The following is a 53853-nucleotide window of genomic DNA, read 5'->3' as shown; positions in this document are numbered from 1 at the left end:
AAATAACTGCCAAGGCCTGCGCCAATCAATCCACCGAGAACGGTGCCGATAGGACCAAGCAGGGTGCCCGCAGCAGCACCCAGTTCGCCCCCGGCAATTGCGCCGCCAAAGCCACCAGCAGCACCTGCCGCGCCGCGCGTATCGCCTGCGATGAGAGATGATCCGATATCAACAGCACCGAGGGCCGCGCCCAATGGGCCAACCCCCCGGACCAAACGCCCGGCTTTCCCGCCAAGTGAGGTTAGTCCTTTGGTCACACCGCGCGGAACAAGGCTTCCGGCGCGCGAAGCGAGACGACCAAGACGGCTGCGCGAACGCCCACCAAGGCTTCGACGGGATCGGCGATTTGACGTTAAGTCGCCTGATCCGCCAAAGCCGCCCCCGGTTGGCCAGTTTGTGACCATCACAGGGGTAGCAGCTGCACTTGAAAGAGCGCTGGCGGCACGGCTGCCTGCCGAACCACCCCGCCGCAACCCTTGGGCAAAACGAATGCCGCCAGCGACGCCGCGTACCGCCTTGTTGACGGCCCAGATACCTGCGGCAGCGGCAGCTCCGGTCGCGGCAATGTTGAAAATATGTTCGAGCTGATCACTATCAAGCCCCTGAATGGCGTCGGCGAGGTCCTGAATAGGCTGTGACAGGTTGTTGTTAGCCAAGCGGGTAAAAGCCGAATTCAGGGTGTCAACAGCGGCGGCCATCGTGTGCGTTTTGTCGATAGCATCCTGTACCATCCGGTTGCCATCGGCTGAGACGCCCATCAGATCAGACAGCATTGTGAATTGGCCTGTCTTGTTAAAGTCGGCCTGCAATTGGGCAATGGCATTTCGGGACTCTTCGCCGAATATGCTTTGTAAAATGCTGTCTTGCTTGACCTTATCCTTGACCTTGCTGACCTTTGTCAGGATGTCGGAAAGAACCAGATCAAGTGATTTACGCGTGTTATCAGGATTGATAAGTTTGATGCCGTTTTGTTCAAGTTTTGCGCCGTTTCGCTGTATATCGGCGATAACCGCATTGATTGCGGTGCCGGTTTCGGCGGCATTGGTGGTGGTGTCCTGGGTGGTTTGCATGAACGCGCCAAGGAAATCGAGTGCGCCTTGCCCTTTGTAACCGAGGGCCGCAAATTTTGAGGCCAACGGTCCCAATTCGGTCGCCATGTCCTTGAACGGCATGGAGCCTTGCTTGCCTTGTTCAATCAGTTTTGCCAGTGCGGCGCTGATCTGATCCGGTGTTTTTATGTCGAGTTTCTTGAGCGCGGCCACGACTTTCGCGATGTCGGGTGCTGCTGCCCCCGATGCCCGCATAGAAATCCCCATATTTAAAATGTTGTCGGTCGCGAATTGAATGTCGCCGGTAAGGTCGACGACGCTTGAAATACCCGCAACCAATTGCGACACATCAAGACGTACTGAAGGCGTGTTGGCGACATCAAGCAGCTTCTGTTTGAGTGTCGCCGCAGCATCATCGGTCAGGCCTGCCTGAACCTGAATATCTTTAAGCTGCCGGTCGAAATCGATAACCCCTTTGGCGGCAATACCGACGCCAAGCGATGAAACAAGCCCGGTATATCGGTTGCCCAAGCGATCAATCCCGTTCGAGGCACTGACGGACATTGAACGCAACCGCCCGAAATCCCGACCAGCATTGCTGACCAGGCTCTTGACCGCGCCCGCCATTGATTTGGCGGATGCGGCCAGATTGCCTTTCAGATCAACTTGTACCTGGGATTTGAAATCGGTCATTTTGCCTGTTCAGCCAGTTTTTTGAGATAGCGGATAAGATGTGCCAGGCGCATGTCACGAACGTCACGCAGTGACGATCCGGTCAGGCGCGACAGGGTTAAAGCCATCGTTTCAACCTCGTCGCGTGAGGCGATCAGGCGTTGCCCCTGGACAATGCCTGGCGCGATCCGGTCAAGCCTAAGCGCGGTCAGGATTGCTTCCGGCTTCGGCTTCGTCTCGCCCCCCGGCTTTGCGATCTCCGGCTTCCTTTTGCAAAAGCAGTTCGTCGATTGCATCGCACGTCGCAATCAGTTCGCGATATTCGGCTTCGGACAAGGCGCGCAAGTCTTTCAACTGAACCGGGCCTTGCAGTTCCTCGCCGTTTTCGGTTGAAAGGCGTTTGATCTGGCGACGGTAACGTTCGGCAGAAACGATCACCGGGCTTTCAACAATGACGGGCGACCCATCGGGGGCAAACCGCACGACTTCGCCCGCCTGGGTGGCATCAATGGCGTCGCCTGCTGTGAGGGCGCTGATTTCAATAATCGGATAGGTTTTTTCACCGATCCTGAAACCGGTTTTCAAGGTATGAACATAAGACATCAGGCTTTCTCCGCGCTTGCGCCTTCAAGGGTCAGGGTCCATTTGGCGCTATCGCCATCCGTCAGTTCGGGGTCTTCGGTCATGACCATTTGGGGAACGACCCAAGCCTGTTCGGAATAGTCGTCGGCAAAGCGCACGGTGACTTCCTTGCCAGCGGAAAGCCGCGCTTGGATATCGAAGTCATTGCGCGCGGCAACATCGCAGGTCAGCTTCGACGTGTTGGGCATCACGCTTGCCCCAATATAGCCGCGTGGTCCTTTGTGGATTTTGCCTGTTGGCAACCCAAGCTGGAATTTCCCCGTTCCTTCGATGCTGGGCAGTTCATAGCCATCAACAGTGATGACGGCGGTGCCGAAAATCGTAGACATGAATGATCCTTTCGTTAGATCAGGCGAAACGCAGAACGCACCGCAAGCTGGTGAAACTGATCCATCGGGCGCGGCTGGTCGAAAACATCGAGACGACCGCGTTTTTGGGCATTTTTGTTGGCAAGGATATCGGCCTTGTAGCCTGCAAAATCGTCCATGATCCCCGCGTCAACCATTGCTTTGTAATGCGCCAGGAACTCGGCGATGGCGGTATTCGGCGTGACGATATTTGAAGCAAAACCGGCGGCGGGGTTTCCATTCATACCCAGCTTGTGACGCGGGTATTTAAGCTGGAACCGGTTGATCACCGAGCGGCGGTAATAGCTCATGATCATGACGGTATTGAGCGACTTGTAAGCGGTGTCCTCGGCTCCAACCGTATTGGCGCTGTAGGTGGTTACCGCGCGCTCGATATGGACCTTGCCATCGGTTGCGACAGTGTGCGTCGAAATGCCTGCCGATAGCAGCGTTTCGTTTTCAGCCGCACGGCGACGCTTGCCTTCTGGCGCACCCATGATCCCGACCAGCTCAAGGGTCTGGAAAGGCCGGGCCGGATCAAGTGCGCCGTAATACATGACATTGGCGGCGGTCGATGCGGCCCAGACCCACGGCGGCGACAATGCGTCCTGTGTCGTATCCATGATCGCAATGTTCTGGCTGTTAAGTGTTGGTGCATAGGTTGCCAGGGCGGCAACGCCGTCGCGCTTGGCGGCGAATACCCGACCATCCAAAGCCGATAGAGGCCCCCAGCGCAGATCAAGTTCGGCGCGAAGTGCCGTCATATTGGGTTCGTCAACATAAGGTGTGACAAATCCCTGATATTGCGTCAGGTCGTCAAGCGCATCGATTGCGGCGGTCAGGTCGGGATTGCCCGCCCCATCCGCAAAGCTACCAGTACCAAAGGTCAAACCCGGAGTAACTGTGTCGCTGTTGTAATAGCGGGTGGCAAAGGTGATGTCGTTGCCGGTTTCGCCCTTCCATTTGCAGGTCAGGGTCAGATCGGCCCCGACAGCAGATGCGATAACCGGGCAGGCCGGATCATTATTGAACAATGTTGCGAGCCGACCTGCAACATCGGTGGCGGTATCGCCGGACGCAATGCCAAGCTGATAACGGGTTTCGTTAAGGTAAAATTGCTGGGTGGTGGATCGTGTTGCCGCACCGGCAAAGGTGCGCGTCAGGGTCGCGGCGACACCGGCGGCGTTGTCAGCGAGCGTAATGACCAGCAATTCCTGATAGGGGTTCACTTTGCGAAAGGCATCAACCATGCCGACCAGCATCGAATCCTTCCCAAACAGGACGCTTGCTTCAGCACTTGTGATAACCTGATAGACTTGGCCAGCAACCGCTTCGGGATCGGTGCCAAGCTGACCGAACATTACGGTGCGCTGTTTGAACACCGGCAAACCGCTGGATGCAAGACTGGGATCAATCTCGACATAAATGCCAGGCCGATAGATGTCGAGCGGGATTTGATTGAAGCTGATCTCGGGCATCGGGGATTACTCCTTTGTTTTGGTCGATTTGCCCGAAAGCTTCGGCGGGCGGGACTTCTCGGCTTCGCCACGCAGGATGAAACGCCGGTAAAAGCTGGTGTTGGGGACCAATGCGCCTTCGGCCCCAATCGGGTCACTGTTGTCAGGCATCGGGATACTCATGCCAGGGCACGGTTTGATATAAATCCTGTCATTCATCCGTCGTCCTCCTGTTGGGCGATGTCGGCTTCGATTGCCGGACTATCGGGGCCACCCACTGACGAACTGACATGGATGGTTTTAAAATCGTCCAGGGCGTCGGCGTCGAAATTGCCGGTTGTGGTAAAGCGTGTGGTCCAGGCAAAGGCATAGATCGCGAGATATTCACGACGGACCTTTGCCGAGAAAAGATTGCTGACACGGGTGGGTTCAAACGCCCGGTCAACGCCGTCGGGCGCAAAGCCGTCTAGCGCAAACAGGGAAAGGTCGATCAAATCGAAGGCACCAACGATTTTGCCAGCCCGGCCACCGCCGCGCGCCTGTTCGTCGTCAATCGATTTACCCGCGACGATCAGGGCAATGGTTGCATCAAAGCTGTTGGAACCGCGCACCTTACGCGGTGCAGGTGTCATGCCTGCGAAAGTCACGTAGATTGCGGGCGCGCGCTGGGCGATATCGGCCAGCAGATCGTCGTCAAGCTGCCCACCATACGTTTCGATTGCGACTTTCAGATTTTTGTCCTGACGAACGGTTTTAAGCCGGTCGCGAAGGGCGCGTTCAAGCTGGGCAATCATCCGCGTGCCTCCCGGTGGGCATTGCGAATGAAATCGGCAACTTCGCCGCGCATGGCCTTGATATCGTCGTCACCGATGCCGATGAAGGGGCGGGCGGGGATGGTTACACTTTTGGCAAAGACCGGTTTGCCATTAATCTGAAAGGCCAGAACACGTGCTTTGACCGGTTTGATGGTCGCGCCTTTCTGATGGGTGCTGGCGTATATAACGTTGGTACCAACTGCGACAGCATTTGCGCTGACATCCATGTCCATCGAATTGCGCAACCGGGCAGTATCGACAAGAATTTGCCCTCCGCGTGCGGTCTTTTTCCAGGGCGTGCCATCTGGTCCACGGCTGTTTTCGAACCGAAGGTCGATATTGAGCAAAAGGGCATTGCCAATGCCTTCAAGCAAAGGGCGCGTGTCGCCTGCTGTGGCGAGAAAGTTTGTAACCTTTGCACCCATGCGGCCAAGATCACGGTAATCGACGGAAATGCTGATACCGCTCATAGGAAATCCTTTCCGACAAACACGGTATCTGGAGCTGAAAAGACAGCTTTGCTGCGTGATTGGCTACCAATATCAATGTCACCGGCTGCGATGTTTTTAAGCAGCTTGATTGTGTTGTCGTAACGCTTTTCCACTTCTTCGGTTGAACGGCCCGCATACAGGCGATACCGCGCAAGATCACAGCAGACCGACACCAGAACGGACGGCGGCGGAGAGACTGGCGTATTCATCCGGGACGCAAGGTTTGCGTCGATAATGGCACTGGCATCATCAAGCGCAACAGACATAGAAGTCGTATTGATCGTCTGAGCGGTTGGATCGTTCTGATTGGTTAAATCGATCAACTCGGTCGTCGTAAAGCGTGCTTCCATGTCTGTCGCGGTTGCGTAAGCCATTTATTTTCACCTTGATAAGTTTGAACTGCCGACCGGCCGTGAAAGAAAATGGTGCCGGTCGGCAGTTCGGGATCAGCCTTCGTTTTTAATGATTTTCTGCTTATGAAACTGATCCCATGCCTGGTCGCGCAGGGCGGCGGAGACTGTAAAGTCGATCCCGTTAACCTCTTGCAGTGCTTCGGTTTTGGGTTTGCCCGACCCGGTAAACAAATCGGCCTTATTGCTGTCTAACTTGCCAATCGCCTTAATCAAACGATCAAGCTCGCTTGCCGGTTCGTCGGGGGCGGCGTTGTCTACGGGCGCAAAATCAGCATCAATTTGCACTGTTGCGTCAGGTGCTTTGTTGCCGATAAAACCACCCCGGATCAGCGGTCCCGCCTGTTCGGAAGTCAGATCAACCATGCTGCCGGGTTTAACGGTTTTGCCGTCATGGCTAACGGTAATCAGAACGGGATATTCCATTGGGAAATTCCTTTCGGTATCAGGGCCGTTAAGCCACATTCGACAACAGGAACCCGGCATGATTGGCAACGATCAGTTCCTTGACCGCTTCACCCGACCGGATTAGCTCACCGCCATGGAGTCCCATTTCGGCCTGCATCGCGCCGGCAACCTTGTCGCCGTGCTGTGCCGTCATGCCAAAGGTAATACCCCCGGTAACATCGGCACTTTGATCAATGAACTGCCCCGAAACGATCCCGCCCCAGGCGCGTTCCATCACCGGCGTCTGACCGGGTCTTGTGGTATTGACGCGCGAGGCCCCGATAAGGATTTTCTGAACCTCGAACAGTTCAGCGACGGCTTCCTTGGCGGCGGCTCCGGCATCGCCGCTATTGCGGTTGGTCGCTTTGACGATTTTCGGGTGCTGACGCAGGGCCGACCATGCGGTTTGCCCGATGGTCAACTGGTTGGGGCGCACCAGGCAGGCATCAAGAATGTCCGAAATTTCCTTGATCGGATCAGACGTGCCATCGGTAAACATCGATGTACCCGAAAGTGCTTTGACCAGATTGGCCGGATAGGTCGCAGCATTGGAAATCAGGTTGGCCACCCGCACTTCGCGGCCCAGCATGACAATATTGGTGGCGCGTTCGGTCGCACGGTCACGCGGGTTGTACCCGGCTTTTTCGGCTTCTTCGATGGTCGGGTTATCAAGCGGAATGTCGATGCCAAATTCCTCGACCTCGTCATTCTGTTTGGTGCCTTCGATTTCAACACGGTTGGGGGCCGACCGGCGACCGACACGGGTATCGGGCACGCTATAACCTTCGGCAAGGTCGTATACCTGCCACGAGAATTTGCGCCCGGAAACGGTGCTGCGCGGCAATACCTGATCCGCAATTAGCGTGTAGGTTGGATTGCTATACGCAATCGCAATCGCGGTCAGGATCGGATCGACCTGAAACTGTCCGGTAGTCATAAAATGAAACTCCTGATTACGGGGGGATCAATCAACCCTGAAGGCTTGACGAAATGACGTGAACCTTGCCGATAACGCCAATCGCGCCATCTTCCATCGCGGTGCCGACAATGCGGACATTGGCCCCGGCGGCGGGGGCCGCGACAACAGCACGGCCTTGCGCGTCGCTGGTCAGCGGGTCGCCAAATTCAACATCCCCGCCAAATTCGATGTCGCGGATGTCATCCATGCACACATCGATGCGCTTGTCGGCGGCATCGACACCGGCAACGCCGGTGCAGCCAATGATCTTGTCAGTCGCTGCCGTGGCCTGTTTGACCACACCGCTGGTCGCGTCAGTTGCAACGATGCGGTATTTGGCAATCGCCCCCGCACTGGTGAAATTCTTGATCAGACCCAAATTCATGATCAGGCCCCTTTCTGGAGTTTGCGCACGGCCTGCCCATAACCGACCGTAATGCCTTTCGCCGCCTGTTCAGCGACATGAGCACGCGCCGCATCGGCAAGGACGGCAGGATCGGAAAAATCAATCGTATTGCCCGGCACATCGGCGGAATGTTCGCCAAAATCGACAATCCTGGGCGATGCTTCAAGAATACCCGTCAGCATGGCCAGCGGGGCCGCCGCCGGGGCTTCGCCAAAGCTGATTTCAACATTTCCGGTCTGAAGGGTCAGATGTGTGTAAAGCGATACAACCCGATCTTTGTTGGCGGGGGCCAGCTTGCCATCCCGGATCAGACCATCGGCAAATTCAACAGCGCCGCGCTGCGCCTGTTTTTCAGCAAATGCCGCTTCGGCTTGTGCCAATGCTGCTTCGCGCTTTTTGATGTCTTCGTCGTCCACCTTGGTCTCCTTTGGTGTTGCGGATGCAGGGTCAGGGTCCGGCACCTCGGAAAAGGCCGGTGTGGTTGGTTTTTCATCCGGTGCGGGGGTTACAGCCTGTTCGGCGATCCAGTCGGTATCCCAGCCGGGCAATGCCTTATCGGCATCTTCCTGGCCAAATTTTTCGATTAGCAGGTCGCGAAGGCTGCGAAACAGTCGCGCGATGGTGCGCGGTTCGATTTCACCAAATTCAATGGTTACGAAATCACTGTCGTCATCGGCGAATTCGATAGGGCGCAGGCCTTTGACAGCCGGGGGCTGTGCGCCAAGGAAACCGACATGCCGCAAATAGTATTTGCCTGGCACCGGGTTTCCCGGCTGGTCAGGTTGATAAAAGGAGGCGGAGATTTTCTTGTAGGCGTGGCTGGCAACCAGTTCGGCAAATTCGGCATTGACCTGATGGGGAATGGCAACCAGTTCACCGTTTTCAAATTCAACCGACTTCACCCACCCATAGGCCGGTGCATCCGTTTTGGGATGGCCGATAACAAGGGGGCTTTCATGAAGGGCGGGATCATACGCGGCAGCAGAGGCGGCAAGATCGCTTTCGCCAAACGAAATCGTCTGGCCGTTCATGGCCGTATGTGTGCCGGTCTTGAAAAGATGAATTCGCTTCACGTCGCCCTCCGTCATGTGACAGAGGCATCATGAAGGGTTCAAAAGGCGGGAATTAGCTGAAAACTTCAGGTAAACCGCCACTTTTTGCAATTTCAAGCAAGGGGAGCCTGAATTATTTCAGGGGAGACGTCAACAGATACGGGTTTGGGTTGGCGTGCAATGTTGCCTTGTCGCATTTCTAACGGGGGTCTAACGGCATTCGGCTCCCAACTGCCGATAAGGGGATGCCATCACGCCAGAAACACGCCACAAGGCCGAAATTCCAATTTGTTCCTTCGGACCTATTGAATATCGGAGCGATCTAGATAGATGGTGTATAGCAGCATCATCCCGGTGTTGCGGTCTGTAAGATGAAAGGACCCATAAAATGACAAATAAAACTATAAAATTCCCTTTGAAAGATGGCAGTGAGGTCGAAGTTGTTCGCCCATTTAGCGTGCAATTTGTTGGCCAGTCTGAAATGCTAGACCCACAGATGTTTGAATGTTCAGACGGAAATTATATTACTGTCGATCAAATCGATGGAGATAAAGTAACGGCTGAGCATGCACGCTGGTTTATGAGCTTTAGCAAAGAGTTTTATCACGCAGTTTCTAAGGCATATCGCGCATCTCAAGCTAATGATCATTCGGAAAATAGCTAAAGAATTTTGCTATATCCCGTTCTCATAACAAGAGATGTGTTTTATAGTATAATTTGCGGTCGCCGGAAAATCTGGTGAAATTCGTGAGCCCAGAGTGCTGACCTTCGGGCCAGTAGCAGAAAAGACCCATGTCACGTAAGGGGCGGCGACCGTTTCTCAATCTTCACATCAAGTCATCATCCGTCAAAATCACCGGTTGCGGTTTGTTCCATTGGTCAAATTTGATCTCGGCGACCTTTGTGATCATGCCGATATTCGACTGCACAAGCGCGTGTTCGGCTGTGCGGTCTGAAAGCCGTTTTCCGCTGGCGAGTTTTTTGAGCGCATCCTCGGTTAACTGGACCCGCAATATCATTTCATCATCTTCGAAATCGGGATCAAGCTCAAGATCAGCAAAGAACTCGATGTCCAGTCCGTCTTCTGGATGACAGTCGCGAAGGGTTTTGAATGTCAGTTTGGCCTTCATGTTCGTATCCGTTGTCAGTTTAAAAAGGTCGATGAACAACCGTATCGGTCAAACTTTAACAGATTTGGAACAAAACATGAATTTTATAGAGTGCCATCCAGCAGCCGATAACGTTTTTGCCGCAGGTTTTCCGGTTTCACGATGCCGCCAGTTCGCGCGGCATTGACGCGAACATCGCGTCGCTTTCCATCGCTGCCGCGCACACGCTGGTAGTAATCAATGCGCACGACCAGTTTGCCTGATTGTGCGTTTTCTGTATCAAAAACATAGATCAATGCAGGGTCAGTCGTATCAAACAACACGGCTTTGGCACTGGCAATTTCGGTTGGTAAATCGCGGACAAAGGATTGCGAAAGCGCCTGATTGCGGGATTTTTTCACGTCGCGCAATAAATGCAGAACTTCCTTGTCGCTAATGGTGATTGCCGCATTCTCCGGCGATTGGTCAAAATCAGACAGCCGTTCCACCGTGCGCGGTGAAAACGCGCCAATGACACGGCGCTCTCCCCCGGCATTGCCCTGGGCAACAACATCATCAAACCAGTGCGCATAACTACGCTGAATTTCAGCCACTACATCCGGGTCGCTCTTTAAGGCCAGGGCCGCAATATCTGGCGGGGCGGCACGCAGTTTTTCGGCAAAGATGCGCCCGGCTTCGGCGCGGGTGGCAGATTTGCCGACATTGTGACCCCAGCCGGGATCAATACCGGTGGGGATGGTTTCAATTTCCCCGGTGCGCCCGTTAAACCAGTCGCGGGTTTCAATGGGAGGATCGGGGGAGATGTCATAGCCATAGCGGGCGAGTTGCCGGTCTGTCAGGATTTGCACCGTGCAGCGACAGCCCCAGCCATTGGGTGGGTAGTGGGTATCCCAAAAAGGATGATCGACCGGCAAAACCGTGCCATGCCAGTTGCGGTGGCTTTGCCGTGTGCGTTCATCAAGCACGGCGACATAGCGCAGATAAACCTTTTGCCCCGATTGGCTTTGAAGCTGCTTGCCAAGGTCTTTGGCGCGTTGCCACTTCCCGGCGGCATAGGAGGCCCGCAAATTCACATCATAGATGGTGCGCAGGCGGTGGGGTGATCCCAGTTGAACCAGGCGTTCCTCGCCGGTTGCCGGATCGGTCACGATCTGTTTGCCCCACCAGCCTTTGGCTTTCAGGGTCGGGATCAGGTCTTTCTTGAACTGATCAAGGGTTGTGCCGTTGCGAAGTGCATCATCTACCGCCGTGCGAATATCGCCCAGAATGTCCAGGCGCATGGCCTTGGCGACGGTAAAGGTCCGCGCGTGTTGGTCGGCATCCACATCGCGCCAATCAAACGAAATCTCAAGGCCCTTGCGCTCGAACAATTTGATGGCGGCTTCGGGGGCAACCGCCTGAAGGTCAATCACCGTCATTGATTTGCGCCCCGGCGCGTGTCGCGACTTCAACGCCAAAAGTCAGTTCTCGCAGCTTTTGCGCAAATGCCTGAATATCCATATCGGGGTAAGCCTTGCGCAGGCCGGTTTCGATGTCGGCAAAGGACGCCGCATCTTCGATCAGATCAAGAACGGGGTGCAAAATCGGGCGCATGATCGGCTGCCAATCCTCAAGCTCTTGGTCAAGGGCCTGATCAATCGCGTCCCCGGTCGGATCGGCAAACGCTGTGCTGTCTGATGGTGTGCCATTATTGCTCTGGGTGGTTGGCGGTTTTGACGGCGCGGGGTTTTGCGTCCATTCGCCGCCATAGGTGTCGTTGATGTAAGAAAGTGCGGGGACAAAGCCCATGTCATAAATGAGTTTGTCGCGCTTGACCCGGCTGTCCAGATCTTCCTCGTCATCAAGCACACGCCAGACACGCGGCGGCTTTGCGGTCGGGAAGTTCCATTGTGTGAGCCATTTGACCGGCCCGCTGTTAAACGTGCTGCACAGCAGGTCCGTATCGGCCTTGATGATTTCATCGCGCACATCTTTATGCACATTTGCCGTGCCGCGCCACGATCCGCTATCGGTGGTCGATGTTTGGCCGACAATCACCTTGGCGATCATGGCATCCAGATATTTGACGAATTTCTCGTGATCGCCCCCCGATGCGCGAACGGCTTCCAGCAGGGTGATTTCCTGCCCCTGTGGCACCGTTACCGCAGCCTGACCATGAATGGAGGTCAAAAGCGAAAGCAGCGTGCTGACCTCGCTATCCGTCGCCCCCGCATGGTGTTTGCCAACTGCTGTCGGCATTCCGAACTTTTCAAGCGCGACCGCCCAAAACCGCAAGCCGTTGCGTTTCAAATATACCGGCCAATACAGGAAATGCGCCAGGCCAAGACCGTAAGGATCGTCGTCATTATCGGTTTCAACGGTTGAAACCCAAAATTTGCGTTCGGGCATGATTGTGCCCTTGGGCGCGGTTCTGGTAATCAGGCGCAGGCGACCCGCCCCGTCAAAGCGAAAGCGGTCAAACTTGCGCACCTTGATCGCATCAATAACGACTTGCGCCCCGTCAAAAGCCCACAGCATTTCGGCGACCGCATAGCCGTAAAACTGGGCAAAGGCCATTTTTCGGCAGGCCGCGTCAAAATCAATGGTATCAAGCTGATTGCGGATGAATTCGGCGGCTTTTTTGTCCTGGAGCGACGTGCCCCCGGCCTCGACCGTCACTTCCTTGCCGACCATCGCATCAAGGCGCTGGCCGAACGCGGCCTTGACCTGGTCATCGCGCAACAGGGCTTTATAAGCGTCATACCGGTTGCCAATGCTTTTCAGCACCGTGTCGTTAGGGGTGGTGATTTCGTTAATCAGTTTGGCGAGATCAAGATCGCTTTTGACCCCGGCCACTTCTGTGACAACCGGCTTTTCGGCCTTGGTCTGTTTGTTGGAGTTTCTGTTATTTTGCGCCATTGACCTAATAGCCCCGCCAGTTCAACGCGCCGCTTGCCGCGCCATAGTTTCCGTTTACTGAAATCGTGCTGTGATGTTCGCCATAAGCATTCATCGACGCCCGCTGGCCGCCTGTCCGAATGTCAAGCGGTGCGCCATAGGTGATGGCAAGGGTCCACAGCATTTCAAGGGCGTCCGGCCCATCGTCATGGTCGCCGTTCGGCCATTGTTCAAGCTGGGTGCGCAACACATTCTGACTGGGATGCAGTTTGATCCGCCCGTCACTGATCGGCACTTGCAGGCTTTCAATGCGCAAATCCTTGTCTGTGTTTTGTGGCACCGGGACGCCATTTAGCGCGATGTGCTGACGAATGGCCTCGTCAATCAATTGCGTGCGCAGGAATTCCTGAAACTGGACTGTTTCAATGCCCCAGGCGACACAGCCATACTGTTTTTGAAATGCGATGATGTCGCTGATAATGACCTTGGGAACCCGCTTGCGAATGGAAGCTTCAATAACGGCAAGTTCACCCGCCCGGCGATCAAATCCCCCCACAAGGATGGCCGAGGGATCACGGTGATTGCCTTTCTTGCCCAGTGACGGATCACAGGCCCCGAAATAGACCCACTGCGGTTCAAACTGCACCCAATAGGTGAAGTTCTGAAAGGCGGCGTTTTCGTCGATTGCTTCGTTTTGCTGTTCGGAACTGAACGACTTGTGACCAATGCGGGCGCGCAATTCCATAAGGTATAAAAGCGGACGTTTCTCCGGCCAGCTAACCACCGCGCCTTTTTCCATTTTGGCGCGGTTTTTTGCATAGAAATCCCGCGCGGCTTGACGCGACTGATTGCGCAGGATTTCTTCCCACGCATCCCACATATCCATGCGATCCGGCCATTTCAGGATTGATTGAAACCGGATGCTTTGCCACAGTGGGTTATTGAGCTTGCGCACCAAAACCGAATCGTAATGCAGGACGGTGCCGACAAAGATCAGGTCGAACTTTTCCCCGGCTTCACCAAGGTTGGCCACACCCGTATCAATCCAGCTTTCCAGCTTGTCGCGCTGTTTCGGGGTTTTGACATTTTCATCGTTTTCAATGTCATCAAGTACCGCAAGGTCCGGGCGGCGTGCGCCATGTTTCAGACCACGAATACGTTGCCCCGCGCCGCGTGCGTGCAGTTTGATATTGTTGCGGGTCACGCAAACACCATCCTGCCAGACAGGCCCTTTCCCCATGATATCGGGAAAATCAGTTCGCAGGCGCGGGTTGCTGTCAAATTCAACCTTGAAAGCCTCCACCACCACCGATGCCTGGTCAAACACATCCATGATGTAAATCATGTAATGTTTAAGCTCATATACAGCGCAATAAATGGTGAAAATCAGTGCATAGGTCGATTTGGCTTCACCACGCGGGGCCGCGATGACTTCATTGACACTTTCGGGGTTTTCGATCAGTGCCGGGAAATGGTCGCAAAAATACCGATGCAGGTTTGACAGATTGATCGGCTTTTCAATCCCGGTTTTCGGGTCTTTTTTGCCGCGAATGTAATGGGGGAAATAGGTGCGGGCAAAAAACTCGAAATCCTCGCGCCCGGTCGTGCGCCGTTTTTGTGATGCCTTTTCATCAGGATCAAACCCTGAACAGCGGGCTTCAAGATTGCGCACAAACCCCTCGCGATATTCCGCAAGAGATTTCTCGAACTGCTTGGGGGTGAGGCGGTCACGTTTAGCCATAGGCGTTCAAAACCTCTTTGCCGAACGGTTCAAGGATTTCAATAAAGGCTTCACCATGTTGCGGAAACTGGCCGGTCACAAAATCGCCCAGCCGTTTGATCACGTCCTGGGCAATCGCCAGCTCTGAAATCTTGGGCGAAGCCCTGCCTGCGGCATTGATGGTTTTGTTAAAGGCATCAGCCAGCCCGGCCAGCGCCTCGGCCTTGTCCAGCGCCCTGATGTCGGTCGAAGCTTTCAGCTCTTCGATCACCGAAAGGTGCAGTTGCACATAATCTTCGATCAGAAGCGCGACCATATTGTCGGTGCCGGTTGACGCCATGCTGGCAGCGGTGCGCGATTTGTCCCAGTCATCCCCCTGGACTTCTGCAACCGATTTCCAGCGCCGTACCGTGCCGATGGAAACGCCAAGGCGTTCTGCAATTTTGGTCAGATCAAGCCGGTCAAAAACATACAGCGCCCGCGCCTGTGATTTGGTTTCAGGGCTATGCGCCATTTATGCCCCTCCGGTATTGGCCTTTACGACGGCAATCACGCCTGCCACGGTGGCGCTAATGATCCCCCCGGAAACCGCGCCGTTAATCGCGGCTTTCTTTTCGACATGGCGCAACCGGTCATCCATGCCGTCTACCTTGTCGGACAGTTGCGCGACATTGTTGTTGATGCCATGCAAAAGCCCCTTGATCTCGCCAAGCTGATAGCTGATGTCATCGACCACTTGTGTCCCCTTTAAGTTTGCTGATCACGCCATCGACCAGGCTGTTTTTTGTTCCCCATGCGCCGCCTTCAACCCGTGCTCTCTTTTCCTTGCCGCGATGCCAGGACGCAATGCCAAGCACGGCCAGCGGAATAAGCCAGAAGGTTTCGGGAACGGCGTTAAAAACCGACAGGGCAATGCCAACCCCGTCACCGCGCAAAATCGCAATACCAAGGCACCCGGCCAAAAACGCCCAGGCCGTGGCGCTGGCAAAGCCCCAAAACGGTCGCCATCCTGACACCCACCAATGGTCGGATTGTGCTTCGGTCGTCATGGTACTGTTGACTGATGCAATGTCGGCTGTCCCGGCGGCAATCACCGCTTTGGTCAGTTCGCTTTGATGTTCAAGCTCGAACTGGCGCAGTTTGATAACGGCATCGGGGGAGGCATTGAGGGCCTGGGCGATTTTATCAGGGTCGCTATCGGTACCGAACAACGCGGCAAGGCCCGCGCCAATCGCGCCGCCAGCCGGACCAAGCAGGGCCGTGCCAACAAGGGGGGCCGATTGCGCCAGGGTTTTGCCAAGCTCTGACCAGTTCATGGCAACCCCCGTGCATAAAACTTGCCGTTATAATGCAGGATTTCCCGGCGATTTTCGGCAACCGAGACATAGGAAATATGCACCCAGCCCGAATGCAAATCGCCGGGCTGATAGCATTCCAAAATCAGTTGATCGAAATCGAGATTTTGCGAAATCCATTGGGCCAGATCGAAATTCGAGATACCGGGAACTTCGACATCAACCGCTTCGCCTTTGATGTGCTGGGATGTGTCCTTGCTGCCAATCGCCCGGTTCAACTCAAGACAGCGAAAAAAGGAATTTGGCGAATAGCCAATACCTGCATGGGCGCGGATCGGCTCAAGGATATGCTCGGCCACGCGCACCATCGGCGCAATCAGTTCGACCGAAGGGGTGTTATCAATGCCTTTGCGCGCGGCTGTTTGTGATCGTACCGCTTCGCGCAGGGTGAAATTTCTTGAAAGGCGCAAATTCAGGTCATGCGGGGACATTGGGGGCCTCAATGCAAAATACCGGTCGGTGATTGCAGTGAGGGTGGCGGTTAACGCCGTCACAATTCAGCTGAAAGTTTCAGGGGGGAGGCCTAGAAAAAGGAAGGTTGCCGGTCGTCTTGCGCATTTTCCTGTTCAAGGATTTGATACACGCGGCGCTCGGTGCAACCGGCGCGCAATGCAATTTGACGACGGCTGATCTTCTCGGATGCCAGCCTGCAAATCAAGAGGCGTCTTTTCTCGCGTGACAAAATCGACATTGGAACGTGCAGGTGGCACCCGCCAAACAGGCGCGAGATTTCATAGGCGTCATCCATGCCGATGACGCAGAGTTCATGGTCTTGCGTGATCTTTTTCGGGATGTAAAGGACCGTGCCGGGCAAGGCTTCGACCAGGCGCGTGGCCGCCCGCACCGAAACCAGTTCGGATACATCCTCAATCCCGTATGTCGATCCGGCACGCGGCATGTCAGGTAGAACCTCCTTTTTTCACGCGGTGGTCCCAGTCTTTCAGGGCTTCAATCACGGGCGCGGCTTCATCATAAGTCAGCCAGTCAAGCTGACGAACATGGGCAAACTGGCGGGCTTTCAGGTGCTTGTTCACAAAGGCCAACAGCGCGGCATCGGTATCGGTCGCGGTGAGCGCCCCGGCCTTTTTAAGGCTGCCCCACAGCGCCCAAATCTTGCGCACATACCCTTTGGCCGATGGCTTGAACCCAGCACGGGTGCCGTTCAGATGTGCAACGATCTTGCGCATTTCGCCGTCCGTGCATTGACCAAGGCTGTCTTTGCCGGTGATGTTTTGCACCATCGCCTGATGCGCATCACGATCAATGCCGCGTTCCTTTTCGGCGGCGCGGATTTGGCGGTTCAAGGTCTGCCAAGTTGAGGATTTAGACTGTTTGTGTTGGGTTTTGGTTACGATCATGACAGACCACCTCCACCGCCTAATGCCTTCTGGTTCTCACCTGAAACGCCCTGACGAAAATCAACCTTGCCGCCATCGGCCAGACCGTCAATCAAAGCACCATAATCATGATTGCGTGCTTTGGTACTAAGGTCTCTGCCGGTCACGGTCTGAAGCCCATCGCCAAATTGCTTTGCCTCATAGGCTTCAATGGCTTTGGCTTCAGCCTCTGTCGTGCAATGCGATGTGACTTTGTTGGCCACCGCACGAACCCAGCCACTGGCATACATGTCACCCCGGCGCACTTTGGTGCTGCGCTTCAAGCGTTTATTCAAGCTGCCGATATAAGCCGTGCGGCTTTTTGTAAGCTGCCGTTCAAGCACTTCGTATGTATAGGCCGCGACCTTGGGACTGGCATCAATCCCGTAAAACTCGAAACGCGCCCGCCATCTATCGCCGTGATAATACGTGCGATATACCGTCTCAACGCCAAAAGCACGCGCCACCATATTGGCAAGCATAACAATATGCTTCGGTGGCACCCGACCAGCACTGCTGTCAGCGGTGTTGCTGTTAACATCGCTGATCGCAACATCATCATGGCTGACACCATATTTTTCCATCAACTCCTGGGCGCGCGACAATGCCGCAGCCGCCTCATTCGGGTTGTCGGACTGCGCCAGCGCCAAACAGGCTTTGATCTTGCGTAGAATATCGTCATGCCCGGCCATTCTTAACTCCCGGTTTTTCGGACTTGGTTGATGTTTCGATGAACTGTTCAAGCGGCGTCAAAGGCAGGCTTTTCGGGCGCTGATCCGCTGTCACAAAACGGGAGAGATACTCCCTTTGCGCCCGGCACCAGGCCTTGTAGGGCCAACTGCGTTGCCGTCCCCAAGGGTTGGCACCCCGCACCGCCTTACGTCGCTCTTTCAGCGGCATGTCCGCAGGCAGTTTGGCATCAAGTTCGGCGATGATCCGCGCAGCTTCCTCTTGCCAGGTCACGACGCCCTCGCTTTCAGCAGGGCAAAATCAATGTCGGGTGTAAAAAAACCGAGCTTTCCCTTGCAGGGTACAAAGTCGAGCGGTTTTGGATCGGTCAGGACAAAGGCGTAAGGACCGTAAAACCACGGACTATCGAGTGACGTGACCAGATCGGTCAGCGTAGCCATGCCGACAATGCCGCCCAAATGGCTATCGGGGTGCGCGGCCATGAAGGCCCGGCGTTCTGTCGCCGTGCCATCGAAGGTGGCGCTGGCATGGATCAGGAACCGTCCACGAAACCGCGTAAGCCAGGAACGGTTCTCCACGGTCTTGCCGTCAAACAGGATGTGATGCGCCCAGGGCTGGCGAATGCTCAATGCCTCGGTCGGGAAGCGATCAATCGTCATCGGTTTTTTCATCCTCCTTCTTGCGCCCGCTGCCACCGCAAACAGCGCAGGGCCAAATCCACAACAGCCCTTCGCCCTCACAGGCGGGGCAGACTGGCAATTCGTTTTCATCACTCATCGCCGCCTCCGGGTTGCGGCCTCTAACGCCATGCGGTTAATCGCGGCGACAAGAGACCTCCAGTCGCCATTGGCGTCGAGATAGGCGCGGATCAAGAGTTCAGGGTCGGTCGGGATATGCGGGCTATTTTGCATCACTTCTCCGGCCCTCAACGCTTGGTTCGCTTGGCGTATGGCCTCAAGTGCTGCCTGTCGTTTCTTGGGGTTGCGGCAACCGCGCACAAACCCGGCAGCAAACACTGACAAATCAGTTAATGCCTTACGGGTATCCGGTGTTTGTGCGGGTGCATTTGTCATTACTTAAGACATCCCCAATGCACGCTTGTACACTTCAAGAATTTCTTCCTGTTCGGAACGCTCATGCTCTTCAATCTTGCGCAATGCGACAATCTGCCGCAGGATTTTCACGTCATAGCCAAGGGCTTTGGCTTCGCCATAAACCTCCTTGATGTCGGCCATCAGGTTGGCCTTTTCTTCTTCCAGTCGCTCGATCCGCTCGACATACGATGCAAGTTGATCTGCGGCGATGCCTCCGACTTCAGTCATGTTTTGTTTCCTTGTCGCTCTGCTTGCTCGGTCTTCAAACTCATCGACGGTGCGGGCCGGGCGCTACTCCGGCTAGGGTCAGGCGGGGATTGAACCCGCATTACCACCAAGAACCACAATACGCTGTTGCAACTAGCGTATCTCCGTGGCGGGACGCCCGATGACGCCACTCCCGGCAATTCGTCAATGCTGCGTTTCTGCTTTCAACGCCGCCGCACCGGAGAGACAAAGAGACGGGACTTGAACCCGTTTCTCGTAGCTGGGGCCAGGCTTCGCAGTGCTTGCAATCACTGCTAACCATCGATGCATTTCCCACGGACGCGCCGTAACCAAATGGACCACTCTTTGCCTCACCGTTAAGGCGGTGAACCGGGGCCAAACCAAAAGCTCGTAACAGGTTTGGGTGGCCCCGGTTTTCATCAGGCACCGCGCACTTTTCGGCGCGGTGTCGTCAGAAATCGTTTGAACTGTTCAACAGCTTGCAATGCCCCGAATTCGTCTTCGGCCTCCGGGACGCCAGGCACAAGCAGGGTTTTGCCGTCATAGGCGTGACGGGCGCGAACCTCGACACGGCCTTTGACGATATTGTCGCTGCCGCGTAACAGCTCTATGGCATCTGTCGGAACAAAATCACCGAAATGAATGTCTCCGCCGCGATAGCAATAAGCGATCATCACGCTGCCTCCGCATTGGCCGTTTTGCGGTTAATCGCCCGTTCCGCAAACAGCTTGTCCACGATGCGGGGTTTAACGCTTCGATCCGGTTCCAAACCGGCCTGAACAGCAACGCTCAAGGCCCCTTTTTCATGACGGGCGATGACGTAGATCAGCTCGCGCTCAATCAGTTCGATGCAAAAAACGATGGCTGGTTTTTTCTTGCTCATGACGTCCTCCATCACACCGCAGCCAGATCAAGCGGGATGGTTTCCCAGCGACCGGTTTCGGTGCGGCGCTGAAAACGGACATAGGCTTTTGTGTCCTGAACATGGATGCTGTCCGAAATCGCCTCCATTGCCCGTTTCCACTTTTCGTCTGCGATCTGGAGACGACGCAAGCCAAGCACGCGCCCGGTGCTGATCTTGCCCTGCTGATCGGTCTGAAAAGCATCCTGCACCAGCGTCTGGATTTCCGGGCGAGACCCTTCCGACCATTCAATGATGCACTCGTCAATCAGGGCCTTGGCGGCCAGCAGCTTTTCATCAAACGCCAGGTTTTCGGATACCTGGCGCATCATGCGCATGTCGCCTTTAACGGTGGTCAGGGTGACATTGCCTTTCGTGCCGCCAACCGACACGCCATATTTCTCTGCCGAAAGCTGGATAAAGGCCTGAATGTCGGCCATCGCTTCTAACTTGAAGTCACGCAGATGTTTCTGCAATTCCATGACCTTGGCGATTTTTTCGCGCACCAGCGTGTCGCGCATCCGGTGGTCATCGGGGACTTGCGAAAGCGGGATCAGCTTGCCTTTCGCATCTTCCAGATATTCCTGGTCGCGAACCTTCACGACCGGCAACGGATTTTCGGCGATAGGGGTGCTTTGGCTGTATTGCATTGTTTGCTTCCTTGGGGATGAATTAGAACTGGGTATCTGTTGCAGAGGACAGAACCGCTTTGCCTTCTGCGGTTAGTTCGCACGTTTGATCTTCGGTCAGGCCTTCCGGCCATTTGGCCCAGCCGCCTTTAACGCAACGACCGACAACCGATGGATTAGCGCCGGTGATGCGAAAAGCCGCGTAACCCATATTGATCCTTGCAACAGCGCCAAGCCTGATAGCTTTGAGCGTTTCAAGTTGCTTCTGTGTTGGGCGACAGACCATTGCTGATTTCCTTGTGTTTACGGGGATGTCGATCAGTTTTTCCGGGATGTCATGGCGAACCATTCGTCCCTCCGGGCGGGGAGCCAGATGTGCAAAAAGAACCGCAAAAACTGTCCGAATGCGTTGCGCCGTTTCATGCCGCGCTTCCTCCATCGTCGGGGGTGAAATTGCGGCTCATGCGGCGGTCCGCGAGGCTAACGACCTGACCCGATGCCAGTCCGCGTTTAATCGCTGCAAGGTTGGGAGTGCCCGTGGCGATTGGACCGTTGGTCCGCTCGTAACTGCCAATGTCGGTTGCAAGCAGTTGCAGGTTTGACAGCAACATGTCGGTCTGTCGGTCCGTCAGCAAAAGTTTGCCTTTGCTTGCATTCGCCCGTTCACGCAGCGTTGCAGCAAGGTTTTCAAGATCTTCACTCAACATTTTTGCAGTCCTCCCGATGAATGCAGGATTGACAGATTTGCCATTGACGAAGCGCACGCGGGCTAGCCGTTGGCATAGGCCGCGCACAAAAGGTGTCGCAGCCGCGTTGCGTGATGCTTGTGCCCTGTGCCGGGCAAAAAAAGGTTGGTTCCGGGCCGCCCAAAATCTCCAGCACACGCGCCTCGATACGGTCGGTGCTGGCCGTATATTTGCCGCTATTGGCCAGCGAGACCGAGGCCCGTGCATAACCAATCCGTTTTGCGGTATCGGTTACGCTGGTTCGGTTGATTTCGTCAGCCAGAAGAACCCGCCAGCGGGGGAGAGCTTCATTTTTTGCAGTCATGAAACGCCCCCGTGTTCGGATCAAAGACATGTTGACCGCCGCGTTTCACTTCAGGGGCTTGTGGGCCTGTTTGCCGGATCAGTAGGAACCGTTTGAACCCGTTCGACGTTACAGCTTCCCCCTTTTGACGGGGCAAAACCCGCAAATACCCGGCAAGCTCCAACGCACGCAGATATTTACGGGCATTTTCACGGGCGTTTTTTTCGGGGCCTTTCGCGGCAATCGCGACCAGTTCATCGATGGTGAATTTTTGTTTTACCCCCATCACGCGCCATAGCCGGGTGCGTAGGTTCGCCTTTTTCTTCCGGCTTTTGGTCGTATCCGGCCCGGTTGGTCCGCTTGTCAGGACTTCGCCGACAGCGCGGCTTTCAATACCTGCCAGTGTCAACTGGTAGCAACCGCGTTCCACCCGTTCGAGAAGTCCCCGGCTCATAAGCCGCAGGGTGGATTTGACGATTTCCTTGCGCGGCAAGTCGAGAAGTGTATCCAGCTCGTCAATGGTCAGGCAGGTTTGCGGCGGCAAGGCATCCCGTATGGCCTCAAGGCGTGTTGCGCGTCCGGTCATTTTGCACCTCCCCGCACGATAATCGGGCGCGACGTGGCACGGTCGTTGAGCAAAACCTGTCCGGTCATTTCGGTGACACCAATGACGGTGCTGCCCTGCATTTTGCCGAACCGTTCAATATGCGCGATGCCTTCCTTGACCTCGCGAATGAAGCCGTTTGATTTTTCGTGAAGCAGGCTGATCAGGTCGTCTTTGACTTCGACCTCGCAAAGGTCACGCACCACCTTTTCGGTGTCTTCCGGGGTCAGTTTTTCAAACCGGACATACTGACCCACCCGCGATGTGACCTGGGGAAAGCGTGTCAGGCTGTCACGCACCTTTCCCATACCAACCAGCACAAACGGGATTTCAACAAAGTCGGAAAGGTCGCGAATGGTCGAAAGCATCTTGTCGGACCGGCAGATGTAATCGCATTCGTCAACGCCAACAAAAAACATCTCGCCATTGTCCGAAGCGGTCTTTGCCTGCATCGACAGGGTTTCAACCAGAAGCCGGTATTTGCGTTCAAAGCTGTTGGGTTTTGCCTGCACACCGCTGGCTTCCAGCAGTTCAGCCAACATCCAGTTTGGCGTCCATTCCCGCTTCGCCCGCACAAACACGCTGGCATTTTGTGCAGCGAGATAACTGATATTCTCGGTTTTGCCGAGGCCAGGCGAGCCATCAACCACCATCAGGCAGGCTTCGCCAGCCCCGCGCTGTTCAATCGCCGACATACCGGCCATGAGCCGTTTGACGTTTTGCGTGTTTACAAACTTGACGCGCATATCTAACCTTTCTCTGCTTTGTGCTGCCGCCTTGCGGCAGCCGTCTTTGGCCTCACGCGGCCTTGCGTCCAACAATCCGCGTGGGGTCGATTTCTTCCATTGCCAGCAATTGCCGGAATGACGCCTTTTCCAGCCGTTCATTCAGAACGACACGATCCTGTTCGGTGATGTGTTCGGGGTTGGCGCAAAGCCATGTCACCCATTCGATATCGTCTTTAAAAAAAATCGGGCCGACCGTTCGCCTGTGTTAAAACCGGCTTGGGCTGTTCAAGGCGTGCGAGCATGTCGTCAGCGGCCTTGATCTGGAAATCTTCCATCGGAATGGCAGGCTGGTATTCAATTTCCAGTGCCGGGCCTTTGGCCTCTGCAATGATTTCCTGCCGTTTTTCCTCAATGCGGCCCAACCGGCCTTTGGTACGCGCCGCCAGCACCTGATCCTGCTTGCTTTGTGCAGTGCGCAGGGTATCGCTATCAAAATAGGGCCGGGCATTGGCGTCCAGTTCGGCAACCGCGATAAGCCGCATATCAAAATCACGCACCCATACCCGGCTGGCATCGTGAATGTCATAGCCGACAAGCACATCTTGCCCGTGATAGGCTTCAAGCGCGTGACTGAAATAGATATTGTTAAGAATGCGGATTTCGCAGCGGGCGACCTTGCGCCGCTCATAGGGGCGCATCAGATCGGCGGCTTCAGACACGGCAATGGTGCGGGTTTTCCCGCCTTCACCAAGCCACTCGGCCCATACTTCTGCCGGAGCCTGATGCCGCCAGGCTTTGGTTTCAGGGTCTCGAACTCGCTTCAGGCTGGATTGCGGACGATTATTGTAGGTATCAATTTGCTCCTGAATGAAGCTCTTGAAATCTTCCCAAGTCGTATCAAACGGCGTTTTTTGTGCCTTTTTCGCGGCCTGAATACGCGCCCGGTCAATATGGCGTTTTGCTTCCTTGTCTAGCTCCGAACCGCTATAGGAAGTCAGCTTTTTGGCCCATTGCCGGACATTGCGGTTAAACCGTTCGATTATGCCGCGTGCCTGTGAATTGTAGGGTAACGAGTTTTTTTGCGTGATGCCCCACCGGTCAAAGAAACCAATGGCGGTCGAACTGAACATCTCGTTTTTAAAACCTCGGCCATTGTCGGTATAAAAAATCAATGGCAGGGCGGAATAACGGCCGTCATCCCGGTCGACAATCGCGTGCGACAGGGCCTCAAGCACACCGATGGAGTTTTCGGCAAGGCCGACTGACCAGCCGATGATATATTTGGTGAATACATCCAGCGTGAAGGTGATTTCAGGCTGAAACGGTTGACCATGAAACGGATGTTCGACCTTGGCGCGGAACGTATGACCATCGGCAGTGTAAACCGCACCGGGCCAAAGCTCGGATATATCACGCCGGGTAAAGGCTTGCAGGCTTTTCAGGGCCTGTGGCCCCATCCGGCCCCGGTTTTTGTCAACAATCGAAATTTTGTTATGCAAAAAGCGCCGCGCCTGATCATAGGACGGTATGTCAGTGCCACGGGGCAGGATGGCGGGTAAATCCTCAAGCACCGCCGTGAGAGACGGTTTGCGCGGATCTGACCACAATTGCATCAGGGCCGGTGCCCAGTCGGGAACCTCATAATCCGGCTTGCGGGTGATGTTGGGGGCCAGCGCAAGGATGCCACCCTTTTCATGGTCCAAAACCCATTGATAGAGGGTTCGCCGCGACAGTTTATGTGCAGACTTGGCGGTTTTGTTGCGCCGACCGCTTTTGGCATTGGCGATGCTCAGTAAATCCTGCAAATGCGCGGGCAGACGACCGGCTTTTGCCAGTTCAACAACCATATCCAGTGCCTGGTTGCGGCTGATCAATGCGGCATGGTCGTTGACTGTCGCGACAAAGGCGGCGCGTGCATTCATCACATCGCGTTGAAAGGCGGTAAGGTCGTCGGCATTGTTGGGGTGTGATGTGGGGGCTGAAACACGGGTTTCTGTTTGGGGCGCGATTTCCCGTGTCAATTGACGGCGCGCGTAGTCTTTTTGAGCACGTTTCGGAAGAAGGGAAATATGAAATTCAACCCCTTGGCCTTGACCTTTTTTCTTTCGGCACAACGGTTCCCCATCTGTATGCGTTGCTTCGTACCAGCCATGTTTTTTGGCATATTCCCAAACGCTAACCCTGTTCTTCGCAAGACCTTCAAGGCCAAGGTCAGCGATGTCCGATGCCGTCAACCACTCTTTCATCGCCCGCCTCCCTTCCATTTTTTGCGAGCGGCAAGCTGGGCGCGTTTAAGCTGTTCTTTCTGATCTTCAATCATGGCGTCTTCGACTGCGCCAAGGTACCGTTCGGGGATCACCGCGTAATCAAATCGGCCTAATTCCATGCCGAAGATGCGGGCATCGCGTGTCGCATGAAGCAGGGCAAAGGCCCGCTCAAGGCTGATGGTATGGCTTTCGCGCGCCATGCTGGCATAGGCATCAAGCATGTTCTTGCTGACCTCTTCACCAAGGAATTCCGACATGGCAGCGGCGATCTCTTCCCGGCTTTTCCCGCTTTCCCGCAGGATTTCAGAAACGGCCCGGCTGATCCGTTGACCAAAACTGATCGCCCGCACCCGCTCGGGCGCGTCAAATGTCACCGCCACTTTTGGCGGCGACCATTCGCTCAACAGATCAATCGTGCCTTTATCGGAATTTTGCTTGGCCATGTGACGGTCTCGTAATTTCACAAACGCATGAAAAAAAGCGGCAGCGTCATCCCTTTCGGCAGGGAGGAACCGGGGGCAGATGACGCCACCGCCACTTCTCCCTATGATCGGAAGTGACCAGGAAACCGATCAGTGGAGGGGGAACCAGGGGGTGTTATGAAAAATAAATTTTCTCGTAGAGATTGTTGATGTGGCTTGTTAAAAGTGTTGTGGATGGGTGTTTTGATACCTGCTCCGCTTTGTCCAACACCGAAAAGGAAAACAAAGATGTCAGACAAAAAGGATGACAAGCCATGCCCGACGCCGAAGACGCAAAACAGGGAGGACATAGCAGCGACACGCCAGAAACCATTGAGGGAGAATGTGGAGAACTTCTCGGACCATCGGATCGAGAGGAAGCAATACAATGTGAAGTCGAGCCTTCCGGAACCGGATGTGGATCCGGACGACTGACGAAACGTCGCGGGAAACTGATCTTTAATATCAGTGTTTCGGTTCGCTATTGCTCGAAGCGCGCCTATTATTATGCTTGGCTGGCGGATATCACTACAGTCATGAGCCTTGTTGGCGGTTCCGCAGTGGGGGCAGATGTGCTTGGCAATATTCCCCTTGCTTCCAAAGTCGGGGCAACCTTGGTCGTAATATCGTCCCTTTGCAGCTTGACGTTCCGTTGGGCTGAAAAGGCGAGGTTTTGGCAGGACCAGCGCACCAAATATGCCACCATCGAAGAACAGTTTTACCGCATTGGCAGTGCCATGACCGAGGAGCAAGTTAATAACTTCAAGGCCGATGTCGCTGCACTTGAAGCCGATGCTATGGAAGGACGTACCTTGAATGTCCTTATGGCGATTTGTGATAACGAGGAACGCAATCGACGAAATATTAAGGGTCGCCATAAACTTTGGTTCGGACAACGGTGGTTTGCAAACGTCTGGGATATTCCCCCAACGAAATGGGAATAGATTGTTCACGCCGCTTCCCCTTTTTGACCGTGACCAAGGCGGGGAAAATCTTTATAGTTCGTTGAAGGTTGAGGCTTGAGGCGCTCGCCGGTGCTGTCATAGCGCGAAGGCCAGATTTTGCTGGCAGGCAGACCAAGGAAATAGGCAATCGCCCATTCGCCTTCGATGCTGGGTTTGCGGGTCGCAGTACGTACCGTGCTTTCCGGTAAACCGCATTCACGCGCTACATCGGCAAAGGTCAGGCCCTTGCGGTTTAACAGATACCGGATTTCTTCCGGGCGTTTGTCGCAAGCGTGCGCCATAAGTCTCTCCTCGATCACAACCGGCCCCGCCAGGCCGGTTTGTTTTGGTCGTTATCGTCATCTAATGGTGAGACTATGGTTACTTTAGTGTCTATCGTCAAGTCAAAAATAGACACTAACGAAACCATTTGGTGGCTATTTGTGGCTATTTCGGTAATTTTTAATTTTATCAATGGGTTAGTTGTTTTGTCGTTTAGTAGAGAAACCAGATGTCTAACCTAACGAAAGAGGAGATGTTTCGTAAGGATTTGGCGGAACGCCTGAAATTGGCTCTGGCGCAGTCAGGCTTTACGCAGGAAGTATTAGCCGAAAAAATCGGCGTATCTCTTTCTGGTGTAAAAAAGTGGCTAACAGGAACTTCAGATCCGAAATGGTCTAGTATTGTGTCCATTTCCGAGGTGTGTGGGGTGTCGGTTGAATGGTTAGCAACTGGCAGCGGCGCGATGATGGCGAGCCGTCAGCCGGAAACTGGTAACGCATCACTATTAGCTGCGAATTCCACCGAGTTTGCCCCGGTTCCTGTATTTGATGTGCAGGCATCTGCCGGGGGTGGGGCTATGAATTTTGGTGAGGTTATTGCCGGATACCTTAGCTTGCCGGTTAGCTATTTGAGAGATCAGCTTGGTGTAAATCCGAAGGATGCCTGCGGCATTTATGTCAACGGGGACAGTATGGAACCCGCTTTGGAAGATGGGGGGATTGCCTTGCTTGATCGCTCTGCAAATGCTCGGGCGAATAAGGGCGACGGCATTTACACATTTCGTATTGGCGACGAATTATTCATCAAGCGCCTGGAGCGACAGGGCAGCCGAATCGTGGTACACAGCGATAATCGAGCCTACACCCCTTGGGAAATGACCGATACAGACAAGGCAAATATGAAAATCCTTGCTCGTGTGGTCGGCACTTTCAGAAACCTCTGATCAATCCCGGTCATTTTGTGCAAAAAAACGCGCAAAATCCGCTCGAAATAATCCATTTTGTGCAAAAAGCAGTTTCGCCCGGTTTTCAAGTCAAACCCTTGATTTCCGGGCCTCTCCCCGTTTCCTCGCCTCAATCCCCCTTATGCAAAATGTTCCACCCCCCTACAATGCTTCGAGAAGTGCGGCGTCAATATCTGCAAGTTTTTGCGTGTTGATTTCTTGGTTGTCGAGGGCTGGAAAAACGAAATTGTAGGTTCCGTCGCTCCGTTCCTTCAAATTGAAAATTGATCCTGCTTGTGGGCGTTTGTAGTACACGCAAAATACTGTTTTGCGGTCCTTGTAAGCGATTTCATTGATCGCATTGAACATGTCTTCGTCTTTGACGAGAAACGCTAGTCGGCGCAGCGCATAGTCATAGGCTGCCAGTTCGCCGTCTGTTGTGATAATTCCATCATCAATGATTGATTTATCATTTTTGTTTTCGTTGTCTGCGGTGGAGGCTTGCGGGGCTTCGTCTTGTTCTTCTTGTTTAATGCCGATGCGTTTCAGAATTGCCCGTTCTACAAAAGTACTAAATGCCTGCTTTGCAAGTTCTTGCGCTTCCTGCGCAATTTTTTTCGTTTTTACCCCTTTAAAGCCGCCTTCTTCCAATAATAACCTGCCCAAGTCTTCAGACGGAGTACGTTGCCAGTTCTGCAAAACTTCAATAAAGGTTGCGAGTAGCAATTTGCGGCGGGCTTCCGCTCCTACATTTGCCGGGTCGAACTTGTCACGGCGTAAATCAGCGATACCATTAATTGTGCGATCATCCACCTGGCCGTTAACAACATCATAAATGCTAAAAGACAAAAATGGCGTCTGATCCATGATGTTGCGTTCGTCAGTGTCGGCAAAGCATTCATAGATGACACCATTCGTCAGGATACCCAGCTTTACTGTTTGGCAGGCGTTGAAATAGCTACGTAATTGTCCACGATCATCGTTTAGTTTGGCATCTTGCTGTTTGACTTCAATGTCAATAATCGGTGTGCCGTCGCGCATGATCGCGTAATCGACGCGGTTTTTGTATTTTTCGGAAAAGTCGGCATGGTGTTCCGGCACAACTTCATTGGGGTCGAACGGATTGTATCCAAGCGATGCGAGAAAAGGTAGCACCATGAATTGTTTGGTGCCTTCCTCGTTTTTGCAGTTCGGCGCCGCACGCATAATGTTTTCTGCGCTACGAACAAGTTGATCGCGAAATTCGTTCATTTCTTTGCCCCCCAAAGTTGTGTGGGTAAAAGTCTTTTGCGATCAACAGAGCGAGTCAAGGGAAAGCCGGCCTTCCTACCCTTAAGATACTCAAGGTTGAATTTTTTTTGTTGCGTATTTAACTATTATTTCGCTGGATACACGTTGGCAGGTTGCCAGTTTACGGTTTCCTGTTCGGCGTCCCACATGTCAATTTTGGCTTGCAGATTTACCCAGAATTGAGCGGTCGTTTCCAGAACCTTGGCAATTTTTGCAGCAAGTTTACTGTCGATCCGGGCGTGACCATTCACGATTTGACTTAGATGTTTGGTGCTGATGCCAAGGTATTTTGCCAATGCAATTTGAGTAATACTGAGCGGCGCAAGATAATGTTCGCGCAATATCTTTCCCGGATGGGTGGGGCGGCGGTTAACGTGCAGGGGGCTATCAGCTTGCATCACGTGTGATCCTTGAGGGAGGGGAAAATGCCAGATAATACTGTGCTGTATTTGCATGAACGTGAAGCGGAACTATTTGATTCTTTCAAGACGTATTCGTGCTGATATGCAAAGAGAATGATGCTTTAATCATCTGGACTTTGCGTGTCATGCTGCCTATCACTGCGCTGTTACGATTTGATGTGAGGTGCCCGCATGAGTGATGACAATCCGACTTTTAGCCCGACGGCATGGACACCGGCGCGCTGTGTGCTATGGGAAAGCCTGAACGGGGCCGAGCGCAAGGAACTCGAAGACATTGTTGCCAAGGGCAGCAGCGTGCAGATACCGGCGAAATTTATGGCACAATATGAGGCCGCCAAAGGGACCGAGAAGAAAGTTGCGATATCGCAAGATGTGCTCGATTGTATGCGGCGTATTGGCTGGACGGATGCCGTGATTGAAAGTGTTTACGGGCCATATTCAAAAGAGAAAGCAGCCTGATATTTTGGCACCCCGTGTGTTGTATGCAAAGTTCGGGATCAGGCGGCAGTATTTCCTTGCAATTGGCTATACTGGCGCGGCGAGCAGCCCATTTCGCGTTTGAATGCGGTGCTAAACGCACTTTCTGATTCATACCCTAACGCCAGGGCAATCACCGACACCGGATCGCGCGACGTGCCGAGCCGTTCGCCCGCTAAAAGCATTCGCCATCGGGTAAGATAGGCCATCGGGCTTTTGCCAACGCGTTCCTTGAATTTGGCGGCAAAGGCCGAGCGCGACATGCCGGTATGGCTTGCCAGTGCCTCTACCGTCCAGGGATGGGCCGGGGCGTTGTGGATGGCGCCAATGGCAGCCCCGATTTGTTTGTCGGCAAGCGCGAAAAACCAGCCGGTGCCATCGGGTGTTTTATCCAGGTGCTGGCGCAGGGCCTGAATCAGCATCATATGCGCCAGATTTTGTAAAACCAGTGTGCTGCCCGGTTCGTTCTTGCGCATTTCTTCCATCATCCGTTCAACCGAATGACGCAGGGCAACGGTTTCGCCGTGGTCGTGGATATGCACAAGGGGGGGCAATAGGGACAGCAACAGGTCGGCCTGGCTGCCATCCAGCATAAAGCGGCTGCTGACCACCAGGCATTCGCCACCGCCATTAACAGTGCGAATATGCCCATACCCGGTATTAGTCGCGAACACATCGGCCGCGGCAACCGGGGGGACGTCCATGTCGCTGCCCATGAAAAACGGGTTGCCATGCGGTAGCAAAAAGCAGTCCCCGGTTTGCAAATGAACCGGGTTATCGACCCCCTCAACCGACAGCCAGCATTCGCCCGACACAATAGCGCCGGTTTTAATGCCTTTGCCAATGCGCGAAAACTGTATCGCCCATGGCCCGGCAATATCGACCCCGGCGGACATATAGCTGCGCGGTTTTAAAAGCCCCAGAACGTCTGATAGCGGATCCATGATTTCTCTTTTGGACGAATGCGAAGATATTATGGATCCTAACACATAGATCGTCTATTCGTCATCGCCTATTCTGCCTGTGCCGGGGAAATCAAATCCCTGAATAAAGAGAAATTCTTGGTAAGCAGGAGATAACAATGCGGGTATTCGTAACCGGGGCTACGGGGTTTGTCGGGGCTGCCGTTGTGCAGGAATTAATGGCATCGGGCCATGAGGTGCTTGGCCTGGTGCGATCCGATGCGTCGGCAGAGGCATTGGCGAAAACAGGTGCAAGGGTGCATCGCGGGGATGTGACAGATCATGATAGCCTGCGCAGCGGGGTTGAGGCATGTGACGCTGTGATCCATACGGCATTTAACCATGATTTTTCCAAATTTGCCGAAAATTGCGAAAATGACCGGCACGCCATTACCGCCATGGGCGATGTTTTGGCGGGGTCATCCCGGCCACTGGTGGTGACATCGGCAATTGGTCTTTTGGCAGGTGATGATATTGCAACCGAAGACAGCCCGGCTAATGGTAAAATTCCGCGTATAGCATCGGAGCAAGCAATGCTTGCATTGCGCGAACGCGGGGTTAACGCATCGCTTATGCGGTTGCCGCCGTCGGTTCACGGTGCCGGCGATCATGGTTTTGTGCCTATTTTAATTGATCTTGCCCGGCAAAAAGGGATGGCTGCCTATATTGGTGACGGGCAAAATACGTGGCCGGCAGTACATCGTTTTGATGCGGCGCGCGCCTATTGCCGGGCAATAGAAGTGACTGACGCCTTGCCAGTTTATCATGCAGTAGGCGAAGAAGGGATTGCGTTTAAGGACATCGCAACAACCATTGCTGCGGGCCTTGATTTGCCGGTTAAAAGCCTGACGGGCGATGACGTGGCAGATTATTTCACATGGTTTAGCCATTTTGCCGCGATCGGCATTCGCGCAACGGCGCAAAAGACAAAGGCCAATCTGGGCTGGCAACCAACCGGGCCGCATCTTTTGGATGAAATGCGCAACACCGACTATTTTGCCGGTTAAATTCGGCTGATCTGCGACATTAGGGCAAAACCGGGCCGGGGCGAGGATAGGCCCCGACCCGGTTTTGTTGGCATTCAGGCAAAAAGACGCATACCGCGTTCAGCAATAATCCTGAAGCCTGCAACCACATGTTCGGCAAGGGCTTCCTCGATGTCGCCGGCACCTTCGCGTTTGGCCAGGGTCATGCGGTATTCCCCCAGATCGGGCAGGCCGTGGCCGGAGCCCAGATGAACCAGATCATTGGAAATAACGCTTATGGGCAGCGGGGCAATGGCAAGATCGGCCCGTACCGCCGCAATTTGCGCCTGGCAAAATTCGCTGGTATAGGCGATACGGTAATTTAACCCTGCATCGTCCAACGCCTTAAGCGCCATGGCCCGCCAGTAACATCCCGGTTCGGCCATTGCCATTGGCAAAGGGCTTTTTGCCAATGCTGTGCCATTTCGCGCACCCAGCCATACCAGTGGTTCAACATGGATGGGGGACTGCTGGTCAAGTTCGGCATCGAAACTGAAAATGGCGATGTCGAGTTCGCCTGCGGCAATACGTTTGCGCAAATTCAGGGTTGGCCCCAAATGTACATCCACTTCAACATGCGGGTGGCTTATCGCAAAACGATGCAGAATTTCGGGCATGGCAACAATGCCGTTGTCATTTGGGGCACCCAGCCGGACGCGCCCCTGAAATTGCGGGCGTAAAAATTTGGAAAAGGCTTCGTCATTCAGGCGCAGCAACCGGCGTGCATAGCCCAACATCATTTCACCATCGCTGGTCAGGCTTACCTTGCGGGTTTCCCGATAAAACAGGTCGCAACCAACCATTTCTTCCAGTTTTTTAACCTGAAGACTGATTGCCGATGCACTGCGATGCACCTGTTGTGCGGCACGAGAAAAATTGCCGGTTTCACATATGGCAACAAAGGTGCGCGCCAGATCAAGATCAAGGCTGGGCATTGTGTGCGGCAAAGACCGGGCTAGGGAAGACATCAGTTTATCCTTTTGAGGTTTTCTCACAGATAATGTTAAATCTTCTCGTTTGTTTAATCAATAGCGACGGGGCATGGTGGTTGGAACACAGGAGGTTTAAATGATGAGCCAGACGATTAACCAGCAGCGCACGACCTTTTCCAGCGGTACGAACACCCCGCCTTCCTTTGGGGTTGTGGCGTGGTTACGCCGCTTTTATGCGACGTACCAGGCGCGCCGGGATGACCGAATGATGATCCGCCAGATTGAACGCCTTGATGATATTATTCTGGGGGATGTTACCGGGCTAACACGGGCACAACTTGATGTTGCCTTGCGGTTGCCTGCGGCCGTTGCGCGCCGCGAAATTGCCCGTCAAATGCGGGCCAAATAACGTGCTGGTACCAAGCGGTATAGAAAAAGGACGACTGGCAATATTATAAATGGTTGCCGGTCGTCCTTTTTATGATGAAGGGCCAGTGGTCAGGCTTTTTTCAGGAACTCGGTTTTCAGAACAATGGTGGTTTTGCCATTGCGGCATTCCACTTCGCTGTCCTTGTTGGTCAGTCGTACATTTTTCATCACGGTGCCGCGTTTCAGCGTAGTCGAGGTGCCCTTTACCTTTAGATCCTTGATCAGGGTAACGGAATCACCATCGTTTAATTCCGTGCCATTGCTGTCTTTTACGTCGCTCATCGGGTCCTCGTGCGGTGCGGCCGGTATGGGGCCGGTTGAAAGGCAAATCATATTTCAGGGTGGGCGATTTATAACGGTTGCGACATGTTTTGGGGAATATAACTGCCGCTTGCGCGCAAATTGCCCGATGATGCGTTTATAGGCCAAATGGTGTGCAATTGATTTGTTCTAAAACAAAAATGCCTTTCAAAATGAAAAGCCTTTTGCGTTTTATGCCATGGTGCCTGGATTGCCCCGCGCCCCAATAACAGGGTTGGCCTTTATGCTATGCTGCCGCTTCAAACCGGGTTGCCGCTGGACGGCCCAATAAAAAGCCCTGAACGTAATCCACCCCGCGATCAACCAGAAAATCGAGCTCCTGTTGGCGTTCAATGCCTTCGGCAACCACTTCGATGCCGATTTGTTTGGCAAGGTCGATCAGTTTGCTAACGATGGCCTGTTTGTAAATATCCTCGTCCACCCGATCAATTAGTTCACGGTCGATTTTGATAATGTCTGGCCGTAATTGCGACAGCATATTCAGGGTCGAATAGCCCGAGCCAACATCGTCCAGCGCCACGCGAAAACCTGAATCGCGATAGGATTTTAAAATGGCCCGCAAATGATCAACGCTTGAAACCTTGTCGGTTTCAATGACTTCAAATACCACCTTGCTGCGGTCAAACCCGCATTCATTGATAACCTGAATGGTCGAGCGCAGGCACGAATTGGGATCGTAAATTGACGACGGCGTGAAATTGATAAAGACGTTATCAATACCGGCGGCAAAGGCATTGCGGACATTGGCCGCACGTGCTGCCCGGTCCAGTTGAAACAGCAAATCGGCGCTTTTTGCAGCCCCGAATAATCTGTCGGGCGAAATTATCGCACCCTGATCATCAATGGCGCGGATCAGGCATTCGTGGGCGTGTGGTTTTTTAAAATCATGAATGGCAAAAATTGGCTGAAAAACAGACCGCAAACGGTTTTCACCCAGAACGCCGGTAAGCCAGCGTGCGCCGATCCGGGCATGAATGGCGGCAATGGAGGTTACGCGTGCAATATCGTTGACACCGGGTTCGTCGGTGTTTTCCATGATTAGTGCTTTGGTGTCATCGGCTTCTTCAGGCAGTAAAACACCGTCCAGGGCCTGCATCATGATTGGCAGGCTCTGGGCGTTAAAATCGGCATAGATGATGGACATTGCCGGGTTTGCTTCGGCCTGATGGCCGGTTTTGCGCATTTGTGCAACGATTTTGGCGGCGGTATGATTTACAGGCGGCCATACATAAAGCCTGCCTTGCTGCGGTAAGGGCAGGGGCAACACATCGCATTTTTGGCATTCAGTCACAAATGTCTCCGTCTGGATAATGAAGATCCAGGCCCGGTGAATTGCGTTTCGCGGCTGAATCGGTATTTTGTATATAATATCAAAATATCATAAACGGGGGTGCATGTGTCAACCAATCGGGCCATGCGAAAGCCGCAGGGCATTGATGCATAACTACAGGGTATGTAAAATGCGTTTTTATTATCCTTTTGGTGTTGATGTGTGACCTGGGCGGTCTTGCCCGGTTTTGACTAAAATGCTGTTTTGCGCAGCCATGCTAACGGGCGCCCGTCGATGATTGCCAGGCCCAGCCCAATTGTCAGCATTCCGACAATGTCATTTTGGGCAAGTGCTTCGTTCAAAAAGAAAAATCCCAGAAAAATAGCACTGATCGGAATAAGAAAGGTGACCAGGACAAGATTGCTGGCACCCGCGCGCGCCAGAAGTTTGAAATACAGAATATAGGCCAGTGCTGTGCTGATGCTGGCAATACCTGCTACCGCAAGCCAGGTGGGCAAGGTGGGAAAGGGTAATGTCCAGGGTGCATCGATCAGGACGACAAGGGGTAACAGCATCAGGCTGCTTGCCGTGGTTTGGCCTGCGGCCGTAACAATGGGAGGCGTGTTTTTAAACCGGCGGCCAAAAACACTGGCACAACCATATGAAATTGCTGCGATCAATACGGCAAACGGGGCAATCGCTGTTAGTGACAGGCTGTTTTCGGTTGTTGTGTGTGTTTCCGGTGCCAGCGCGGTAAATGAAGGAATACCGGTAACAATCAAAACCCCGATAAACCCGGTAATAACGCCAACCACCTTGCGGCGTGTCAGTTTTTCGTTGTCGGTGGCAATATGGGCGATCAGCAGGGTGAAAAGCGGTGTTGTCGCATTTAGAATGGCCGCAAGGCCGCCTGCGATATAGGTCTGGCTCCAGACGATCAGGGAAAAGGGCAGCAGGTTATTTAATAACCCCATAATAAGAAAGCTGCCCCATATGGCGCGCGATTGCGGCAAACGAATGTGCCGTATGATAATGACCAGCCATAAAATAACCGATGCCAGGGCGACCCGTGCCAATACCAGTGTGAAAGGGGGTAAATCTTGCAAGGCTATTTCGGTAAAGAAAAATGACCCGCCCCATAACAGCGATAACACCAGCAAAAGAACCCAGCTGATACCGTCCATTTTGGGTGCTGCCAACGGCTTGTGTTGCAGCGATGCTTGTGGTGGTGAATTTGCCGGTGAACGGGCGGTGCCCGTATGCGCTGACGCAGACAATGGTGTGTTGGTCATGAGGGTTCCGCCCGTGGGTAATGGTTTAATCGGGGCGGAGCATATGCCAGACGGTGTGCCTTGGCTGGCCACATTCGGACATGGTCATTTTTTAAGGATGGTGGGGCGAGTTCGTTGTTGTGTGTGTGGCGTGTAAGCCACCCTAGACCGTAGAATGGCTTTTAATTCATCAGGCGAAGTTGTGATTTGCGGATATATGACTGGTAATCCTCGGTTGGTTGCAACCCGATATCGGCAAGCTGATATTTGTTCAGATCGGTGATACCGGGGCCCCGTTTCGTACGGAGAACGATCAATACCAGCTGGTCAAAAAAACGGTTCAGGGCATTGAGGAACGAGTCATCGTTTTTAGGCTGGTTTTGGGGGTTGTCGCCATTCGATTGTGCGAATTGTTTTGGCGATCTGGATGTTTGACCATCACGGTTTTTAGCAATGGAGACGGTGAGCTCGTGCATTTTCATGTTCCTTCCGGCAGGTGCAAGCGCCAGATTGGCGGGGTGCAGGGATGCCGGAAGGATAGTTTTTAAAAGCGAGGTCCGCTCGCCAGCTTCGGACGCGAACCCTAATAACAATGCTAATGTTAATGCATATAACAACGCTCAACGGCAGTGTTTGGCCTTGGCATTATTATTGGGCAATGCGGGGCGCGACTGCCTTGCGGTTACGGGATGGAAAACGGGCAAAAATGGTAATATTGCCCAACAGGATCAGGGCCAGCCCCGCCGCCCCGGTTAGTGTCCAGACATACCCTTCGAGAAATGTTGAAACTGTAAGGGCCACGACGGGAAACAGGACCGTAACATAGGCGGCCTTGCCCGCACCCACCCGGTTTACCAGCGCCAGATAGGCCAGAAACGCAATGATAGACCCGGGAATGGCAAGGTAAAGCAGCCCGGCGATATAATACGGATCGGTTGGTAAAACCATGGTTTCACCGCGAAGCAGGGAAAACACCAGCAATAGAGCCGCACCATAAGCCATGCCGCGTACAACGGCATCGCGAGTGGGAACGCCCATTTTATGGAGTTTAACCGATACCATATTGCCCGATGCAAAAACCGCTGTGCCGCCAAGGGCGCAGGCCATACCGGTAATGGCGGCCGCATTGTGCGATAATGTTGCCAGCTGATTGGCGAACAGGCAAACAATGCCACCCAATCCCAAAATGGCCCCGCCCACAAAGCGCCAGCCGGGACGTTGGCCGTAAAACACCCAGTTGCCCAGTGCATTAAATATGGTTGATGTGGTGAACAATACCGCGATGATACCACTGGCGATGTATGAGGACGCGGTGTACATCAAAATAAAATTGACGGCAAAAAGCCCGCAGCCCAGTAGAAAAATCCATGGATGGGCGCGCCAGGGAACCGGCCTTATCCGTCCGGTAATGGCCATGCCAACGGCAAGCACAAGGGCCGCGAGCGCAAAACGATAAAATATCGATATTTCAATCGGAATGGCGCCGATCTGTAATTTGATGGCATACCAGGTAAATCCCCAGCACAGGGTAACAATGGCGAACAGGGCGGCGGTCATGATGGCAACTTTCGCAAAATCAATTATGGCCCAAATTATAACCGTGATGGTGGCGGCGGGCTTTCACGTTATTGCGGTGTTTTTCACAATCTTGCGCAAAAATGATGTGATGTGCAGGGAAGGCTGGTCAAACCGGGGGTGGCAATGCCAATATTATAACCGTGTTCGATATTCCCGCTGTAATCAGGGCTGCCCGCATTAAATGACGATACCGCGTTACCAGCAATATACGGTTTACAATGAACTAAAACGTGATGCCGATCTGGTATCGGCGGGCGATTTTGGCGACGAAATTTCGGCTGCCCGCTGGCGCCGGGATTCGTACGCGCAAAGCCGTTATGATAACCCGGTTCACCATACCTTAAGCCTGTATTTGAATGGCGGGACAGGCATTTTACGCCAGCAAGGCAATACGCCGGTTTCAGGCGGCGGGCCGGGCCGGGTGTGCATCATGCCGGCGCATATTTCGTCGGACTGGATGGTGCGGGGCCAGGTTGAACTGTTTCATTTATATATTCCTGTGGCAGCCTGGAACCGGGCGGTCATCGAGGTTCTTGATGTTGACCCTGACCGGATCGAACTGGCAGAAAAAATCTTTTGCCTTGACCCGGTTGTTGAACACATGGTGCGGGAAATTGTGATGCCGCTGGATTGGCATGCCCCGGCAGATCGGCTGGTGATGTCGTCTGCCGGGCACTGGTTGCTCGGGCATCTTCTGGCGCATCATACCGTGCAGCGGCCCAACGTGACTGGCGTCCGTGGCGGGTTGTCCGGTGCGGTGCGTCGCCGGGTAATTGATTATATTGCCGCCAATCTGGAACAGGCGATAACACTGGATGATTTGGCAAGTATTGCCGGTTTGTCGGTTTTTCACTTTTCACGCATGTTTCGGACGTCGCTTGGCGAAGCCCCGCACCAGTTTGTATTGCGTCAGCGCATTTTACAGGCGCGCGCCATGCTGGGGGATGGTGATTTGCCGGTTTCTGAAATTGCCCAGGCGTGCGGGTTTTCCAGCCAGGCGCATTTAACCACGCGGTTTGGCAATATGGTGGGGGTATCTCCGGCGCGGTACCGGCAAATTACCTGTAATGGGGCAAACCCCGTTTTTACAAGGGACTGGACCGCCATAAAGACAGATGCAAAAACGGGCACCTGACGGTTGCCGGTCAGTTGTCGGGAGCTATTTGTTTGTCTGTTAATATGACTGTGCTGTTTGTTAAGTCACGTGGCGTGTTTCGCCTAATGTAAACAGATCAATGTCTGATTTTCGTCCACGAATGGTGTGAGTTCCCAGATCAATAAACGACATGTCGTCTTTGGTGCCTTCTGCATGGCCGATCAGGTCGCGGGTGGCTTTGCTGATCAATATTTCGGTGCCGGTTTCCTTGTTCAGATTTTCCAGTCGCGACGCCAGGTTTGCGGTATCGCCCTGAATGGTAAAATCAATTCGGTCGCCCGAGCCAACCGGCCCGGCAACGACAGGCCCTGAATGAATGCCAATGCGTGTTTTCATGATATGGGCGCCGCCAAATCGGGTAATGCGGGTGACATGGCGAATGGCAAGGGCAGCCCGAACGGCATGTTGGGCGTGGTTCGGGTCATCATGCAAAATGTTAAAGGCAGCGTGCAAGGCGTCGCCAACATAATTTAGAACAATGCCACCATTATCGCGGATCGGCGCATTCACCTTGTCGAAATAATCGTTTAGCAGGCTGATAACCTGTTGCGGGGCCAGGTTTTCTGAAAGCGAGGTGAAATCGCTGATGTCGCAAAACATGACCGTGGCAAATCGCAATTCGCCTGCGGCACGTGGATCACCGCGATTTTCCCGGTCCATTGCCAGTTCCACGACATCGCGGCTAACATATCGTTCAAAGGCGCGGCGCATTTGTTCGCGTTCGGCAAGCCCCGCAGCCATATGGTTAAATTCATAGGCAAGCTGGCCGATTTCATCGTCGCTGGCAATTGGGCTTCTGGCCGTAAAATCGCCCTGACTAATTTTGCGCATTGCCTCGCGCAGAAAGACAACCGGCCGCGTCAGCGTGCGGCTAATGAAAAACAGGCATAAAATTGCTGCGGTTTCAGTTGCAATAACGTCCAGCATTACGGCCTGCTGGGTTGAAAGGCCCTGTGACGCACGAATATCAACAAACAGGGTCAGATCAAGCAGAATTGCCGCTGACGATACCAGGGTCAGAACAAGAAAGACAATTGCCAGGCGTGGCCCAATGGCGGCCCGGCCTGGATGAAACCGGACTTGCCAGTTTTCAAAAAGGTGCCGCTTCACTGTTTCTGTTTGGTCCAGTGCTGCGAAATAGGCATAAACAGCAAAATGGGTTGCATAGGCAAAGCTAAACCAGAAACCGGCAAAGACGCGTATTTCGGTTGGAACAAGCGTGGTTGTCGCCTGGGGGGCAATCAGGAAAACACCACTGCCAAATGCTGCGGCACAATAAACCAGGCCAACGCAAAATGCCCAGATAGTTGAATATAAATGCAAGTGGCGCAGACGTCGGGTGGCCGAGGGCAATTTTGCCGGTAGACCCGATGACAGGCATTGAATGGCATTTGCCACCGGCCTGAACAAAATGGCGGCCCCGATGCCGTTTAACAGGATCAATATCAGGATATTAAGACCGATGGCGCGGCCCAGCACATGGGCATTGCCCGAAATCGCCACATAGGCACCGGTAAAGCAAAAGTCGATGGTGGCCATGCCTGCCATCGCAAAAACATACCGTTGCCAATGGCTGTGATCCCGTGATGTTGCCTGCATAAATTGCATTTTCTTTATTAAGGCGGCGATGAATGGCAGTAGGGGCACTCAAATGCCTGCATTTTTCTGCCGTACTTTTTGCCTGTATTAATGTGATGGCGGTTTTATGGTGCCGCATTAGATACGTTTTAAACAGCGATATTGATTAATCACGAAATAGTGTGCTGTGATTTCGTGGTGCCACACAGGGTATTCTTTACGGTTGGTTATTGTCATTGTCATTTGCAGGGTCATAATAACAGGCAATCACATGTTCCGAATCCAGGAAACCTATGTCGCTTAGTTTTCGTCACTATCGTTCCGAGACACTTTCCCACAGCCACGATGATTTTCACCAGATCATTGTATCGCATCATGGTGTGCTGGATCTGGATGTTGAGGGGGCGGGCGGGGCTGTGCGCGGGCGGCAAATTGCTTTTGTTCCGGCCGGGGCGCGCCATGCCTATCGTGCGCAAGGCATGAATCGTTTTTTAGTAATCGATCTGGATGCCAACCTTGCCGCACGCGCCGGGATTGAACAGTTGTGGCAGCAGGCAGGTGGCGGGGCATATTTGTCGGTTCCGGGGGCTGTGCGGCTCGGAGAACTTGAAGCCATGTTTGGCGGGGCAACCCACCTGGACCTTGCGCCGTGTGCCGCATCGGTGCCAATGACAACCGGGTTTCCAATGCCCCGGCTTCATTCTGCCGGGCAATCCGCCATGATCGGATTTTTGGCCGATTTGTTGCGCAATGCCCGGCGGGGACAGGGCCATAATCATGGGCAATATGACACCTATGACAATATTTCAGGGGAAATTCCACCCCGGTTGCGCCGGGTGATGGAATGGGCCGCCGCACGGTTAAATGAACCGCTTAGTATTGCCGAAATGGCGAAAATCGCCGCCCTGTCCGAAAGTGCGTTATTTGCGGGCTTTGAACGCCATGTTGGCTGTGCTCCGATGCGGTGGCTGGGCCTTTTGCGGCTTGATCGTGGCCGCGATTTACTGGCAGATTCAAAAAATAGCGAGACTATTGCCGATATCGCCCGGCAAGTTGGTTTTCAGGATCAGGCAGCATTTTCACGGGCATTTTCGCGTCGTTTTGCCGTCGCACCAGGCCGCTTTCGCAAACAGTGCCAGGTGCCATGATTTTTTGCTTTCAGGGTCCGCGTCTTTAGGGTGCCAATATTCATATCGCCATGTTGTGCCGTGTAAAACCGGAGTTTGGGCAAAGACGATTTTACGTTCGTCAGGTAATGTTGCGCAAAATTTGACCGCAACGGAACCCATCCATGACATTCCTGGACCCTAAAACCAAGGCAACCCTGATCGGCACGATTGCCGTTCTGTTATGGGCGTTGCTGGCACTGTTTACCACAGTGGTAAAATCTATTCCGCCGTTTCAACTGGTGAGCCTGTGTTTCAGCGTGGCAACCGTGTTTAGTGCCGTGTGGATATCGCGGCGGGGGCCGGGTGCTTTTCGCGCACTGCGCCAGCCTGTCGGGGCATGGGTTTTATCCGTCGGCGGGTTGTTCGGGTATCATTTTTTCTATTTTGTTGCCCTTGCCAACGCACCAGCCGTTGACGCCAGTTTGATCGCCTATTTGTGGCCGTTGTTTATTGTGTTGTTATCGGCGTTGCTACCGGGGGAACGGCTGCGCTGGTATCATGTGGCGGGTGCTGTTTGTGGGCTTGGCGGGGCGGCTGTTTTGGTTAGCAAAGGGCAGGGCTTTGATTTTGATCCTGCTTTTGCGGCTGGTTATGGTGCCGCATTGGCGTGTTCAATTTTGTGGTCGGGCTATTCCGTATTGAACCGCCGGTATCGCGCTGTTCCGGTCGAGGCCGTTTGCGGGTTCTGCGGCGGGGCGGCAATATTGGGTTTTATTACCCACGGCCTGATGGAAAGCTGGGTAACCCCCGATGCATGGCAATGGTTGGCAATTGCCGGTTTGGGGCTTGGCCCTGTTGGGATTGCCTTTTTTGTGTGGGATTACGGCACAAAACACGGTGATATTCAGGTGCTTGGCGTTTCCGCCTATGCTGCACCATTATTATCAACCCTTATTCTGATTGTGGCTGGTGCCGCACCAGCCAGCCCGGCAGTCATTTGGGGGTGCCTGCTTATTGTTGGCGGGGCGGTGCTGGCGTCCAAAAATATTCTGATACGCAGGCGCACCACCCCATAACAAAAATATTACCACAGCGTTTATATCAGCAAACCCGGCATTTACCGCCGGGTTTGTTCTTTTTATAGGCGCTGTTTGTGGTGTGGCGTATTTTTACGCTGTGCATTGCAATATAAATGACTTATATTCAGAAGCGTACCGGGGAATTCTGGGGGGAATGTCGCCACGGTCATAAAATGCTTCGGGATATGCAAATGAAGCAAACACAAAAAGATCCGCTGTCATCAATGAAGGAAGCGATGGCAGCAAAGCAGTTCGACAAGGCGGCAGCCATTGGTGCCAAAATTGTTCGAACGCACCCTAAAAACATAGAATTACAGTTGATGACGAGTGTTGCCGAACTGCAAGGTTCGTTACCGCGTCGTGCATTTCCCCGTTTGGCAAAATTGGCGCAAACCGTTTCGGTGACTGATCGTCATATCGGGATGGTTTTGCAGAACCTGATCGCTTTTGCACGTGCAACAGGTGACTATCAGTCAGTAATTGCATTGGCGGAAAAGTTACATCGTCAACATCGCAGCCAGCCGCTATATGCGGAGTATCTTGCGACGGTTATTGTCGAGCATGAAAAGCGGATTTCCATAGCGCCGACCTATTCGCCAGATACCTTGCGTGCGGTCGGGTTACTGGAAAGCATTCCGGAAACATTTACCCGGTTTTATCAAAGCCAGCTTGCATTGGCACAGTTATATGTTCACGTTGAAATGGCAGATAAGGCCTTGGCCTTGTACGAAAAGCTGGTTGCATCGCACCCGGATGACATGAACCTGCGTCATATGCAAATTTCCGCTCAGGCATTAACCGGTCAGGTTGACCCTGCGGTATGTAACAGCCTTGATTTGATCGAAAATCATAACGAAACCAATACTCAGCCCTATCTGGTGGTGGCGTTTTTGCGGCCCCACGTTATGCCGGAAAAGGCGGTACCATTTTTGGAAGCCACCTATAACGATCCATCGCAATTTGTGATGCACCGTTACAATGCGGCTTTCGCGCTGGCCCGTACCGCTGAAGTGAGGCAGGATTTTGAAACGGCTTTTTCCTGGTATGAAAAGGGCCATGCCGCGCACCGGGCGGTTCGGCCGTTTGACCGCGCTCAGGAAGAGCTTGAGATTGAACGGATCAGCGCGTTAAGCCGTGCCGACCATGCCAGGATGTCTGCTGTCTCGCAAGATAACGTGCGTGCCGACCTTGGTAAGGATGATGACCCGCAAGCTCCGCGCCCGATATTTATTGTTGGCTTGCCCCGTTCGGGAACAACCCTTACCGAACGTATTGTCGGGGCGCATAGTGATGTGCATCCGGCAGGCGAGGCCGGTGATTTTGCCCGTGCGGTGGGCGAGGTTGTTGGCTGGGGAACGATTGCTGACCAGATGGAACGTATTGATGGCAAGGCGGCGCGCGCCATTCGCAAGAAATATCTTGCGGCCATGGCCGGATATGCCCCGCAGGCAAAAATGGTGGCCAATAAAACGCCGGCGAACTTTTTGCGTATCGGTCAGATACGCAAGGTGTTTCCCGATGCGCCGATTGTTCATTGCCAACGGTATGCGCTAGCTACCTGTTTGTCGATCTATACAACGCCATTTGCCAATCCCATGCGTTTTGCCGATAACTTGCAAGACCTGGCCGATTATTATCGCGGTTATGAAAGCATTATGGCGGCCTTTGCTGAAACAGATGACAATGGGCAGATTTTTGATTTGTCCTACGAAGACCTGGTGTCGGATCCTGAAACAGTTGCGCCGCGCCTGTTGGCGCATTGTGGGTTGGACTGGCAGGCTGATTGTCTGGAATTTTATCGCAGTCGTCAGGCTGCGAAAACGGCTAGCCTGATGCAGGTGCGTCGGCCAATCAATTCGGAATCGGTAGATAAGTGGCACAGGTTCGAGCCGTTTATCGGGCCGCTTGCGGCCCTTTCTGGCGGGGACGATGACAATGGTAAATCATCACGTAACCGAATACGGGCAGCTTGAACGCGCAGATTGGGGTGTCTTCAACCCGGGTTGATGACGCTCTGTTACCAAAGCAGATTTAAAACAACCGGCCTGTTTTTGCAGGCCGGTTGTTTTTTTGCAGGTAAAAAATAGCTTCTGATCGCGTTGGGAAGGCTTTATCTGTAGTCTGAATAATTGCCTGTTTTACCTGACTCCGGAGCCCGCATGACACTTAAACTGCCCAAAGCGGAATTGCATTTGCATCTGGAAGGCGCAATGACGCCCGATCTGGTGCGGCGTTTTGCTGCCCGTAACAAAATTTCGGTCGCTGATGGCTTGTTTGACGAAAATGATCGCTATATCTGGTCAGATTTCCCGCAGTTTCTAGATAGTTTTGATGGCGCAAGCAGTGTTATCCGCACCCGCCAGGATTACACGGATCTGACCCGGCATTATCTGGTGGAACAGGCCAAAATCGGTGCAGTTTATGTCGAACTTTTCTGTTCGTCTTCTCATGCCGGAATGCAGGGACTGTCGTTTGATGAACATTTGCTGGCCGTCGCCGACGGTATTGATCAGGCCTTTGCTGAAACCGGGATTATTGGCCGTATTGTGATGACTTGCGTGCGCCATTTAGGGCCGGAACTGGCCGTGGATGTAGCCCGGGAAACGGTGGCATGCGGGCATCCGCATGTCGTTGGTTTTGGCATGGGTGGCAATGAAAGCATGTTCACCCAGAAGGACTTTTATCCCGCCTTTAAAATTGCAGCCGATGCCGGGTTGGGATGTACCACCCATGCAGGTGAAGTGCAGGGGCCGGAAAGTGTGTGGGACGCGATTGATCATTTACCGGTGGACCGTATTGGCCACGGCGTACGCTCAATCGAGGATGCAAAACTGATTGATGAGCTGGCCCGGCGCGGTATTGTTCTGGAAGTTTGCCCGGGGTCGAACATTGCCCTGTCCGTGTATCCCGATTATGCCAGCCACCCGTTGCGTAAACTTTATGATGCGGGTGTTAAAGTAACATTAGGTTCAGACGACCCGCCCTTTTTTCACACGACATTGGCCGATGAATATCAGCGTGCACAGGATGTTTTCGGGTTTAGTACAGAAGAATTGCGCGGGATTACCCAAACTGCCATTGCTGCTGCCTATGTTGATGGTGAAACCAAAGCCGCCTTGTGGTCGCGGGTGTGAAAATAGGGCCAGGCTGACGGTGTAATGTGCGCTGCCAGTAATAATTTATAATATAAGGGCCGCCGATGTGATGGGCGGCCCTTTGTGTTGGGGCCGACAGGGCAGGTAAGCCTGGTTTACCAGTTGGCTTTGCCCAGCAATTTTTCACCAAGCGGTGTTAGTTGCGCCTGTTCATAACGGGTTTGTTCCCAATTGCGAGGATCGCCGGGAAAGGCATGGCCGCGGGCGGGCAAGCGTTCCGCCCAGCTTTGAACCCGCCATTTTGCCAGTTCGGTATCTTCGGGCGAGGCCGGAGCCATGGAAATATACTGCGCGATGCGGGCCGACCGGGACCGGTTGGCTCGAATGCCATGTGCCAGAAGGCTGTTAAATATCAGCAGGTCACCTGTATTCATTGGCACGCGATGGCACGGATAAGGCATTGTTTCCATATCCGGGCGAAACGGGTTTCGGCCCTCGGGTGCGGACTGTAACCATGTGGCAAAATTTTCAAAAAGTTCGGGCACGCATTGAAATCCGCCCGTTGCGTCGCTGGTATCAACAAGAGATAAAACACCCTGAACATTAATTGGCAACGGGTGTTGGCTGGTGTCTTCATCCCAATGAATAAAGCCGTCAAATGCCCGTGTTCCGGTATTGGGGGTATTTAGATTGGCCCGGTCGATGGATACCCACAAATCCTCGCGGTCCCAGATATCGACAAAGGCATCGTAAATACGTGGCGACTGGCGATTGTCCCACATTGTTTGGTGATGATAGGCCTCGACCATACCGGAATTGTTTAGTTCTTTCATGGCGTGATCCCGCAATTGCGGGCGCGCCCATGTTTCAGGCCTGTTCGGGTCCATTTCCTGAAATTCCCACAGGAAATCGGCGGTTGCAGATGCCTGTGTGTGTGAAATGGCATTACGTACAATGACATAGCCATATTGTTGCCAATGATCAAAATCCTGGGCACTAAGTACCCGCAATGGCAGTTTCTTTTTCATATCGCGTAATTGTGGCCCGGCAATGCTTCCGACCGAGGCATTGCCGGGTCGGTCGGCATTAGGTGACATGGTTACCGGGGGGGATGCGGGTGTTGTCGGCATGGCTGTCATTGTCATCTGGTTTCCTCCTGATCGGAACCGCCGGTGAAGGCTTGTTGTAATAGAGCCATTCTAAAACGCGATGGACAAAGCTGCCCACTGACGCAGCGGACGATTTATGATACTATTCGGCCAAATCAGGGTTCAAAGGTGCCGGAAAGTGAAATTATTATTCGAGCATGTGCAGATAGCGCCGAACCGGTCCTGGCGCGGTTTGCACCGCAAGCTGCCCGCCATACCGTTTGAATGGCACTATCATCCGGAATATGAATTAACCCTGACAATGGATAGTACCGGGCGGCGATATGTTGGTGATCATATTGGTGATTACCAACACGAGGATCTGGTTTTGTTGGGGCCAAATCTGCCCCATACATGGCATTCATCGAATGCTGATGCGCCAATAAACGTACGCTCCGGCAAAGATGGTGGCCCTATGGGGCGCGCTGATTATGGTGGCAGGAAAGGGATGGGTGAAACCGACAGAAATGGCGGGATTGAGCCAGTCCCAACCCCGTTTTCCTTGTCTTCCGTTGCCTCGAAAAAACGGGATTTGCCCCACCAGGCGTTTGTGTTCTGGTTTTCAGCCAGCTGGGTGGATCAGGTGTGTGTGACCATGCCGGAACTTTCGCCAATTGTACCTGTTTTGCACATGGCGCGGCGCGGGGTCGTGTTTGACCGGCAAACGGCCTGCAAGGTTGCCGCACTGACCCCCCGGTTTGATCAGGGACCGGCCACGGGGCAACTTGTTTTATTGCTGGAAGTTTTGGCGATATTGGCAGAAGCACAGGAAGTAATGCCCCTGGCATCGGCCCGGTTTGATGCCGCAGCCCCCAATCGTAGCGAAGCGACACGACTGGGCAGGATACTGGACATTTTACATGCAAATTATGCCCATCCTCCCACGGCAATCGCCCTTGCGGACCGCATGGGGATGAGTGAACGGAACATTCGCCGGTTTTTCAAATCTCATATGGGTAGCAATATTCAGGATTATGTTATGGGGTTGCGATTGGGGCGGGCCGCAGCATTGTTATTGTCGTCCGACATGCCGGTGTACCGGGTGGCCGAAGAAACCGGTTTTGAAAACCTGTCGCATTTTAACCGTCAGTTCGTGCGCCATAAATCAATGACGCCATCGGCGTTTCGTAAATCCCGCTTTAAGCCGTAAAGCGAATGCCATTGCCACGGTAACTTCAACAGTATTGTTGAAATGCACAATCAGGCCGCGGTTGCAATTTGGTTAAATTGCGGCTTCGGCGTTGGTGGCACCGATATGTGAGTCGCTTGTATGCCAATCAGGGTGATGGCGGGCAAGGTGATGTTCAAAAATATGCCAGAACTGCGATCTTAGATCGTCACGTTCCTGCAGGATTTCGTGGCGGGCGCCGTCAATTTCATGCAGCTTTACCTGTGGCTGCCCGGCAAACAGGCGTTTGGTTGCAGCATTATTTACCACCTTGTCATTGCCCGACATAATTATTGTCGTGGGCGGCAGGGCAGTTGTGTTTGTACGTTTTGCTTGTTGGCTGGCGGCGGTAAGTTGGGTGTTGAGCATTTCCTGCGCACGAAAGCAGGCATGAAGCCAGCCTGCCGATACTCCGCCTACGATGAGTTCCGGTTGTTCGTGAAGCAGGGCAAAGCTGCGTTCGTAACGTACTTTATCCGACGTTAGCAGGTTTTCGGGATTAAAGGGCTGAAGCGGGGATAGCAGCTTTTGCCCGGGCAGAAATTTTTTGTCCAAACCGGTTTTGCACAAACTGGCCGATATCATTCTGGCCAGCCCAACCATCCAGTCCGGGCCGCTTAATCCGAAAAACGGTGCAATCATAAGGGCAGATTTAAATTTTTGCGGTGCCGCCAGCAGCAGGTTGATACCGACCAGCCCGCCGGTGGAATGGGTCATTAGCATGGGGCAGGAAATATTATGCCGGGTTGTTACGTGCTCGGCGATGGTTGTTGCGTCATCAAGATAGTGGGAAATATCGCCGACATAGCCCATTTCTGGAAAAGGTGTTTCGCGGATAGACCCGCCCTGACCGCGAAAATCAAATGTAACACATCCGATGTGCTGAGCAGCCAGGTCGCGGGCAGTTTCGTTATAACGTTCAATGAATTCGGCCCGGCCTTGCAGGATAAAAATATGGCCGCGGGCATTTTTCGGTGTCGAGATACCATATCGCAATTTTGTTCCTGTCGAGGACAGGCAGTGCTGAATTTCAAATGGCATTCAATGGTCTCGTCAAGCTGGTCAGGTTTCTGGATGTTTATTTGTGCTCGCATATGTAAACGATGCGACGCAATCAGGGTTCCAGAACCTTGTGCAGAAACACAACCATTTTGCCCATCATGGCGTCAAAGTCGGGGTTAAAAGTACCCCGGCGCAAGGTGCCTGGTGTGGCGGATTCAAGCAGGTTGGTTTCGCCGTAAATGGCATCCTTGTTGTCTTCTTCACAGGCTTTGTAATCGGCAGCTTCGCTGTAATGATCACAACGGCGATAATCGCCTGTCAGGCCATAATGGGGGTTGTCCGGGCGCATGGTCATGGCGGTGTGGGCATGGTTGACGGTGCGCAAATCCGGGGTGGCTGATTTGACAACATCAATATCGTCGCAAATTGGCTGGATACGGTCCTCAAGGGCGGCGGCCTCGCCCTGATACCAGATCATGTAACGGTTACTGGACTCGACCTTGCCACAAAAGAAATGGGCCGCAATGTCCGCGCGGACCGTTCGATCATCGGAGCTAACGGCCATGAAAACCGGTTGGGTCAGAGGCGGCAGGGTGTTTTCACCAAATGGTACGGTTAACAGCTGAAACTCGGCCGCTGCATTCATTGCCAACGATTCATATTTGGCAACATCGTGATCGCGGCGTTTATCTACCCATGGTTTTACATATCGCACATAGGGTGTTAGCCACGCCAGATCGCTATAGGCCGCGAACCCTGGTGACAGCAAAATCATGGCTGATAATTCGGCGTCATTGCGGTGGTTTTCGGCAGCGCGCACTACCAGGGCTGCCCCCATTGAATACCCGACCGGCACAATGTGATGGATCGTATCATCAAAACTTTCCAGCCCGTATTTTACCGCAGCCTGCCACTGATCAGCGCTGACATCGCGTAAATCACCCGGCACTGTGCCATGACCTGGCAGTAACAGGGCGTGCAGGGTTGCGCAGGGCAGGGCATTGTGCAGCGAGGCAGCAACATCGCTTAACAGATAGGGGCTATCGGATAGCCCATGCACGAGCAAAAAGCCGACACCTTCGCCGTTTTGCACGGTTTTCCCCTTTTGTGCGCAGGCCTGGTTATCGGGGGGTATTTCAAAGGGTGCGCGAATGGAAACAGCATCGTCGATTGTATAATCATCGAACGGGTGCGGTTCGGGGGTGTAACGCAGTTCTTGCAGTGCATCGCGAATTTTAGCATGACTGTCAGCAACATATTGCGAAAATGGTGTGCCAGGTTGCGGGGTGGTAATCGCATGGTTTGATGCCGTGTAACGGCCAGGTTCCTTGTCGCAGGCCGCAATCAGGCACAAGCTGATGAGGGCAAGGCAAAGTCGCGGGCGGACAAGGGACCGTAAAACATGCATTGGTGGGAATCCTGTGGTATCCGGGCAAATCGTATATCGCCGCTTGCGTGTAATAATGTCATATCACACGCGCATGACACAAAAAAGAAACGGCACCCAAATTATGGATGCCGTTACAATATAGTATGGCAGCGTTTATTTGCCGCGATCAAATTTTGTTACGCATTATTGATAGATACCCTGCGAACAAATAAGCCTTAGTCCAGCAATTCCCAGCTGTGGGTCAGTTCTGCGGCCTTGGCCAGCATGATTGATGCCGAGCAATATTTTTCGGCGGAAAGATGGACCGCCCGTTCGATTTTGGCTTCGTTCAGGTTTTCGCCCCGCACCTTGAAATGCAGATGAATTTTGGTGAAAACCTTGGGGTCGGTTTCGGCACGTTCGGCTTTGATGTCGGTTTCAACATCAAGTACGTTTTCGCGGCTTTTTTGCAAAATATGCACCACATCAATCGACGAGCAGCCCGCAACACCCAACAGCAGCATTTCCATCGGGCTGGGGCCAAAACCGTTTTCCCGATCGCCATCCATAACAACGCCGTGGCCAGACCCGCTGGTGCCAGTAAAGGTCAGTTTATCAAGCCATTTAACCCGTGCTTCCATGGTATTTGTTCCTTTTGGTCCATCTGCCAATTTACAGATGCTGAATTTACATTGTGTAACCTCTAGCCGGACAGGCCCGGTCTATCAAGCATGCAATTGACACTATGGCAGGGACGGGTACTGGTAATGGAGAGGTTTCGTATAAATATCATGGAACAAGGCCGCTTTAGGCATTTTGTCGGGGGGGCGAATGAGGTAAAATAAACACCAGCGATATATGGTTTGCTGGGTTCTTAACCATAGGGGTAAGCGCGAATGACCGAAGATGCTGGCCGTACAAAAAGTCGTTTCCGCATGGCGATGGAACACGTGATCCGCGAGATCAATCATGAAGTGATTAGCCCGGCGATACCGAATTTGACGGTAGATGAAATTTTGCCACTGATGGTTTCGGTCGCACGCTCACGGGCTGAATATTTGCGTTATGCATTTAAACTGGCCGGTGATGGCAAGGCAAACCACCCCACCGAGGCCGAGGTGCTTAAATTGCGCCAGTTGCGCGAGGCCTATGAAGAAATGAAAGCTGCCAGCGGTGAACTGGAACATTGCGTGGATCGTGGTTATATCGATCTGGCGGATAATCCAACGGCGAAAAAACCATCCGTTTAAGGTGTACTGGATTTTTTTTGTAATTTGGGAAACGGGTTTTGGCGAGGCACTGGTGCCGACAGGCCGCACCGGTCGTTTCATATTTATAATGTGTTTGAACAGGGAGTGCGCTTTAACCGGCGCTGTATGTGCATTGGCAATTAGTTCCGATATTGTTGCGACCGCAGCCTTGGGGCGAGACGGCATTATCTTTCTTTCAGCAAATGATTTGTCGGTTCAGCATGCAAATAACGTTGCGACAAAAATGCTTGAAAAACTGTTGCCAGGTTTGAAAACCGGAACAGCGTTAAAGCAGTTTTTGGCGCTGTTATCGCGTGAGGCGAACTTTACCGACAGTGACGGGGTTGAAGCGGTTCGCAAGGCATTACAGGAAATTGGCAAAACAGGGGAGCGCGATTTGCCCCCGTTCAGCGTTGGTGATGTACGAATTTTCTGGCGCAAAACCGATGGCCCTGCCGACCTGGTGGTTCTGCAGTTGCGTGATGTCACCCGCAGCGAGGCATTAGCGCGCGCCCTTACCGATCATAAGTTTTTTATTCAGCATTTGATCGATGCATTGCCGATTCCGATTTACGTTAAAAATATCGATGGGGTTATTAATCGCTGCAATTCGGCATTTTCCGATTTTATTGGTTGCAAACTTGATGCGGTACTGGGGCGCAAATCATCCGAAGTGACCCCGGCCATGCTGGATGCGACCATGAATAACAAGGAAAAGCCGCTTTTAGTGGCGGAAGGCAATGTGCGCGACGAAATTAGTTTTGAACGCGAAGATGGCACAGCTAAAGCTGCCATCTTTGCGGCGTCGACCCTTAAAACGCCCAGTGGTGCCATTGGTGGCACCATTGGTTCGCTGATCGATATTACATCGCTTAAAAAAGCAGAGGCCGAGGTTGCCGGTGCGGCTGCCCGCCTGACGGACATTTTACAAAAAGCGCCGATTGGCGTTGGTATATCGGACCGGGAAACCGGGAAATTTCTGTTTTTTAACAAGACCTTTGTTGAATTGCTGGGGATTGAGACTGGTGACTCGCAAAATGTGGCTGAGGAAGATGTTGATCAGAAAGTTCCCTTGACCGATGCCACAGACAGCATTTTGCTGTCGGAGCGTTACCGCGAAAAAAGCCTGTTTGAAATGGATGCCATGGGGGAATTGCATGATGTGGAATTGCGCATTCGTCCAACCGGTGCAAAGGAAGCCCGCTGGCTTCGTACATCGCTGGAACCCCTTCCGTTTGAAGGGCAGGAGGCGGTTTTATGGTGGGTTTCCGACATTACCAAACAGAAAATGGCCTCGCGCGAGTTGCAAAACAAAGCCAATAACGACGAATTGACCGGGCTTGCCAACCGTGCCCGCTTTATGCAGAAGCTAAACCATTGTGAATCGGTTTTACGGGGTACCGAGACCCCGGCGGCTGTATTTTTGCTGGATCTGGACGGTTTTAAACAGGTTAACGATACGCTGGGTCATGCGGCCGGGGACTGGGTGCTGGTTGAAACAGCGCGACGCCTGGTCCGAGTTGGTCGCCGGGCAGATGAAGTTGCCCGTCTGGGGGGCGACGAATTTACCATGGTCTTTGTCAATAAAGGCCGTGCTGCTGAAATGATTAAAATGGCAGATGAAATATTAAAAGCCCTGGCAGAACCTTATATTTGGGAAGGTAAAACCTGCCCGATTGGGGCGTCCATTGGCATATCGGTTTTTGATGGCGGTTTTTGCGATATGAGCGAGCAATTGCGCCGCGCCGACAAGGCGATGTACCAGGCGAAGTTGGCCGGGAAGGGGCAATATGCCCTGTATGACGCCGATGCCGACATTGATTTGCATGACGACTAGATCTAGCCGGTTTATACCCGTGTGATTGTGTTTGATCCGCTGCCTGAAATTAAGGATCGCAACCCCGTATGCCATTGGCGTACGGGGTTTTGTTTTGGGTGT

The 53853-nt window shown here is 53.4% G+C and carries 68 protein-coding genes (1 of these 68 only partly in view); 14 read left to right on the top strand and 54 right to left on the bottom strand.

The features are described from left to right. The 12 genes from THS27_RS18385 to THS27_RS18330 form a co-directional block, all read right to left on the bottom strand. Positions 1-1742, bottom strand: the 5' portion of a protein-coding gene (locus THS27_RS18385; RefSeq protein WP_085593518.1) for a phage tail tape measure protein. Its footprint begins 217 nt before the window's first position; 1742 of the gene's 1959 nt are visible here — the first part of the coding sequence; the start codon lies at positions 1740-1742; the stop codon falls past the left edge of the window. A gap of 177 nt (positions 1743-1919) precedes the next feature. Then, positions 1920-2324 carry a hypothetical protein gene (locus tag THS27_RS18380; protein WP_085593516.1) on the bottom strand — a complete coding sequence of 135 codons (405 nt, stop codon included), beginning with the start codon at positions 2322-2324 and terminating at the stop codon, positions 1920-1922. Beyond that, positions 2324-2692 carry a phage tail tube protein gene (locus tag THS27_RS18375; RefSeq protein ID WP_085593514.1) on the bottom strand — a complete coding sequence of 123 codons (369 nt, stop codon included), beginning with the start codon at positions 2690-2692 and terminating at the stop codon, positions 2324-2326. The genes THS27_RS18380 and THS27_RS18375 overlap by 1 nt, the downstream gene beginning before the upstream one ends. Positions 2693-2706: 14 nt before the next feature. Then, positions 2707-4188: a phage tail sheath subtilisin-like domain-containing protein gene (locus tag THS27_RS18370; RefSeq protein WP_085593512.1), complete on the bottom strand. Its 1482-nt coding sequence runs from the start codon at positions 4186-4188 to the stop codon at positions 2707-2709. Positions 4189-4194: 6 nt separating this feature from the next. Beyond that, entirely contained in the window at positions 4195-4386 is a 192-nt protein-coding gene (locus tag THS27_RS18365) for a DUF2635 domain-containing protein (protein ID WP_085593510.1), read from the bottom strand. Further along, the gene (locus THS27_RS18360) at positions 4383-4961 is read right to left on the bottom strand and encodes a phage protein Gp37 (protein WP_085593508.1); all 579 of its coding nucleotides are present in this window, start codon (positions 4959-4961) and stop codon (positions 4383-4385) included. The genes THS27_RS18365 and THS27_RS18360 overlap by 4 nt, the downstream gene beginning before the upstream one ends. After that, complete coding sequence (locus THS27_RS18355) at positions 4958-5452, bottom strand: phage virion morphogenesis protein (RefSeq protein ID WP_085593506.1); 495 nt, start codon at positions 5450-5452, stop codon at positions 4958-4960. Before THS27_RS18355 ends, THS27_RS18360 begins: the two co-directional genes overlap by 4 nt. After that, positions 5449-5847: a gp436 family protein gene (locus tag THS27_RS18350; protein ID WP_085593504.1), complete on the bottom strand. Its 399-nt coding sequence runs from the start codon at positions 5845-5847 to the stop codon at positions 5449-5451. Before THS27_RS18350 ends, THS27_RS18355 begins: the two co-directional genes overlap by 4 nt. A 72-nt stretch (positions 5848-5919) precedes the next feature. Beyond that, the gene (locus THS27_RS18345) at positions 5920-6309 is read right to left on the bottom strand and encodes a hypothetical protein (protein ID WP_085593502.1); all 390 of its coding nucleotides are present in this window, start codon (positions 6307-6309) and stop codon (positions 5920-5922) included. 28 nt (positions 6310-6337) lie between these two features. After that, positions 6338-7267: a capsid protein gene (locus THS27_RS18340; protein ID WP_085593500.1), complete on the bottom strand. Its 930-nt coding sequence runs from the start codon at positions 7265-7267 to the stop codon at positions 6338-6340. Positions 7268-7298: 31 nt separating this feature from the next. Further along, positions 7299-7673, bottom strand: a complete 375-nt coding sequence (locus THS27_RS18335; RefSeq protein ID WP_139835648.1) for a DUF2190 family protein — start codon at positions 7671-7673, stop codon at positions 7299-7301. A gap of 2 nt (positions 7674-7675) precedes the next feature. Beyond that, positions 7676-8767, bottom strand: a complete 1092-nt coding sequence (locus THS27_RS18330; RefSeq protein ID WP_210402942.1) for a hypothetical protein — start codon at positions 8765-8767, stop codon at positions 7676-7678. A 367-nt stretch (positions 8768-9134) separates the two neighbouring features. On the opposite strand from THS27_RS18330, the gene THS27_RS18325 reads away from it, so the two are divergent. Then, positions 9135-9410, top strand: coding sequence for a hypothetical protein (locus THS27_RS18325; protein WP_085593494.1), 276 nt, complete (start codon positions 9135-9137; stop codon positions 9408-9410). A gap of 163 nt (positions 9411-9573) precedes the next feature. Here THS27_RS18325 and THS27_RS18320 read toward each other — a convergent pair whose 3' ends face one another. The 27 genes from THS27_RS18320 to THS27_RS18200 form a co-directional block, all read right to left on the bottom strand. Then, a complete protein-coding gene (locus THS27_RS18320) occupies positions 9574-9876 on the bottom strand; it encodes a hypothetical protein (protein WP_085593492.1) in 303 nt (100 codons plus the stop codon). 83 nt (positions 9877-9959) lie between these two features. Then, entirely contained in the window at positions 9960-11273 is a 1314-nt protein-coding gene (locus tag THS27_RS18315) for a phage minor head protein (protein WP_085593490.1), read from the bottom strand. Continuing rightward, positions 11260-12753, bottom strand: a complete 1494-nt coding sequence (locus THS27_RS18310; RefSeq protein ID WP_085593488.1) for a DUF935 domain-containing protein — start codon at positions 12751-12753, stop codon at positions 11260-11262. Before THS27_RS18310 ends, THS27_RS18315 begins: the two co-directional genes overlap by 14 nt. 4 nt (positions 12754-12757) lie before the next feature. Further along, positions 12758-14473 carry a phage terminase large subunit gene (gene terL / locus THS27_RS18305; protein WP_085593486.1) on the bottom strand — a complete coding sequence of 572 codons (1716 nt, stop codon included), beginning with the start codon at positions 14471-14473 and terminating at the stop codon, positions 12758-12760. Continuing rightward, the gene (locus THS27_RS18300; protein ID WP_085593484.1) at positions 14466-14966 is read right to left on the bottom strand and encodes a DUF1804 family protein; all 501 of its coding nucleotides are present in this window, start codon (positions 14964-14966) and stop codon (positions 14466-14468) included. Before THS27_RS18300 ends, terL begins: the two co-directional genes overlap by 8 nt. After that, positions 14967-15188 (bottom strand): hypothetical protein, encoded by a 222-nt coding sequence (locus THS27_RS18295; protein ID WP_085593483.1) that lies wholly within the window; start codon positions 15186-15188, stop codon positions 14967-14969. Next, positions 15178-15768, bottom strand: coding sequence for a 3TM-type holin (locus THS27_RS18290; RefSeq protein ID WP_085593481.1), 591 nt, complete (start codon positions 15766-15768; stop codon positions 15178-15180). The genes THS27_RS18295 and THS27_RS18290 overlap by 11 nt, the downstream gene beginning before the upstream one ends. After that, on the bottom strand, positions 15765-16238 hold the full coding sequence (locus tag THS27_RS18285; protein WP_085593479.1) for a D-Ala-D-Ala carboxypeptidase family metallohydrolase: 474 nt from the start codon (positions 16236-16238) through the stop codon (positions 15765-15767). The genes THS27_RS18290 and THS27_RS18285 overlap by 4 nt, the downstream gene beginning before the upstream one ends. A 92-nt stretch (positions 16239-16330) precedes the next feature. Further along, entirely contained in the window at positions 16331-16705 is a 375-nt protein-coding gene (locus tag THS27_RS18280) for a helix-turn-helix domain-containing protein (RefSeq protein ID WP_085593476.1), read from the bottom strand. Position 16706: 1 nt separating this feature from the next. Then, positions 16707-17165 carry a regulatory protein GemA gene (locus tag THS27_RS18275; protein ID WP_085593474.1) on the bottom strand — a complete coding sequence of 153 codons (459 nt, stop codon included), beginning with the start codon at positions 17163-17165 and terminating at the stop codon, positions 16707-16709. Then, on the bottom strand, positions 17162-17875 hold the full coding sequence (locus THS27_RS18270; RefSeq protein WP_085593472.1) for a DUF2786 domain-containing protein: 714 nt from the start codon (positions 17873-17875) through the stop codon (positions 17162-17164). The genes THS27_RS18275 and THS27_RS18270 overlap by 4 nt, the downstream gene beginning before the upstream one ends. Next, positions 17862-18146 (bottom strand): hypothetical protein, encoded by a 285-nt coding sequence (locus THS27_RS18265; protein WP_085593470.1) that lies wholly within the window; start codon positions 18144-18146, stop codon positions 17862-17864. Before THS27_RS18265 ends, THS27_RS18270 begins: the two co-directional genes overlap by 14 nt. Next, complete coding sequence (locus tag THS27_RS18260) at positions 18143-18532, bottom strand: ASCH domain-containing protein (protein WP_085593468.1); 390 nt, start codon at positions 18530-18532, stop codon at positions 18143-18145. Before THS27_RS18260 ends, THS27_RS18265 begins: the two co-directional genes overlap by 4 nt. Beyond that, positions 18522-18650, bottom strand: a complete 129-nt coding sequence (locus tag THS27_RS27600) for a hypothetical protein (protein WP_256376813.1) — start codon at positions 18648-18650, stop codon at positions 18522-18524. The genes THS27_RS18260 and THS27_RS27600 overlap by 11 nt, the downstream gene beginning before the upstream one ends. Beyond that, complete coding sequence (locus THS27_RS18255) at positions 18647-18946, bottom strand: hypothetical protein (protein WP_139835647.1); 300 nt, start codon at positions 18944-18946, stop codon at positions 18647-18649. Before THS27_RS18255 ends, THS27_RS27600 begins: the two co-directional genes overlap by 4 nt. 3 nt (positions 18947-18949) lie before the next feature. Then, positions 18950-19195 carry a DUF2312 domain-containing protein gene (locus THS27_RS18250; RefSeq protein WP_085593464.1) on the bottom strand — a complete coding sequence of 82 codons (246 nt, stop codon included), beginning with the start codon at positions 19193-19195 and terminating at the stop codon, positions 18950-18952. Between the two features lie 419 nt (positions 19196-19614). Beyond that, entirely contained in the window at positions 19615-19872 is a 258-nt protein-coding gene (locus THS27_RS18245) for a hypothetical protein (RefSeq protein ID WP_210402941.1), read from the bottom strand. Further along, on the bottom strand, positions 19869-20078 hold the full coding sequence (locus THS27_RS18240; RefSeq protein WP_085593460.1) for a hypothetical protein: 210 nt from the start codon (positions 20076-20078) through the stop codon (positions 19869-19871). The genes THS27_RS18245 and THS27_RS18240 overlap by 4 nt, the downstream gene beginning before the upstream one ends. Before the next feature lie 11 nt (positions 20079-20089). Next, positions 20090-20746 carry a DUF3164 family protein gene (locus THS27_RS18235; RefSeq protein ID WP_085593458.1) on the bottom strand — a complete coding sequence of 219 codons (657 nt, stop codon included), beginning with the start codon at positions 20744-20746 and terminating at the stop codon, positions 20090-20092. A 22-nt stretch (positions 20747-20768) separates the two neighbouring features. Beyond that, a complete protein-coding gene (locus tag THS27_RS18230) occupies positions 20769-21074 on the bottom strand; it encodes a hypothetical protein (protein WP_139835646.1) in 306 nt (101 codons plus the stop codon). A gap of 70 nt (positions 21075-21144) precedes the next feature. Next, entirely contained in the window at positions 21145-21432 is a 288-nt protein-coding gene (locus THS27_RS18225; protein WP_085593454.1) for a hypothetical protein, read from the bottom strand. Then, positions 21422-21775, bottom strand: coding sequence for a hypothetical protein (locus THS27_RS18220; protein ID WP_210402940.1), 354 nt, complete (start codon positions 21773-21775; stop codon positions 21422-21424). Before THS27_RS18220 ends, THS27_RS18225 begins: the two co-directional genes overlap by 11 nt. Continuing rightward, the gene (locus tag THS27_RS18215; protein WP_085593452.1) at positions 21759-22340 is read right to left on the bottom strand and encodes a hypothetical protein; all 582 of its coding nucleotides are present in this window, start codon (positions 22338-22340) and stop codon (positions 21759-21761) included. The genes THS27_RS18220 and THS27_RS18215 overlap by 17 nt, the downstream gene beginning before the upstream one ends. Then, entirely contained in the window at positions 22337-23104 is a 768-nt protein-coding gene (locus tag THS27_RS18210) for an AAA family ATPase (protein WP_168184941.1), read from the bottom strand. The genes THS27_RS18215 and THS27_RS18210 overlap by 4 nt, the downstream gene beginning before the upstream one ends. Before the next feature lie 52 nt (positions 23105-23156). Next, positions 23157-23303, bottom strand: coding sequence for a hypothetical protein (locus THS27_RS26925; protein WP_168184940.1), 147 nt, complete (start codon positions 23301-23303; stop codon positions 23157-23159). 16 nt (positions 23304-23319) lie between these two features. Further along, positions 23320-25332 carry a Mu transposase C-terminal domain-containing protein gene (locus tag THS27_RS18205; RefSeq protein WP_168184939.1) on the bottom strand — a complete coding sequence of 671 codons (2013 nt, stop codon included), beginning with the start codon at positions 25330-25332 and terminating at the stop codon, positions 23320-23322. After that, positions 25329-25796 carry a hypothetical protein gene (locus tag THS27_RS18200; RefSeq protein WP_085593446.1) on the bottom strand — a complete coding sequence of 156 codons (468 nt, stop codon included), beginning with the start codon at positions 25794-25796 and terminating at the stop codon, positions 25329-25331. Before THS27_RS18200 ends, THS27_RS18205 begins: the two co-directional genes overlap by 4 nt. Before the next feature lie 293 nt (positions 25797-26089). On the opposite strand from THS27_RS18200, the gene THS27_RS26690 reads away from it, so the two are divergent. Beyond that, on the top strand, positions 26090-26758 hold the full coding sequence (locus tag THS27_RS26690; RefSeq protein ID WP_139835645.1) for a hypothetical protein: 669 nt from the start codon (positions 26090-26092) through the stop codon (positions 26756-26758). A gap of 5 nt (positions 26759-26763) precedes the next feature. On the opposite strand, the gene THS27_RS18185 is transcribed toward THS27_RS26690, so the two are convergent. Beyond that, entirely contained in the window at positions 26764-27060 is a 297-nt protein-coding gene (locus THS27_RS18185) for a helix-turn-helix domain-containing protein (RefSeq protein ID WP_085593440.1), read from the bottom strand. A gap of 209 nt (positions 27061-27269) precedes the next feature. On the opposite strand from THS27_RS18185, the gene THS27_RS18180 reads away from it, so the two are divergent. Beyond that, positions 27270-27983 (top strand): XRE family transcriptional regulator, encoded by a 714-nt coding sequence (locus tag THS27_RS18180; RefSeq protein ID WP_085593438.1) that lies wholly within the window; start codon positions 27270-27272, stop codon positions 27981-27983. A gap of 162 nt (positions 27984-28145) precedes the next feature. On the opposite strand, the gene THS27_RS18175 is transcribed toward THS27_RS18180, so the two are convergent. Both THS27_RS18175 and THS27_RS18170 read right to left on the bottom strand, forming a co-directional pair. Continuing rightward, positions 28146-29234, bottom strand: coding sequence for a type I restriction endonuclease (locus THS27_RS18175; protein ID WP_085593436.1), 1089 nt, complete (start codon positions 29232-29234; stop codon positions 28146-28148). Between the two features lie 125 nt (positions 29235-29359). After that, complete coding sequence (locus THS27_RS18170) at positions 29360-29671, bottom strand: HigA family addiction module antitoxin (RefSeq protein WP_085593434.1); 312 nt, start codon at positions 29669-29671, stop codon at positions 29360-29362. Positions 29672-29866: 195 nt separating this feature from the next. Here THS27_RS18170 and THS27_RS18165 point away from each other — a divergent pair, with 195 nt between their 5' ends. Further along, a complete protein-coding gene (locus THS27_RS18165; protein ID WP_085593432.1) occupies positions 29867-30154 on the top strand; it encodes a hypothetical protein in 288 nt (95 codons plus the stop codon). Between the two features lie 38 nt (positions 30155-30192). On the opposite strand, the gene THS27_RS18160 is transcribed toward THS27_RS18165, so the two are convergent. After that, a complete protein-coding gene (locus THS27_RS18160; RefSeq protein ID WP_085593430.1) occupies positions 30193-31116 on the bottom strand; it encodes an AraC family transcriptional regulator in 924 nt (307 codons plus the stop codon). A 137-nt stretch (positions 31117-31253) separates the two neighbouring features. Here THS27_RS18160 and THS27_RS18155 point away from each other — a divergent pair, with 137 nt between their 5' ends. Next, on the top strand, positions 31254-32141 hold the full coding sequence (locus THS27_RS18155) for an SDR family oxidoreductase (RefSeq protein WP_085593429.1): 888 nt from the start codon (positions 31254-31256) through the stop codon (positions 32139-32141). Between the two features lie 74 nt (positions 32142-32215). Here the strand turns inward: THS27_RS18155 and THS27_RS18150 are convergent, their stop codons facing one another. Further along, a complete protein-coding gene (locus tag THS27_RS18150) occupies positions 32216-33127 on the bottom strand; it encodes a LysR family transcriptional regulator (protein WP_085593427.1) in 912 nt (303 codons plus the stop codon). A 100-nt stretch (positions 33128-33227) separates the two neighbouring features. On the opposite strand from THS27_RS18150, the gene THS27_RS18145 reads away from it, so the two are divergent. Then, positions 33228-33500, top strand: a complete 273-nt coding sequence (locus tag THS27_RS18145) for a hypothetical protein (RefSeq protein WP_139835644.1) — start codon at positions 33228-33230, stop codon at positions 33498-33500. An 89-nt stretch (positions 33501-33589) separates the two neighbouring features. On the opposite strand, the gene THS27_RS18140 is transcribed toward THS27_RS18145, so the two are convergent. The 5 genes from THS27_RS18140 to THS27_RS18120 all read right to left on the bottom strand — a co-directional run bounded on the left by THS27_RS18140 (position 33590) and on the right by THS27_RS18120 (position 37939). Then, on the bottom strand, positions 33590-33802 hold the full coding sequence (locus THS27_RS18140; protein ID WP_085593535.1) for an alkylphosphonate utilization protein: 213 nt from the start codon (positions 33800-33802) through the stop codon (positions 33590-33592). A gap of 265 nt (positions 33803-34067) precedes the next feature. Then, positions 34068-35132, bottom strand: a complete 1065-nt coding sequence (locus tag THS27_RS18135; protein WP_085593423.1) for an EAL domain-containing protein — start codon at positions 35130-35132, stop codon at positions 34068-34070. Positions 35133-35362: 230 nt separating this feature from the next. Beyond that, positions 35363-36403 carry a DMT family transporter gene (locus THS27_RS18130; protein WP_085593421.1) on the bottom strand — a complete coding sequence of 347 codons (1041 nt, stop codon included), beginning with the start codon at positions 36401-36403 and terminating at the stop codon, positions 35363-35365. Between the two features lie 161 nt (positions 36404-36564). Then, positions 36565-36999: a hypothetical protein gene (locus tag THS27_RS18125; protein ID WP_139835643.1), complete on the bottom strand. Its 435-nt coding sequence runs from the start codon at positions 36997-36999 to the stop codon at positions 36565-36567. A gap of 31 nt (positions 37000-37030) precedes the next feature. Further along, entirely contained in the window at positions 37031-37939 is a 909-nt protein-coding gene (locus THS27_RS18120) for a DMT family transporter (RefSeq protein ID WP_139835642.1), read from the bottom strand. A gap of 202 nt (positions 37940-38141) precedes the next feature. Between THS27_RS18120 and THS27_RS18110 the strand changes: the two genes are divergently transcribed. Further along, entirely contained in the window at positions 38142-39095 is a 954-nt protein-coding gene (locus tag THS27_RS18110; RefSeq protein ID WP_085593414.1) for an AraC family transcriptional regulator, read from the top strand. 60 nt (positions 39096-39155) lie between these two features. Here THS27_RS18110 and THS27_RS18105 read toward each other — a convergent pair whose 3' ends face one another. Then, positions 39156-40715: an adenylate/guanylate cyclase domain-containing protein gene (locus THS27_RS18105; protein ID WP_168184938.1), complete on the bottom strand. Its 1560-nt coding sequence runs from the start codon at positions 40713-40715 to the stop codon at positions 39156-39158. Between the two features lie 272 nt (positions 40716-40987). Between THS27_RS18105 and THS27_RS18100 the strand changes: the two genes are divergently transcribed. The 4 genes from THS27_RS18100 (at position 40988) to THS27_RS18085 (ending at position 46016) form a co-directional block, all read left to right on the top strand. Continuing rightward, complete coding sequence (locus THS27_RS18100) at positions 40988-41842, top strand: AraC family transcriptional regulator (RefSeq protein WP_085593409.1); 855 nt, start codon at positions 40988-40990, stop codon at positions 41840-41842. 143 nt (positions 41843-41985) lie between these two features. Continuing rightward, the gene (locus THS27_RS18095; RefSeq protein ID WP_085593407.1) at positions 41986-42879 is read left to right on the top strand and encodes a DMT family transporter; all 894 of its coding nucleotides are present in this window, start codon (positions 41986-41988) and stop codon (positions 42877-42879) included. A 194-nt stretch (positions 42880-43073) separates the two neighbouring features. After that, positions 43074-44855 carry a sulfotransferase gene (locus tag THS27_RS18090; protein WP_168184937.1) on the top strand — a complete coding sequence of 594 codons (1782 nt, stop codon included), beginning with the start codon at positions 43074-43076 and terminating at the stop codon, positions 44853-44855. Positions 44856-45041: 186 nt separating this feature from the next. Then, positions 45042-46016 carry an adenosine deaminase gene (locus THS27_RS18085; protein ID WP_085593403.1) on the top strand — a complete coding sequence of 325 codons (975 nt, stop codon included), beginning with the start codon at positions 45042-45044 and terminating at the stop codon, positions 46014-46016. A gap of 116 nt (positions 46017-46132) precedes the next feature. Here the strand turns inward: THS27_RS18085 and THS27_RS18080 are convergent, their stop codons facing one another. Further along, on the bottom strand, positions 46133-47122 hold the full coding sequence (locus THS27_RS18080; RefSeq protein WP_085593401.1) for a phytanoyl-CoA dioxygenase family protein: 990 nt from the start codon (positions 47120-47122) through the stop codon (positions 46133-46135). A 142-nt stretch (positions 47123-47264) separates the two neighbouring features. On the opposite strand from THS27_RS18080, the gene THS27_RS18075 reads away from it, so the two are divergent. Next, positions 47265-48275: an AraC family transcriptional regulator gene (locus THS27_RS18075; protein WP_139835641.1), complete on the top strand. Its 1011-nt coding sequence runs from the start codon at positions 47265-47267 to the stop codon at positions 48273-48275. Positions 48276-48347: 72 nt separating this feature from the next. Here THS27_RS18075 and THS27_RS18070 read toward each other — a convergent pair whose 3' ends face one another. The 3 genes from THS27_RS18070 to THS27_RS18060 all read right to left on the bottom strand — a co-directional run bounded on the left by THS27_RS18070 (position 48348) and on the right by THS27_RS18060 (position 51305). Further along, entirely contained in the window at positions 48348-49334 is a 987-nt protein-coding gene (locus THS27_RS18070; protein ID WP_085593397.1) for an alpha/beta fold hydrolase, read from the bottom strand. 73 nt (positions 49335-49407) lie between these two features. Next, positions 49408-50703: a carboxylesterase gene (locus tag THS27_RS18065; protein WP_085593395.1), complete on the bottom strand. Its 1296-nt coding sequence runs from the start codon at positions 50701-50703 to the stop codon at positions 49408-49410. A gap of 197 nt (positions 50704-50900) precedes the next feature. Next, entirely contained in the window at positions 50901-51305 is a 405-nt protein-coding gene (locus THS27_RS18060) for an OsmC family protein (protein ID WP_085593393.1), read from the bottom strand. Between the two features lie 255 nt (positions 51306-51560). On the opposite strand from THS27_RS18060, the gene THS27_RS18055 reads away from it, so the two are divergent. Together THS27_RS18055 and THS27_RS18050 are read left to right on the top strand one after the other, a co-directional pair. After that, positions 51561-51914, top strand: coding sequence for a hypothetical protein (locus tag THS27_RS18055; protein WP_085593391.1), 354 nt, complete (start codon positions 51561-51563; stop codon positions 51912-51914). A gap of 133 nt (positions 51915-52047) precedes the next feature. Then, entirely contained in the window at positions 52048-53751 is a 1704-nt protein-coding gene (locus tag THS27_RS18050; RefSeq protein WP_246833016.1) for a bifunctional diguanylate cyclase/phosphodiesterase, read from the top strand. Positions 53752-53853 lie beyond the last annotated feature (102 nt).

Source organism: Thalassospira sp. MCCC 1A01428 (genome assembly GCF_002115825.1).
Classification (GTDB): domain Bacteria; phylum Pseudomonadota; class Alphaproteobacteria; order Rhodospirillales; family Thalassospiraceae; genus Thalassospira.
Note: the sequence above shows the minus strand (reverse complement) of the source record. Positions and strands in the feature narration are given on the sequence as shown.

What these genes read in the sequence shown, in the direction of transcription:
- THS27_RS18250 (WP_085593464.1), bottom strand. Translation starts at nt 19,195, where the DNA reads ATGACTGAAGTCGGAGGCATCGCCGCAGATCAACTTGCATCGTATGTC.
- THS27_RS27600 (WP_256376813.1), bottom strand. Translation starts at nt 18,650, where the DNA reads ATGAGTGATGAAAACGAATTGCCAGTCTGCCCCGCCTGTGAGGGCGAA.
- THS27_RS18355 (WP_085593506.1), bottom strand. Translation starts at nt 5,452, where the DNA reads ATGAGCGGTATCAGCATTTCCGTCGATTACCGTGATCTTGGCCGCATG.
- THS27_RS18335 (WP_139835648.1), bottom strand. Translation starts at nt 7,673, where the DNA reads ATGAATTTGGGTCTGATCAAGAATTTCACCAGTGCGGGGGCGATTGCC.
- THS27_RS18350 (WP_085593504.1), bottom strand. Translation starts at nt 5,847, where the DNA reads ATGGCTTACGCAACCGCGACAGACATGGAAGCACGCTTTACGACGACC.
- THS27_RS18260 (WP_085593468.1), bottom strand. Translation starts at nt 18,532, where the DNA reads ATGACGATTGATCGCTTCCCGACCGAGGCATTGAGCATTCGCCAGCCC.
- THS27_RS18375 (WP_085593514.1), bottom strand. Translation starts at nt 2,692, where the DNA reads ATGTCTACGATTTTCGGCACCGCCGTCATCACTGTTGATGGCTATGAA.
- THS27_RS18365 (WP_085593510.1), bottom strand. Translation starts at nt 4,386, where the DNA reads ATGAATGACAGGATTTATATCAAACCGTGCCCTGGCATGAGTATCCCG.
- THS27_RS18090 (WP_168184937.1), top strand. Translation starts at nt 43,074, where the DNA reads ATGAAGCAAACACAAAAAGATCCGCTGTCATCAATGAAGGAAGCGATG.
- THS27_RS18275 (WP_085593474.1), bottom strand. Translation starts at nt 17,165, where the DNA reads ATGATCGTAACCAAAACCCAACACAAACAGTCTAAATCCTCAACTTGG.
- THS27_RS18240 (WP_085593460.1), bottom strand. Translation starts at nt 20,078, where the DNA reads ATGAGCAAGAAAAAACCAGCCATCGTTTTTTGCATCGAACTGATTGAG.
- THS27_RS18360 (WP_085593508.1), bottom strand. Translation starts at nt 4,961, where the DNA reads ATGATTGCCCAGCTTGAACGCGCCCTTCGCGACCGGCTTAAAACCGTT.
- THS27_RS18220 (WP_210402940.1), bottom strand. Translation starts at nt 21,775, where the DNA reads ATGACTGCAAAAAATGAAGCTCTCCCCCGCTGGCGGGTTCTTCTGGCT.
- THS27_RS18310 (WP_085593488.1), bottom strand. Translation starts at nt 12,753, where the DNA reads ATGGCGCAAAATAACAGAAACTCCAACAAACAGACCAAGGCCGAAAAG.
- THS27_RS18130 (WP_085593421.1), bottom strand. Translation starts at nt 36,403, where the DNA reads ATGACCAACACACCATTGTCTGCGTCAGCGCATACGGGCACCGCCCGT.
- THS27_RS18380 (WP_085593516.1), bottom strand. Translation starts at nt 2,324, where the DNA reads ATGTCTTATGTTCATACCTTGAAAACCGGTTTCAGGATCGGTGAAAAA.
- THS27_RS18370 (WP_085593512.1), bottom strand. Translation starts at nt 4,188, where the DNA reads ATGCCCGAGATCAGCTTCAATCAAATCCCGCTCGACATCTATCGGCCT.
- THS27_RS18180 (WP_085593438.1), top strand. Translation starts at nt 27,270, where the DNA reads ATGTCTAACCTAACGAAAGAGGAGATGTTTCGTAAGGATTTGGCGGAA.
- THS27_RS18065 (WP_085593395.1), bottom strand. Translation starts at nt 50,703, where the DNA reads ATGCATGTTTTACGGTCCCTTGTCCGCCCGCGACTTTGCCTTGCCCTC.
- THS27_RS18145 (WP_139835644.1), top strand. Translation starts at nt 33,228, where the DNA reads ATGATGAGCCAGACGATTAACCAGCAGCGCACGACCTTTTCCAGCGGT.
- terL (WP_085593486.1), bottom strand. Translation starts at nt 14,473, where the DNA reads ATGGCTAAACGTGACCGCCTCACCCCCAAGCAGTTCGAGAAATCTCTT.
- THS27_RS18120 (WP_139835642.1), bottom strand. Translation starts at nt 37,939, where the DNA reads ATGACCGCCGCCCTGTTCGCCATTGTTACCCTGTGCTGGGGATTTACC.
- THS27_RS18270 (WP_085593472.1), bottom strand. Translation starts at nt 17,875, where the DNA reads ATGGCCGGGCATGACGATATTCTACGCAAGATCAAAGCCTGTTTGGCG.
- THS27_RS18155 (WP_085593429.1), top strand. Translation starts at nt 31,254, where the DNA reads ATGCGGGTATTCGTAACCGGGGCTACGGGGTTTGTCGGGGCTGCCGTT.
- THS27_RS18320 (WP_085593492.1), bottom strand. Translation starts at nt 9,876, where the DNA reads ATGAAGGCCAAACTGACATTCAAAACCCTTCGCGACTGTCATCCAGAA.
- THS27_RS18100 (WP_085593409.1), top strand. Translation starts at nt 40,988, where the DNA reads ATGTCGCTTAGTTTTCGTCACTATCGTTCCGAGACACTTTCCCACAGC.
- THS27_RS18185 (WP_085593440.1), bottom strand. Translation starts at nt 27,060, where the DNA reads ATGGCGCACGCTTGCGACAAACGCCCGGAAGAAATCCGGTATCTGTTA.
- THS27_RS18070 (WP_085593397.1), bottom strand. Translation starts at nt 49,334, where the DNA reads ATGCCATTTGAAATTCAGCACTGCCTGTCCTCGACAGGAACAAAATTG.
- THS27_RS18150 (WP_085593427.1), bottom strand. Translation starts at nt 33,127, where the DNA reads ATGTCTTCCCTAGCCCGGTCTTTGCCGCACACAATGCCCAGCCTTGAT.
- THS27_RS18340 (WP_085593500.1), bottom strand. Translation starts at nt 7,267, where the DNA reads ATGACTACCGGACAGTTTCAGGTCGATCCGATCCTGACCGCGATTGCG.
- THS27_RS18200 (WP_085593446.1), bottom strand. Translation starts at nt 25,796, where the DNA reads ATGGCCAAGCAAAATTCCGATAAAGGCACGATTGATCTGTTGAGCGAA.
- THS27_RS18085 (WP_085593403.1), top strand. Translation starts at nt 45,042, where the DNA reads ATGACACTTAAACTGCCCAAAGCGGAATTGCATTTGCATCTGGAAGGC.
- THS27_RS18280 (WP_085593476.1), bottom strand. Translation starts at nt 16,705, where the DNA reads ATGCCGCGTGCCGGATCGACATACGGGATTGAGGATGTATCCGAACTG.
- THS27_RS18105 (WP_168184938.1), bottom strand. Translation starts at nt 40,715, where the DNA reads ATGCAGGCAACATCACGGGATCACAGCCATTGGCAACGGTATGTTTTT.
- THS27_RS18160 (WP_085593430.1), bottom strand. Translation starts at nt 31,116, where the DNA reads ATGGATCCGCTATCAGACGTTCTGGGGCTTTTAAAACCGCGCAGCTAT.
- THS27_RS18290 (WP_085593481.1), bottom strand. Translation starts at nt 15,768, where the DNA reads ATGAACTGGTCAGAGCTTGGCAAAACCCTGGCGCAATCGGCCCCCCTT.
- THS27_RS18205 (WP_168184939.1), bottom strand. Translation starts at nt 25,332, where the DNA reads ATGAAAGAGTGGTTGACGGCATCGGACATCGCTGACCTTGGCCTTGAA.
- THS27_RS18095 (WP_085593407.1), top strand. Translation starts at nt 41,986, where the DNA reads ATGACATTCCTGGACCCTAAAACCAAGGCAACCCTGATCGGCACGATT.
- THS27_RS18255 (WP_139835647.1), bottom strand. Translation starts at nt 18,946, where the DNA reads ATGACAAATGCACCCGCACAAACACCGGATACCCGTAAGGCATTAACT.
- THS27_RS18215 (WP_085593452.1), bottom strand. Translation starts at nt 22,340, where the DNA reads ATGACCGGACGCGCAACACGCCTTGAGGCCATACGGGATGCCTTGCCG.
- THS27_RS26690 (WP_139835645.1), top strand. Translation starts at nt 26,090, where the DNA reads ATGCCCGACGCCGAAGACGCAAAACAGGGAGGACATAGCAGCGACACG.
- THS27_RS18345 (WP_085593502.1), bottom strand. Translation starts at nt 6,309, where the DNA reads ATGGAATATCCCGTTCTGATTACCGTTAGCCATGACGGCAAAACCGTT.
- THS27_RS18235 (WP_085593458.1), bottom strand. Translation starts at nt 20,746, where the DNA reads ATGCAATACAGCCAAAGCACCCCTATCGCCGAAAATCCGTTGCCGGTC.
- THS27_RS18225 (WP_085593454.1), bottom strand. Translation starts at nt 21,432, where the DNA reads ATGTTGAGTGAAGATCTTGAAAACCTTGCTGCAACGCTGCGTGAACGG.
- THS27_RS18230 (WP_139835646.1), bottom strand. Translation starts at nt 21,074, where the DNA reads ATGGTTCGCCATGACATCCCGGAAAAACTGATCGACATCCCCGTAAAC.
- THS27_RS18060 (WP_085593393.1), bottom strand. Translation starts at nt 51,305, where the DNA reads ATGGAAGCACGGGTTAAATGGCTTGATAAACTGACCTTTACTGGCACC.
- THS27_RS18300 (WP_085593484.1), bottom strand. Translation starts at nt 14,966, where the DNA reads ATGGCGCATAGCCCTGAAACCAAATCACAGGCGCGGGCGCTGTATGTT.
- THS27_RS18210 (WP_168184941.1), bottom strand. Translation starts at nt 23,104, where the DNA reads ATGCGCGTCAAGTTTGTAAACACGCAAAACGTCAAACGGCTCATGGCC.
- THS27_RS18175 (WP_085593436.1), bottom strand. Translation starts at nt 29,234, where the DNA reads ATGAACGAATTTCGCGATCAACTTGTTCGTAGCGCAGAAAACATTATG.
- THS27_RS18140 (WP_085593535.1), bottom strand. Translation starts at nt 33,802, where the DNA reads ATGAGCGACGTAAAAGACAGCAATGGCACGGAATTAAACGATGGTGAT.
- THS27_RS18285 (WP_085593479.1), bottom strand. Translation starts at nt 16,238, where the DNA reads ATGTCCCCGCATGACCTGAATTTGCGCCTTTCAAGAAATTTCACCCTG.
- THS27_RS18080 (WP_085593401.1), bottom strand. Translation starts at nt 47,122, where the DNA reads ATGACAATGACAGCCATGCCGACAACACCCGCATCCCCCCCGGTAACC.
- THS27_RS18325 (WP_085593494.1), top strand. Translation starts at nt 9,135, where the DNA reads ATGACAAATAAAACTATAAAATTCCCTTTGAAAGATGGCAGTGAGGTC.
- THS27_RS18165 (WP_085593432.1), top strand. Translation starts at nt 29,867, where the DNA reads ATGAGTGATGACAATCCGACTTTTAGCCCGACGGCATGGACACCGGCG.
- THS27_RS18055 (WP_085593391.1), top strand. Translation starts at nt 51,561, where the DNA reads ATGACCGAAGATGCTGGCCGTACAAAAAGTCGTTTCCGCATGGCGATG.
- THS27_RS18315 (WP_085593490.1), bottom strand. Translation starts at nt 11,273, where the DNA reads ATGACGGTGATTGACCTTCAGGCGGTTGCCCCCGAAGCCGCCATCAAA.
- THS27_RS18170 (WP_085593434.1), bottom strand. Translation starts at nt 29,671, where the DNA reads ATGCAAGCTGATAGCCCCCTGCACGTTAACCGCCGCCCCACCCATCCG.
- THS27_RS18110 (WP_085593414.1), top strand. Translation starts at nt 38,142, where the DNA reads ATGACGATACCGCGTTACCAGCAATATACGGTTTACAATGAACTAAAA.